The organism is Amycolatopsis sp. NPDC104819 (assembly GCF_055583145.1).
The window spans coordinates 208,714-260,612 of record NZ_JBVJON010000016.1 but is presented as its reverse complement, the minus strand read 5'-3'; the positions used below and the strand labels follow the sequence as shown (position 1 = coordinate 260,612).

47 protein-coding genes and 2 tRNA genes (1 of these 49 running past the window's edge) are annotated in these 51,899 nt (G+C 69.4%); 21 read left to right on the top strand and 28 right to left on the bottom strand.

The genetic code is table 11. The features are described 5' to 3' along the window. Positions 1-151 precede the first annotated feature (151 nt). From ACZ63E_RS39360 to ACZ63E_RS39345, 4 genes are all read left to right on the top strand, one after another. Positions 152-1,336 (top strand): macrolide family glycosyltransferase, encoded by a 1,185-nt coding sequence (locus ACZ63E_RS39360; protein WP_465341400.1) that lies wholly within the window; start codon positions 152-154, stop codon positions 1,334-1,336. Positions 1,337-1,504: 168 nt separating this feature from the next. Further along, entirely contained in the window at positions 1,505-2,845 is a 1,341-nt protein-coding gene (locus ACZ63E_RS39355) for a nucleotide disphospho-sugar-binding domain-containing protein (RefSeq protein WP_465341399.1), read from the top strand. 135 nt (positions 2,846-2,980) lie between these two features. Beyond that, a complete protein-coding gene (locus tag ACZ63E_RS39350) occupies positions 2,981-3,439 on the top strand; it encodes a nitroreductase family deazaflavin-dependent oxidoreductase (protein ID WP_465302289.1) in 459 nt (152 codons plus the stop codon). Positions 3,440-3,507: 68 nt separating this feature from the next. Beyond that, positions 3,508-4,284: an acetoin reductase gene (locus ACZ63E_RS39345; RefSeq protein ID WP_465302287.1), complete on the top strand. Its 777-nt coding sequence runs from the start codon at positions 3,508-3,510 to the stop codon at positions 4,282-4,284. Positions 4,285-4,380: 96 nt separating this feature from the next. Here ACZ63E_RS39345 and ACZ63E_RS39340 read toward each other — a convergent pair whose 3' ends face one another. The 4 genes from ACZ63E_RS39340 to ACZ63E_RS39325 all read right to left on the bottom strand — a co-directional run bounded on the left by ACZ63E_RS39340 (position 4,381) and on the right by ACZ63E_RS39325 (position 9,018). Next, complete coding sequence (locus ACZ63E_RS39340; RefSeq protein WP_465341398.1) at positions 4,381-4,815, bottom strand: VOC family protein; 435 nt, start codon at positions 4,813-4,815, stop codon at positions 4,381-4,383. 161 nt (positions 4,816-4,976) lie between these two features. Then, positions 4,977-5,717: a DUF899 domain-containing protein gene (locus tag ACZ63E_RS39335; RefSeq protein WP_465341397.1), complete on the bottom strand. Its 741-nt coding sequence runs from the start codon at positions 5,715-5,717 to the stop codon at positions 4,977-4,979. 210 nt (positions 5,718-5,927) lie between these two features. Continuing rightward, the gene (locus ACZ63E_RS39330) at positions 5,928-7,475 is read right to left on the bottom strand and encodes a GMC family oxidoreductase (RefSeq protein WP_465341396.1); all 1,548 of its coding nucleotides are present in this window, start codon (positions 7,473-7,475) and stop codon (positions 5,928-5,930) included. A 37-nt stretch (positions 7,476-7,512) separates the two neighbouring features. Next, the gene (locus ACZ63E_RS39325) at positions 7,513-9,018 is read right to left on the bottom strand and encodes an APC family permease (RefSeq protein WP_465341395.1); all 1,506 of its coding nucleotides are present in this window, start codon (positions 9,016-9,018) and stop codon (positions 7,513-7,515) included. A 218-nt stretch (positions 9,019-9,236) separates the two neighbouring features. Between ACZ63E_RS39325 and ACZ63E_RS39320 the strand changes: the two genes are divergently transcribed. After that, the gene (locus ACZ63E_RS39320) at positions 9,237-9,806 is read left to right on the top strand and encodes a dihydrofolate reductase family protein (protein ID WP_465302276.1); all 570 of its coding nucleotides are present in this window, start codon (positions 9,237-9,239) and stop codon (positions 9,804-9,806) included. 81 nt (positions 9,807-9,887) lie between these two features. Here the strand turns inward: ACZ63E_RS39320 and ACZ63E_RS39315 are convergent, their stop codons facing one another. Then, the gene (locus ACZ63E_RS39315; protein ID WP_465341394.1) at positions 9,888-11,051 is read right to left on the bottom strand and encodes an epoxide hydrolase family protein; all 1,164 of its coding nucleotides are present in this window, start codon (positions 11,049-11,051) and stop codon (positions 9,888-9,890) included. A 241-nt stretch (positions 11,052-11,292) separates the two neighbouring features. Between ACZ63E_RS39315 and ACZ63E_RS39310 the strand changes: the two genes are divergently transcribed. Further along, entirely contained in the window at positions 11,293-12,474 is a 1,182-nt protein-coding gene (locus ACZ63E_RS39310; protein WP_465341393.1) for an acyl-CoA dehydrogenase family protein, read from the top strand. Positions 12,475-12,595: 121 nt separating this feature from the next. Here the strand turns inward: ACZ63E_RS39310 and ACZ63E_RS39305 are convergent, their stop codons facing one another. The 3 genes from ACZ63E_RS39305 to tpx all read right to left on the bottom strand — a co-directional run bounded on the left by ACZ63E_RS39305 (position 12,596) and on the right by tpx (position 14,167). Continuing rightward, positions 12,596-13,066 (bottom strand): SgcJ/EcaC family oxidoreductase, encoded by a 471-nt coding sequence (locus ACZ63E_RS39305; protein WP_465302270.1) that lies wholly within the window; start codon positions 13,064-13,066, stop codon positions 12,596-12,598. A gap of 29 nt (positions 13,067-13,095) precedes the next feature. Next, positions 13,096-13,560 (bottom strand): SgcJ/EcaC family oxidoreductase, encoded by a 465-nt coding sequence (locus ACZ63E_RS39300; RefSeq protein WP_465341392.1) that lies wholly within the window; start codon positions 13,558-13,560, stop codon positions 13,096-13,098. Between the two features lie 94 nt (positions 13,561-13,654). After that, positions 13,655-14,167 (bottom strand): thiol peroxidase, encoded by a 513-nt coding sequence (gene tpx / locus ACZ63E_RS39295; protein ID WP_465302266.1) that lies wholly within the window; start codon positions 14,165-14,167, stop codon positions 13,655-13,657. A 216-nt stretch (positions 14,168-14,383) separates the two neighbouring features. Here tpx and ACZ63E_RS39290 point away from each other — a divergent pair, with 216 nt between their 5' ends. The 3 genes from ACZ63E_RS39290 (at position 14,384) to ACZ63E_RS39280 (ending at position 16,037) form a co-directional block, all read left to right on the top strand. After that, on the top strand, positions 14,384-14,842 hold the full coding sequence (locus ACZ63E_RS39290) for an SgcJ/EcaC family oxidoreductase (RefSeq protein ID WP_465302264.1): 459 nt from the start codon (positions 14,384-14,386) through the stop codon (positions 14,840-14,842). 29 nt (positions 14,843-14,871) lie between these two features. After that, a complete protein-coding gene (locus ACZ63E_RS39285) occupies positions 14,872-15,327 on the top strand; it encodes an SgcJ/EcaC family oxidoreductase (protein WP_465302262.1) in 456 nt (151 codons plus the stop codon). 131 nt (positions 15,328-15,458) lie between these two features. After that, entirely contained in the window at positions 15,459-16,037 is a 579-nt protein-coding gene (locus ACZ63E_RS39280; protein ID WP_465341391.1) for a VOC family protein, read from the top strand. A gap of 133 nt (positions 16,038-16,170) precedes the next feature. On the opposite strand, the gene ACZ63E_RS39275 is transcribed toward ACZ63E_RS39280, so the two are convergent. The 5 genes from ACZ63E_RS39275 to ACZ63E_RS39255 form a co-directional block, all read right to left on the bottom strand. Next, a tRNA-Ala gene (locus ACZ63E_RS39275) sits at positions 16,171-16,243 on the bottom strand. Positions 16,244-16,297: 54 nt separating this feature from the next. Beyond that, positions 16,298-17,122 (bottom strand): divisome protein SepX/GlpR, encoded by an 825-nt coding sequence (gene sepX / locus ACZ63E_RS39270; RefSeq protein ID WP_465341390.1) that lies wholly within the window; start codon positions 17,120-17,122, stop codon positions 16,298-16,300. A 162-nt stretch (positions 17,123-17,284) separates the two neighbouring features. After that, positions 17,285-17,953, bottom strand: coding sequence for a GNAT family N-acetyltransferase (locus ACZ63E_RS39265; protein WP_465341388.1), 669 nt, complete (start codon positions 17,951-17,953; stop codon positions 17,285-17,287). Then, a complete protein-coding gene (gene glp / locus ACZ63E_RS39260; protein ID WP_465302254.1) occupies positions 17,953-19,230 on the bottom strand; it encodes a molybdotransferase-like divisome protein Glp in 1,278 nt (425 codons plus the stop codon). The genes ACZ63E_RS39265 and glp overlap by 1 nt, the downstream gene beginning before the upstream one ends. Next, positions 19,227-20,132, bottom strand: coding sequence for a UTP--glucose-1-phosphate uridylyltransferase (locus ACZ63E_RS39255; RefSeq protein WP_465341387.1), 906 nt, complete (start codon positions 20,130-20,132; stop codon positions 19,227-19,229). The genes glp and ACZ63E_RS39255 overlap by 4 nt, the downstream gene beginning before the upstream one ends. Positions 20,133-20,156: 24 nt before the next feature. On the opposite strand from ACZ63E_RS39255, the gene ACZ63E_RS39250 reads away from it, so the two are divergent. The 4 genes from ACZ63E_RS39250 to mscL all read left to right on the top strand — a co-directional run bounded on the left by ACZ63E_RS39250 (position 20,157) and on the right by mscL (position 22,338). Beyond that, positions 20,157-20,747 carry a 5-formyltetrahydrofolate cyclo-ligase gene (locus ACZ63E_RS39250; protein ID WP_465341386.1) on the top strand — a complete coding sequence of 197 codons (591 nt, stop codon included), beginning with the start codon at positions 20,157-20,159 and terminating at the stop codon, positions 20,745-20,747. 86 nt (positions 20,748-20,833) lie between these two features. Then, a complete protein-coding gene (locus ACZ63E_RS39245; RefSeq protein ID WP_465302248.1) occupies positions 20,834-21,133 on the top strand; it encodes an FmdB family zinc ribbon protein in 300 nt (99 codons plus the stop codon). A gap of 130 nt (positions 21,134-21,263) precedes the next feature. Then, positions 21,264-21,893 carry an SAF domain-containing protein gene (locus ACZ63E_RS39240; RefSeq protein ID WP_465341385.1) on the top strand — a complete coding sequence of 210 codons (630 nt, stop codon included), beginning with the start codon at positions 21,264-21,266 and terminating at the stop codon, positions 21,891-21,893. 31 nt (positions 21,894-21,924) lie between these two features. Beyond that, positions 21,925-22,338: a large-conductance mechanosensitive channel protein MscL gene (mscL, locus tag ACZ63E_RS39235; protein WP_465341384.1), complete on the top strand. Its 414-nt coding sequence runs from the start codon at positions 21,925-21,927 to the stop codon at positions 22,336-22,338. A 5-nt stretch (positions 22,339-22,343) separates the two neighbouring features. Here mscL and ACZ63E_RS39230 read toward each other — a convergent pair whose 3' ends face one another. Together ACZ63E_RS39230 and ACZ63E_RS39225 are read right to left on the bottom strand one after the other, a co-directional pair. Further along, the gene (locus tag ACZ63E_RS39230; RefSeq protein WP_465302242.1) at positions 22,344-22,517 is read right to left on the bottom strand and encodes a hypothetical protein; all 174 of its coding nucleotides are present in this window, start codon (positions 22,515-22,517) and stop codon (positions 22,344-22,346) included. A 90-nt stretch (positions 22,518-22,607) separates the two neighbouring features. Beyond that, positions 22,608-23,108 carry a MogA/MoaB family molybdenum cofactor biosynthesis protein gene (locus ACZ63E_RS39225; RefSeq protein ID WP_465302240.1) on the bottom strand — a complete coding sequence of 167 codons (501 nt, stop codon included), beginning with the start codon at positions 23,106-23,108 and terminating at the stop codon, positions 22,608-22,610. Between the two features lie 123 nt (positions 23,109-23,231). Between ACZ63E_RS39225 and ACZ63E_RS39220 the strand changes: the two genes are divergently transcribed. Continuing rightward, on the top strand, positions 23,232-24,287 hold the full coding sequence (locus ACZ63E_RS39220) for an NAD-dependent epimerase/dehydratase family protein (RefSeq protein WP_465302238.1): 1,056 nt from the start codon (positions 23,232-23,234) through the stop codon (positions 24,285-24,287). A 210-nt stretch (positions 24,288-24,497) separates the two neighbouring features. On the opposite strand, the gene ACZ63E_RS39215 is transcribed toward ACZ63E_RS39220, so the two are convergent. Genes ACZ63E_RS39215 through ACZ63E_RS39205 form a run of 3 tightly spaced genes read right to left on the bottom strand, consistent with a single transcriptional unit; the run spans position 24,498 to position 27,683 of the window. Further along, complete coding sequence (locus tag ACZ63E_RS39215) at positions 24,498-25,547, bottom strand: sensor histidine kinase (protein WP_465341383.1); 1,050 nt, start codon at positions 25,545-25,547, stop codon at positions 24,498-24,500. Next, positions 25,544-26,245 (bottom strand): response regulator transcription factor, encoded by a 702-nt coding sequence (locus ACZ63E_RS39210; protein ID WP_465341382.1) that lies wholly within the window; start codon positions 26,243-26,245, stop codon positions 25,544-25,546. The genes ACZ63E_RS39215 and ACZ63E_RS39210 overlap by 4 nt, the downstream gene beginning before the upstream one ends. Before the next feature lie 10 nt (positions 26,246-26,255). Further along, a complete protein-coding gene (locus ACZ63E_RS39205) occupies positions 26,256-27,683 on the bottom strand; it encodes a hypothetical protein (RefSeq protein ID WP_465341381.1) in 1,428 nt (475 codons plus the stop codon). 158 nt (positions 27,684-27,841) lie between these two features. On the opposite strand from ACZ63E_RS39205, the gene ACZ63E_RS39200 reads away from it, so the two are divergent. From ACZ63E_RS39200 to ACZ63E_RS39185, 4 genes are read left to right on the top strand one after another with little or no spacing between them, the layout of a single operon-like run. After that, positions 27,842-28,486 (top strand): glycosyltransferase family 2 protein, encoded by a 645-nt coding sequence (locus ACZ63E_RS39200; RefSeq protein WP_465341408.1) that lies wholly within the window; start codon positions 27,842-27,844, stop codon positions 28,484-28,486. After that, positions 28,483-29,166 carry a TIGR04282 family arsenosugar biosynthesis glycosyltransferase gene (locus ACZ63E_RS39195; RefSeq protein ID WP_465341380.1) on the top strand — a complete coding sequence of 228 codons (684 nt, stop codon included), beginning with the start codon at positions 28,483-28,485 and terminating at the stop codon, positions 29,164-29,166. The genes ACZ63E_RS39200 and ACZ63E_RS39195 overlap by 4 nt, the downstream gene beginning before the upstream one ends. After that, a complete protein-coding gene (locus ACZ63E_RS39190) occupies positions 29,166-29,798 on the top strand; it encodes a class I SAM-dependent methyltransferase (protein WP_465341379.1) in 633 nt (210 codons plus the stop codon). The genes ACZ63E_RS39195 and ACZ63E_RS39190 overlap by 1 nt, the downstream gene beginning before the upstream one ends. Next, positions 29,795-30,928 (top strand): molybdopterin-dependent oxidoreductase, encoded by a 1,134-nt coding sequence (locus tag ACZ63E_RS39185; RefSeq protein ID WP_465341378.1) that lies wholly within the window; start codon positions 29,795-29,797, stop codon positions 30,926-30,928. The genes ACZ63E_RS39190 and ACZ63E_RS39185 overlap by 4 nt, the downstream gene beginning before the upstream one ends. 1,016 nt (positions 30,929-31,944) lie before the next feature. Here the strand turns inward: ACZ63E_RS39185 and ACZ63E_RS39180 are convergent. The 7 genes from ACZ63E_RS39180 to ACZ63E_RS39150 form a co-directional block, all read right to left on the bottom strand. Further along, positions 31,945-33,381: a S1C family serine protease gene (locus ACZ63E_RS39180; RefSeq protein WP_465341377.1), complete on the bottom strand. Its 1,437-nt coding sequence runs from the start codon at positions 33,379-33,381 to the stop codon at positions 31,945-31,947. A 71-nt stretch (positions 33,382-33,452) separates the two neighbouring features. Then, positions 33,453-34,535 carry a galactose-1-phosphate uridylyltransferase gene (galT, locus tag ACZ63E_RS39175; RefSeq protein ID WP_465302222.1) on the bottom strand — a complete coding sequence of 361 codons (1,083 nt, stop codon included), beginning with the start codon at positions 34,533-34,535 and terminating at the stop codon, positions 33,453-33,455. After that, entirely contained in the window at positions 34,532-35,332 is an 801-nt protein-coding gene (locus ACZ63E_RS39170; RefSeq protein WP_465302220.1) for a DeoR/GlpR family DNA-binding transcription regulator, read from the bottom strand. Before ACZ63E_RS39170 ends, galT begins: the two co-directional genes overlap by 4 nt. 158 nt (positions 35,333-35,490) lie before the next feature. Then, positions 35,491-36,900: an ATP-binding protein gene (locus tag ACZ63E_RS39165; protein WP_465341376.1), complete on the bottom strand. Its 1,410-nt coding sequence runs from the start codon at positions 36,898-36,900 to the stop codon at positions 35,491-35,493. Then, entirely contained in the window at positions 36,897-37,589 is a 693-nt protein-coding gene (locus ACZ63E_RS39160; protein WP_465341375.1) for a response regulator transcription factor, read from the bottom strand. Before ACZ63E_RS39160 ends, ACZ63E_RS39165 begins: the two co-directional genes overlap by 4 nt. A 68-nt stretch (positions 37,590-37,657) precedes the next feature. Beyond that, positions 37,658-38,266 (bottom strand): trimeric intracellular cation channel family protein, encoded by a 609-nt coding sequence (locus ACZ63E_RS39155; RefSeq protein WP_465341374.1) that lies wholly within the window; start codon positions 38,264-38,266, stop codon positions 37,658-37,660. After that, positions 38,267-38,920 (bottom strand): response regulator, encoded by a 654-nt coding sequence (locus ACZ63E_RS39150; protein ID WP_013230063.1) that lies wholly within the window; start codon positions 38,918-38,920, stop codon positions 38,267-38,269. Between the two features lie 273 nt (positions 38,921-39,193). Between ACZ63E_RS39150 and ACZ63E_RS39145 the strand changes: the two genes are divergently transcribed. The 3 genes from ACZ63E_RS39145 (at position 39,194) to ACZ63E_RS39135 (ending at position 42,549) form a co-directional block, all read left to right on the top strand. Next, positions 39,194-39,266: transfer RNA gene (locus tag ACZ63E_RS39145), tRNA-Arg, on the top strand. A 1,604-nt stretch (positions 39,267-40,870) separates the two neighbouring features. Further along, positions 40,871-41,440 (top strand): DUF4365 domain-containing protein, encoded by a 570-nt coding sequence (locus tag ACZ63E_RS39140; RefSeq protein WP_465341373.1) that lies wholly within the window; start codon positions 40,871-40,873, stop codon positions 41,438-41,440. Beyond that, on the top strand, positions 41,437-42,549 hold the full coding sequence (locus ACZ63E_RS39135; protein WP_465341372.1) for a hypothetical protein: 1,113 nt from the start codon (positions 41,437-41,439) through the stop codon (positions 42,547-42,549). The genes ACZ63E_RS39140 and ACZ63E_RS39135 overlap by 4 nt, the downstream gene beginning before the upstream one ends. Here the strand turns inward: ACZ63E_RS39135 and ACZ63E_RS39130 are convergent. The 3 genes in view from ACZ63E_RS39130 to ACZ63E_RS39120 are tightly spaced (each overlapping or abutting the next) and all read right to left on the bottom strand, a layout consistent with a single transcriptional unit that may run on beyond the window. Further along, positions 42,512-46,525 (bottom strand): Eco57I restriction-modification methylase domain-containing protein, encoded by a 4,014-nt coding sequence (locus ACZ63E_RS39130; protein WP_465341371.1) that lies wholly within the window; start codon positions 46,523-46,525, stop codon positions 42,512-42,514. The two genes, ACZ63E_RS39135 and ACZ63E_RS39130, sit on opposite strands and share 38 nt — an antisense overlap. Then, on the bottom strand, positions 46,522-49,356 hold the full coding sequence (locus ACZ63E_RS39125) for a helicase-related protein (RefSeq protein WP_465341369.1): 2,835 nt from the start codon (positions 49,354-49,356) through the stop codon (positions 46,522-46,524). The genes ACZ63E_RS39130 and ACZ63E_RS39125 overlap by 4 nt, the downstream gene beginning before the upstream one ends. After that, positions 49,340-51,899: the final stretch of a DEAD/DEAH box helicase gene (locus ACZ63E_RS39120; protein WP_465341368.1), read on the bottom strand. 2,612 nt of this gene lie beyond the right edge of the window; only the last 2,560 of its 5,172 coding nucleotides appear in the window; its start codon lies off the right edge, out of view; its stop codon occupies positions 49,340-49,342. The genes ACZ63E_RS39125 and ACZ63E_RS39120 overlap by 17 nt, the downstream gene beginning before the upstream one ends.

Below are 51,899 nucleotides of genomic sequence, written 5' to 3'. Positions count from 1 at the left end.
CCCCCCCCCCCCCCCCCCCCCCCCCCCCCCCCCCCCCCCCCCCCCCCCCCCCCCCCCCCCCCCCCCCCCCCCCCCCCCCCCCCCCCCCCCCCCGCAGCCGGATTCACCCGTTCTTCGCGTCGAAACTCCTCTACTCCGGGGGTCCACACCCATGCATGTCGCCATCGTCGTCCAGCCGGCCCACGGCCACGTCAACCCGATGCTCCCGCTCGTCCCGGAGCTGCTGGCCCGTGGCCACCGCGTCACCTACGCGACGGGCCCGGAGTGCGTGCCCGCGGTCGCGGCCACCGGTGCCAAGGTCCTCGAGATCCCGGCCAAGGTGCCGCCCATGTTCTGGCCGGAAGGCGCGACCGACGAGCGCGTCGACGAGATGCTGAGCGCGATGTCGACCAGCGTCCGCGACAGCCTCCCGATCCTGCTGCGCGAGTTCACCGCCGACCCGCCGGACGTGCTCTGCTACGACCTCACCACCGAAGCCGGCCGCATCCTGGCGAAGATCCTCGACGTGCCGGCCGCGTCCCTGGTGCCCCACTTCGCCTTCAACGAAGCCCTCGGCATGCGTGACGCCATCGCCGTCGCCGACGACTGGACCGCACAGGACCCCGGGTGGCCGTGGCACAACTACTTCGCGGCGATGAAGGAGACCGCGGCGGAGTACGGCGTCGAGTGGAAGGACGACGCCCTCGAAGGGACGTCGCCGGACGGCCTGAACCTCGTGCTGATCCCCAAGGAGTTCCAGTACGGCCCCGAAACGTTCGACGAGCGGTTCCAGTTCATCGGGCCGCTGGACAACAGCGAGCTGCAGGCCGGCACCTGGGCGCCCGCGGACCCTGCGAAGAAGACGCTGTTCATCTCCTTCGGCACGCTGTTCAACAACAACCCGCAGTTCTACAAGACGTGCTTCGAGGCCTTCGGTGACCTCGACTGGAACATCGCACTGGCCGCGCACAAGCTGGACGTCGGCGAGCTCGGCCCCATTCCGGCGAACTTCGACGTCCGCCCGCACTTCCCGCAGCTGGACGTCCTCAAGCACGCCTCGGCGGTCGTGTCGCACACGGGCATCAAGACCCTCTTCGACTCGACGACCCTCGGTGTCCCCATGGTGATCGTGCCGCCGGTGCCGATGTGCCAGCTGATCGCGACGCGCGCCGAGCAGGAAAGCCTCTCTCGGGTCCTCGACCCCGCCACGCTGGACGCCGCGACACTGCGCAGCGCGGTCGAACAGATCACGCACGACGAGGAGATCCTGGCCGGGGTGAAGCGGTACCAGCAGATCATCGAGAACTGCGGTGGCGCGAAGGCGGGGGCCGACGCCCTCGAAGCCTACGCACGCTGAGCCCGGTGTTCCCGCCTTCCGACGTCCCGGTGAAAACAATGCCCCGAAAACCCACACTCAAGCGCCCGAAGACGTGAGTTTTTTACTCACCGCAATTCCGAGGTGGTCCGTGAAGGTGGTTTCGGAAGACCGTGGTGTCGGACCGAGGCAACGTCTAAGGAGTTCGCAATGCGCGTAGCATTCGTCATCTGGCCGGCTTCAGCACATCTCTACCCCCTGGTTCCCCTCGCGTGGGCGCTCAAGGCGGCGGGCCACGAGGTCGTCGTCACGTCCCACCCCGCGATCGCGGACGAGGTCGCCGCGATGGGCCTGACCCCGGTGTCGATCTGCGAAGCCGACAGCACCCCGCTGCTCGGGCCGGCGTCGCCGTACGTCGACGAGCGCGTCGACCTCAAGAAGATCACCGAAGCCCTGGCGTTCACCAAGGACGACCCGGACCGGGAGCACTGGAACGTGCTCACGCAGTACTACGTGCCTTCGATGTGGGACTTCCTGCCCTACCGCGGTGACCCGGCCGAGCCGATGCCCGCGATGGACGGCCTGGTGAGCTTCTTCCGCACCTGGCAGCCCGACCTCGTGCTGTGGGACCCCTGCATGCCGGGCGGCGCGGTCGCGGGCAAGGCGGTCGGGGCCGCGCAGGCGCGCTGGTGGACCTGTCCGGACGTCTTCTGCGCCAGCATCGACCGCGTCAACCGGGTCAAGGAGTCCGGGGTCGAGGTCGACAACCCGCTCGCCGAGACCGTCCGCGGCATGGCGGACCGCTACGGCGTCGAGGTGAACCAGGAGCTGCTGGTCGGGCAGTTCACGGTGAACCCGCAGCCGCCGGCGGTCGGGCCGTTCGTCTCCGCGAAGCCGTTGTCGCTGCGCTGGATCCCGCACGCCAAGCAGCAGGTCATGCCCGACTGGATCTACCCGAAGCCGGAGCGTCCCCGCGTCGCCATCTCCCTCGGCCTGTCCGAGCGGTCGTTCATGGCCGAGGGCTGGGCGCACATCCCGGCGCTGCTGGAAGCCGTTTCGGTGCTGGACATCGAGGTCGTCGCGACGCTCAACGAGAAGCAGCTGTCGAAGGTCGACAAGATCCCGGACAACGTGCGCGTCGTGGACTTCGTCCCGCTCAACCAGCTGATCCAGACGTGCGACCTGCTCATCCACCACGGCGGCATGGGCACGGTCACGCCGGCGATCGCCAACGGCGTGCGGCAGATCGTCGTCGACTTCGTCGGCCACGACATCCACGTGACCCCGGGCTCGGGCGACCGGCTCGGCCGCTCGCGCTACAGCCTCGGCCCGGCACTGGCCCGGTACGTCACGGATTCGGGCGCCGGTCTCGTCATGGACGTCAGCAAGCCCGACCCGCTGGTGATGCGCGAGCAGATCCTGCGCGTGCTGGACGAGCAGCACTTCCAGGACCAGGCCGACCGCCTGCGCAACGACTGGCTGGCGCAGCCCAGCCCGAGCGAGTTCGTCCCGACCCTGGAGCGGCTGGCCGCGCAGCACAAGAGCCGGTAGCCGGAAACGGGAGCCGGCGGCGGGATCGCCGCCGGCTCCCGTTCTCCCGGTCGTCGAAAAGATCGAAAAATCAATTCCTTCTCCGCACTTGCCGAACTGCTGGCCTTGCCACGCGACGACTGAGAAAATGGAATCATGCCTACAGACGGGGAATACTCGCCGAGTCCGGTCGAGTACATCAGCCAATACGTCGAGAAGTACGAAGTCTCGAACGGCACCGACGGTTACCTGTACAACGACCGGCCGGTCGTCCTGCTCACGAGCAAGGGCGCGAAGACGGGCAAGACGCGCAAGGTCCCGGTGATGCGGATCGAGCACGAGGGGCAGTACGCCCTCGTCGCTTCGTCGGCCGGCTCCGACAAGCATCCCGGCTGGTACTACAACATTTCCAGCGACCCCCGCGTGCAGATCCAGGACGGCTCGGTCAAGGGCGAGTTCGTCGCGCGGGAGATCACCGGTGACGAGCAGGCCACGTGGTGGGCCCGCGCGATCGAAACCTGGCCGGAGTTCGAGGACTACACCCGGATGACCACCCGCTCGATTCCGCTCTTTGTGCTGACCCCGGTCGAGCAGGGCTCCGAATCGGCCGCGTGAAAAGAACCAGAAGATCACCAGCAAACCGCCGTGGCCCCGACTGACCACGGATACCTAAGGAGAAGGTCTTGACTCTCGCTGGAAAAACTGCGCTCGTGACCGGGGCCGGCCGGGGGATCGGCAAGGCGATCGCGCTGCGGCTCGCCAAGGACGGGGCCAACGTCGCGATCAACGACATCAACCCCGACACCGCCAAGGCGACCGCCGAGGAGATCAACGACCTGGGCCGCAAGACCGTGGTCGTCCCCGGCGACGTGTCCGACCGGGACAAGATCTTCGCCGTCGTCGACGAAACGTTCACCACGCTGGGCTCGCTCGACATCATGGTGAACAACGCCGGCATCTGCCAGACCAAGGAGCTGCTCGAGGTCACCCCTCAGGACCTCGAAGACCTGTTCCGCGTCAACGTCTTCGGTGTCCTGTACGGCATCCAGGCGGCCGCCGAGACCATGAAGAAGAACGGTGGCGGCAAGATCATCAACGCCGCTTCCGGCGCCGGCCACACCGGTGTCCCGGCGTTCTCGGCCTACTCGGCCACGAAGTTCGGCGTCGTGAGCTTCACCCAGAGCGCGGCGATGGAGCTGGCGGAGCACAAGATCACCGTCAACTCCTACTGCCCGGGCATCGTCGACACCGACATGTGGGCGGAGCTCGACAAGGTGCTCGGCGCCAAGCTGGGCAACGAGCCGCGCGAGACGATGACCACGTTCGCCCAGGGCGCCGTGCTGCGCCGGGTCGAGGTGCCGGAGGACGTCGCGAACTTCGTGTCCTACCTGGCCGGCCCGGACTCGGACTTCATGACCGGCCAGTCCGTCGTCATCGACGGCGGCATGGTGATGCGGTAGCCGGCACGCCCTCCCGGCGCCCGGCAGCTCCCCGCACGGACGTTGGCGATGTCGTTCTTCCCGACATCGCCGGCGTCCGTTTTTTCGCGCCGCCGGTCAGAACTCCTCGACCAGCCCGACGATGACGCCCTCGGGCCCGCGGACGTTGCAGTAGAGGCAGTAGTTGCCGAACCGCGCCACCTCGCCCACGAACTCGGTGCCGATGGCGCGCATGCGGTCGAGGGTCTCGTTGAGGTTGTCGACGACGAACGTGATGCGCGGGATGCCCGGCACGTTCAGCGGCGCCTTGGGCGCGGAGTCCTCGGCCACCGGCTGACGGAACACCGACAGCTCGATCCGGCCGCTGCCGTCCGGGGTCTTGACGAACGCCACGTCCGACACGACGCCTTCCAGCCCGATGAGCTGGTCGGTCGCCTTGCCTTCGACCGTCGTCTCACCTTCCAGCTCCATGCCGAGCTCCTGGAAGAACGCGACCGCGGCCTTGAGATCTTCGACCACAATGCCCACGTGGTCCAGTCGTTGAATTCCCATGGTCCCAGTATAGGGGCCGCGGTTACTTTCCGCCGCGCGGCCCCGCAATTTCGGAGGTCCTTCCCGGCGGCGCACACGTGAACGCCGAGATGGCGACCGGGAATGGCCCGCAGGCCCTTCCCGATCGCCATCGGAAGGTTTAATCGCCGGAAAACCGGGTTTTACTCGTCCGGGTATTCGTCGTGTCGGCGGATCCCCTTCACCGGACCGGAGTAACGGTCTTCCGGCTTCTCCCACGGCTCCTGCCGGCCCAGCGCCGTCAGGTCGAGCGCGTGGAACGTCGAGTCGAACACCTCGGTCCCCCGCGCGTACGTCGAGTACGTGTGGAAGATCCGCTCGCCGTCGCGCAGGAAGACGCTGATGCCGGGCACCTCCATGCCGGGGAACTCGGTCAGGCCCCGCGCTTCGAGGGCCGCGCGGTCCTCGAAGTTGTGGTTCGGCGGCGCCACCTTGTCGTCCAGGGTGACGTGGAAGTCGTAGTTGAAGTCGCTGCCACCCGAGGAGTACCAGTCGAAGTTCCAGCCCATCCGCTCCCGGTAGGCGAGCAGCTTCGCCAGCGGCCCGCGCGAGACGACGGCGATCGTCGTGTCGCGCTGGTTCAGGTGCGACCAGTTGCCGAAGTGGTCGACGAGGAACGAGCAGGCCGGGCAGCCTTCGTCCCAGTCGGGGTGGAACATGAAGTGGTAGACGATGAGCTGACGGCGGCCCTGGAAGAGGTCCCCCAGGTCGAGCTTGCCTTCCGGACCGTCGAAGACGTAGGTCTTCTCGATCTCGGTCATCGGCAGTTCCCGGCGCGCCGCGCTCAGCGCGTCCTTCGCCCGGGTGAACTCCTTCTCCTTGACGAGGAATTCCTTGTGCGTGGTGTACCACTCGTCCTGGGAAACGATTTTCGGCAGGCTCATAGCCGCCCCTTCCCTCTCTGGCGACGCGGAAATAGCATCGGCAGCCTACTGTGCCGTTCAGTACTGATCCGACCACAGCCACGGCCCAACCGACTCGCAGCAACGGTCGCTTGGCGCTCGAAGGCGGGCCTGCTTTTGGCCGGATCAGTACTCGGCCGGCTAGTGCATTTGTGGCCGATTCTGTGACGAATCGGCACGCGGCCGCAACTCCTATCGTGCGGTCTCCCGGATCAGCTCCGCCGCGCGCTCGGCGATCGCGATCACCGCCGCGTTCGGGTTGCCGCGCACCCCGGTCGGCATCACCGAGGCGTCGGCGACCCGCAGGCCCTCGACGCCGTGCACGCGCAACCCCGGGTCGACCACCGCGCCGAGCGCGCAGGTGCCGGCCGGGTGGTACGTCGAGTGCGCGTACGCCCGGATGTAGGCGTGCAGGTCCGCGTCCGAGCCCGACTCGGGTACCCGGTACGGCGTCGTGGTGTACGGCGCCAGCGCGGGCTGCCGGGCGATCTCGAGCGCGACCCGCAGCGCCTCGGCCGCGGCGGCCAGGTCCTCGGGCTCGGCGAAGTAGTTGTGCACGATCTTCGGCTTCGCCGTCGGGTGCGGCGAAGCGAGCGACACGCTGCCGCGGCTGAGCGGGGTCAGCATGCTCGGGCCGAACGACACCGCGTGCCCGGTCGGCGTGCCGAGGCCGCCGTCGGAGAACATCACCGGCGCGGCCAGGAACTCCGCGTCCGGGGCGGCCAGCGCCGACGACGTCCGGATGAAGCCACCGGCTTCGGGGCCGTTCGAGGCGAGCGGCCCGGTCGCCGATTCCATGTACTTCGCGACGTTCTCCGGCGCGCCCGCGGCGAGCAGGCTGATCGGCTGCTCGTGGGTGTAGACGAGCGGGATCATCGCGTGGTCCTGCAGGTTCGCGCCGACGGCGGGCAGGTCCGCGACCACCGGCACGCCGAGCGCGCCGAGCAGGCCGGCCGGCCCGATCCCGGACAGCTGCAGCAGGTGCGGCGAGTTGTACGCTCCGGCCGAGACGACCACCTCGCGCTCGGCGCGGACGGTCACCTCCTCGCCGTGGCGGACGCCGGTGACACCGACCGCGCGGCCGTTCTCCACCAGCACCCGGTGCACCCGCAGGTTCGTCTCGACCGTGAGGTTCGGCCGGCCCGCGGCGGGGTGCAGGTAGGCGGTCGCGGTGCTTTCCCGGCGGCCGTCGCGCTGGGTCACCTGGAACTCGCCGAAGCCGTCCTGCTCGGCGCCGTTGAAGTCGTCGTTGCGCTTGAACCCGGCCTCCGCGGCCGCGTCGACGAACGCGGCCGACATCGGGTTCTTCGAGCGGCCGTCGGACACCCGCAGCGGGCCGCCGGTGGCGTGGAACTCCGACTCGCCGCGCTCGTTGTCCTCGGCGCGCAGGAAGCACGGAAGCAGGTCGGCGTAGCTCCAGCCCGGCTGTCCCCAGCCGTCGAAGTCGAGCCGGTTGCCGCGGACGTAGATCATGTTGTTCGTGGCGCTGGACCCGCCGAGGACCCGGCCGTGCCCGAGGTAGACGCGCCGGCGCTGCAGGTGCGGCTCCTCGTGCGTGTCGTGGTCCCAGTCGAAGTCGGTCCGGAACAGCTTGGCGAAGCCGACCGGGACGTGGATGTCCTGCTCGGCGTCCGGGCCGCCCGCCTCGACCAGGCAGACGCGGACGTCCGGGTCCTCGCTCAGCCGGGTGGCGAGCACGGCCCCCGCCGAACCGGCGCCCACGATGACGTAGTCGTACATTCTTGCGCTCCTCAAAGGGAAGTCCGTGGTGGGTGGGTCAGGCAGCGAGGTCGTCGCGCTCCGGCCGGACGAGCCGGACCGGGCCGGTGGCCGGGGCGCTGTCGCCGTCCGGGTCGCGCTCGGCGCCGGCGGCCAGCTCCGCGTACCGCTCGGGCCGGCGCGCCTTCAGCCACGTGGCGTAGCCGACGCCGACGGCGGCCGCGATCAGCAGCACCCACGGCAGCGACGCCACGACAGGGTTTTCGCTCCCGGTCAGCAGCGAGAAGTTGCCGATCAGCAGCACGGCCGACACCGCGAGGCCGGCGAAGCCCAGCCCGGGCGCCAGGAACGTGCGCCACCAGTGCCGTCCGGAGCGCCGGGCGAAGAACCCGATCACCGACAGCGCGGCCGCGGCCTGGATCACGATGATGCCGAGCGTGCCGAGGCCGACCATCGTGGTGGACAGGCCGAGGTACGGGTCGGCGCCGGCGAGCGCGAAGATCGCGACGACCAGCACGCAGAACAGGGTCTGCGTCAGGCTGGCCTTGTGCGGGGAGCCCGACTTCGGCCGCGACGCGCCGAGGAAGCGGGGCAGCACGCGCTCGCGGCCGAGCACGAACAGGTAGCGGTTCGCGGCGCCGTGCATGGCGAGCATGCCGGCGAACAGGCTGGTGACGAGCAGCAGCTGCATGATCCCGGTGATGGCGGTGCCGAGGTAGTCGTCGCTGAGGTTGAAGAACAGCAGGCCCTGCTGCTCGCCGGCGGCGGCCTGCAGGCGGTCCGGGCCGACCGCGCCGACCCCGACCCAGCTGCTCAGCGCGTAGAACACCGACACGAGCACCACGGAGATGTAGGTCGCCCGCGGCACGCTCTTCTTGGGGTTGCGGGCTTCTTCGCCGTACAGCGCCGCGGACTCGAAGCCGATGTAGGAGATGAAGGCGAACATCAGCGAGACGCCGACGGCGGTCCCGAAGACCGTGCCCGGCGAGAAGGAGGCGCTGGGGAACGACGCGAAGCCGTGGCGTGCGATGACGGCGCCGTCGAGCAGCACGAGGATGCCGACCTCGGCCAGCATGAGCACGGCGAGGACGCGGACGCTCAGGTCGATCGCGCGGTACCCCAGCAGCCCCATCAGGAGCAGCCCGACGCCGGCCCAGACGGGCCACGGCAGGTCGAGCCCGAACGCGGCCCCGGCCAGCTGCGCGAAGTAGGCGAACGCGCCGGTGAGCCCCACGGTGGCGGTGTTGTAGGCGATCGCCGCGACCAGCCCGCCGCCGACCGCCGCGCGCTTGCCGAGGCCGGCGCCGATGTAGGTGTAGAAACCGCCGGTGTCGACGATCCGGCGGCTCATCGTGGCGTAGCCGACGGAGAAGCACAGCAGGGTGAGCCCGGCGAACACGAACATGGCGGGGAAGCCCGCGCCGTTGCCGATGGCGAACGCCAGCGGCACGGTGCCGATCATCGACGCCATCGGCGCCGCCGCCGCCACGACGAGGAACACGATCTTCGGGGTGCCCAAGGTGCCGCGCAGCCGGTTTTCCGGTGGTGGGGATGACTGGTTCATGGCTACCTGCAGCTCTCGTTGCCGTTGGGGATGGGCCGCCGCTCGCGGTCGTGTCCAGGGTGGCGCACCCCTCGCCCGGGGGCTTCTCCGTTGCTGCGCCGAAACGACGTCCCCGCAACGTCGGAGCTGGCCGGGCAATTCCATGCGGAATCACCGGGACAGCCTATGAGAAACGCATATGAGGAGTATGCGGAATGCTTTCTGCTAGCATCGGGCGCATGCGCAAACTCATCGTTCAGCAATGGGCCACTGTCGACAACATCGTCGCCGAGGAAGACGGCGGCCTGAGCTTCGTGTCCGGCGAGCCGTTCGACGACAACACCACGAGTCCGTTCCAGGACAGCGTGATGGCGTTCATCGACTCGGTCGACACGATGATCCTCGGCGCCAACACCTACAACATGTCCGTCGGGTACTGGCCGACCGCCGAAGACCAGGGTGTCTACGGCAAGAAGGTCAACGCCCTGACCAAGTACGTCGCTTCCACGACGCTCGAAGAGGCTCCGTGGGGCGAGGACTGGCCGGCCGCGACGGTCACCGCCGACCCGGTCGCCACGATCAAGGAAATCAAGAAGAAGAAGGGCAAGGACATCTGGGTGTGGGGCAGCCTCACCCTCGTGCGCGCGCTGTTCGAAGCGGGCGTCGTCGACGAGGTCCAGATGCGCGTCTGCCCGGCCACCCGCGGCAAGGGAACGCGCTACTTCGAGGGCAGCGAGAACCTCGAGGTCATCGAAGCCACCTCGTTCGAAAACGGCGTTGTCCTTTTGCGCTATGCGGTCAAGAAGTAAGCAAAAAGTCCGAACCACCGAAAAACGGACGCCGGCGCCACCGAGAGGGGCAGCGCCGGCGTCCGTTTCTTTTTGCGGTTTTTACCGGCCGTTCAGCGAAGCCACGAAGGTCCGCAAGTCACCGACGTAGAGCTCCGGCTGCTCCAGCGACGCGAAGTGCCCGCCCCGCTCGAACTCCGACCAGTGCGTGATGGTGCTGTAGTCCCGGTCGGCGAACTTCCGGATCGGCAGCCCCGGGTCCTGCCCGAACACCCCGACACCGATCGGGACGGTGACCGGCGCCGGCGGCACCCCGGGGGTGAAGATCGCGCCGAGGTGCGCGGCGGACTCGTAGTAGAACTGCGCTGACGACGACGCGGTCCCGGTCAGCCAGTAGAGCGTGGCGTTGGTCAGCAGGCGGTCCCGGCCGACCTCCTCCTCGGGCGTCTTGACGGCCTTGTTCCAGTCGTGGAACTTCTCGACGATCCAGGCGAGCTGCCCGACCGGCGAGTCGGTGAGGCCGTACCCGACGGTGAGCGGGCGAGTGGTCTGGACCTTCATGTAGCCGGACAGCTCGGCGTCGAACCGGCCCAGCTCGGCCAGGCGGCCGAAGTCCTCTTCGTCGAGCGTCCCCATCTCGGCGGGGTCGCCGGACGGCACGGTCAGCAGCATCGACACGTACGCACCCCGCACGTGCTCGGGCGCGATGTGGGCGAGCTCGAGGGAGATGATCGAGCCCCAGTCCCCGCCCGCGGTGACGTACTGGTCGTATCCGAGCTGCCCCATGAGCTCCGCCCACGCCGCGGCGACCCGCTTGACGTCCCAGCCGGGCTCGGTGACCGGGCCGGAGAAGCCGTGCCCGGGGATCGACGGGATGACCAGGTGGAACGCCTGGGCGGGGTCGAGGCCGTGCGCGCGCGGGTCGGTGAGCGGGCCGATGACGTCGAGGAACTCGACGATCGAACCGGGCCAGCCGTGCGTGAGCAGCAGCGGCGTCGCGCCCGGCTCCGCCGAGGTGACGTGCAGGAAGTGGACGTCGGCGCCGTCGATCTCGGTGATGAACTGCGGGTACTGGTTCAGCTCGCGCTCGGCGGCGCGCCAGTCGTACGTGCCCTGCCAGTACGTCGCGAGCTCGCGGAGATACTCGGCGGGGACGCCGCGCTCCCAGCCCGGGACCGAAACCGCGGTCGGCCAGCGGGTCGCGGCGATGCGCGTGCGGAGGTCTGCGAGCTCGGAATCGGGGATGTCGATCCGATAGGGACGCATCGAGGTCACCTTTCCTCGGCCGGGGGGGGGGTGGACAAGGGTCCGTGCGTGCCCGCCGGAGACCCGGGGTCCATCGTCGTCGCGACCGGGTGCCCCGGCGTCTCCACCGTTGCTCCGCTGCGGGCCCCCGGGCGCGGCGCAACGGAGGAGACGATCCCGCACGGGCCCCTCCCGCATCGTCGATGGGGAACGCGCGCGAGCGACGCAGCGGCGATGACAGATGACATATTTGGAGGACGTCATGTCCGGAAACGCCCTGGTGTCGGCCGACGAGCTCCGGAAGCGGGCCGAACACCTGGTGCCGCTGATCGAGTCGAAGGCGGCATCGTCGGAGCAGAACCGCTCCCTGGACGACGAAGTGGTCGAGGCGATCGCCGAGGCCGGCCTGTTCGACATGCGCCGTCCGCTCCGGTACGGCGGCCACGAGACGAGCGCGGTCGAGATGGGCGAGGTCCTGGCGACCATCGCCGCGGCCGACGCGTCGGCCGGGTGGAACACGGCCGTGTGGGCGATCGGCGACTGGATGGCGGCGGCGTTCCCGGACCACGTCCAGGACGAGGTGTTCGCCACGCCGGCCACGCGGATCTGCGTCGCGCTGAGCCCGACCGCCGTCGCGACCGAGACCGACGGCGGCCTGATCGTCAACGGGCGCTGGCACTTCGTCAGCGGCGCGAAGCACAGTCACTGGCAGGCCATCATGGCGATGGCGCCCGCCCCGGACGGCAGCCAGTGGCCGGTGGCCGCGCTGGTGCCGATGTCGGACCTGACGATCGACGACGACTGGCACACCTCCGGCTTCGCCGGCACCGGCAGTGTCAACACGGTGGCCGAGAACCTGTTCGTGCCGGCCGAGCGCGTCCTGCCGATGCCGCTGGTGCTCCAGGAGCAGTTCGCCTCCGAGCTCAACGCCACTTCGCCGGTGTTCCGCACCCCGATGATCCCGACCGGCGCGTCCGGCTTCATCGCCGTGGCCATCGGGATGGGCCGCGCGGCCCTGGCCGAGTTCAAGAAGTCCTTGGCGGGGCGCCCGATCGCGTTCACCGACTACGGTCTCCAGAGCGAAGCCCCGATCACGCACTTCGAGATCGCCGAGGCGGCGCTCAAGCTCGAAGAAGCCGAGTACTACGCCTGGCGGATGGCCTCCGGCCTCGACAAGAAGGGCGAAGCCGGCGAGAAGTGGACGCTCGAAGAGCGGATGCACAACCGCGGCCGGCTCGGCCGCCTCGTGCAGCTGGTCGAGGAGTCCGTCGACATCCTGGCGCGCGCGAGCGGCGGGTCGTCGATCAAGCTGAGCAAGCCGATCCAGCGGATCCGGCGTGACATCCACGCGTTCAGCCTCCACGGCCTGATGCACCCGCACACCAACTTCGAGCTGTACGGCCGTTCCCTCTGCGGGCTCGAGCCGAACACGCCCTACATCTGAGCCGACCCGGGTCCTCGGCATCGAGCCGGGGACCCGGCCTTTGCCTCTGGCACAAGGAAAAGCCCCCGGTCTCCTCGACTTCGAGGAAACCGGGGGCTTTTTGTGCGGCTCAGGGGTGAGCTCAGCCGCCGATCGGGCTGCTCTGGTGGGACAGCAGCGCCCAGGTCCCGTCGTCCTGCTTCGTGACGATCCAGGTGGCGCGGATCCGGCGCGCGGGCGCGGTTTCCGTCTCGCCGTCGAGGACGATGCCGCCCTGGGTGATCACCATGACGGTGTCGTCGGTCAGGTACGACACCTGCAGCGGCCAGCCCTTCACGTGCGCGCCGCGCAGGCCGCCCTCGAAGCCGGCCTTCATGAACGCGCGGATCTGCTCGCGGCTGGTCAGCTGCTCGTCCTGCATGAGCAGGCTGCCGTTCTCGGTGAACACCGACGCGAACTCGTCCGCGTCGTTGGCGGCCCACGCGTGCGTGATGCGCAGTGGCACGGTCAGCGCCACGCGGTCACGGGGATCGGTGAACTCGTGGTAGAACGAGGTGTCCTCCTCGATCCCGTACGAGGCCAGGATTTCCGGCGCGGTGGTCGGAGCGGTCATAACGGGTCTCCTTCGTCCGGGGATCGGGGCTACCAGCGCAGCGTCGCGCCGTTGCCGCGCGGGCTGTTCTGGTAGCCGGCCAGGTACCAGACGCCGTCGTCGGCCTTGGCCACGGTCCAGGTGGAGCGGACGGCGAGCTCCGGCGAGATCTCGGTCTCGCCCGGCGCGAGGATGCCGCCGTGGGTGCGGATGAGCGCGACGGAGTCGTTCACGAGCCGCAGGTCGACCGGCTTGCCGGTGATCCGGGATCCCTTGAACGGTCCGGCGAAGGCCGCGGACAGGAACGACCGGATCTCGTCACGGCCGACCTTGTACACGTCGCCGGGCAGGATCAGGGTGCCGTCCTTGGTGAACACGTTCACCACGGCGTCCACGTCGTTGCGCGCCCAGGCCTCGACCAGGCGCAGCGGCACGCCGAGCACCTCTTTTTGGCGCTCGCTGGTGAACGGACCGTAGTAGTCGTCCAATGTGGACTCGTCGACTTCAGAGGACACGGGTGTCCCCTCCCTTCTGTCACCGGTCGGTTGTCGTTCCCAGCGTGGCAGCCGCCCAGGCCAGGAGCGCCTTCTGCATTGCCGGTGCGGCCGGTCAGGCGGCCCGGCGGGTGCCCTCGGCGGCCTTCGCGGCGGCGATGACGGCGTCGTAGTCGGGCTGCTCCTCGATCGCCGGGACGTACTCGGCGTACACGACGGTGTCGGTCGCGTCGACCACGAACACCGCACGCGCGAGGAGGCGAAACTCCTTGATCGCCACGCCGTACGCCGTGCCGAACGAGAGGTCGCGGTGGTCGGAGACGACGCGGACGGCGTCCGCTCCGGTCGCGCCGCACCAGCGGGCCTGCGCGAAGGGCAGGTCGACCGAAACGGTCAGCACGGTGACCTCGCCGAGCTCCGCGACGGCGTCGTTGAAGCGGCGGGTCTGCAGGTCGCACACCGGCGTCTCCAGCGACGGCACGACGGAGATGACGCGGACCGTCCCGGAGAGCGTGGAGAAGGTCAGCGGGGACATGTCGGGGGCGACGACAGTGAAGTCCGGCGCCGCGTCCCCCGTCGTCACAACCGGGCCGACGAGGGTGACCGGGCGGCCGCGGAAGGTCACCACTCCGGCACGTTCGGGAATCGCATTCATGGACTGGACCGCTTTCTGGGTCGGAACAGGTCCGCGCCAGCGTTGCAGCGCCACCACGACCCCGACGTCTCCTGAGCTGCCGCATGAATGAAGACGCGTCGCCGCCGGGTCGGCCGCGACCATCGTGGGGAGGTTTGTCGTGTCCTCATCGGCAGACCGACCCCCGTAACCCGCGAGAAGAGGGCCGGAATGACGACGACCGAACAGGCTCGTTTGGACGCTTACTACGGAGAGTTCACCAGCGACAAGGAGAAGGAGGTGCTCAGCGTCCCGCTGCGGCTCGTGGCGGCCTGGGCGAAGAACGACGCCGACGGTGTTGCCGACGTCTTCGTCGAGGACGGCATCCTGATCCTGCCGGGCGACGTGTACAAGGAAGGCCGCGAGGAGATCCGCGTCTTCATGAAGGCGGCCTACGCCGGGCCGTTCAAGGACAGCGGTGTCACCGGGCAGCCGGTGGACCTGCGGTTCGTGACCGATGACGTCGCGCTGATCCGCACCCACGGTGGCATCCTCGCCGCCGGCGAGACCGAGATCGCGCCGGAGCTGGCGGTGCGCTCGAGCTGGATCACGGTCAAGCGCGACGGCGAGTGGTACCTGGCCGGCTACCAGAACAGCCCGCGCGGCGCCGGCGCCACCCTTCGTTGGTAGTTCCCCTCGTTCCCCAAGGAGAGAAATTCATGAGTTCCAAGGCAGCCGACCTGGTCGCGCAGGCGAAGCAGTGGGCCGGGTACTACGGCGAGTTCCCCAACGGCGAAGAAGGAGCGGTGCTGACGGTGCCGCTGCGGCTGCGGGCCGCGTGGGACGCCGGCGACGCCAACGCGATCGCGGACCTGTTCACCGACAACGGCAGCATGCTGGTCGGCGACGAGCAGCTGCGCGGCCGTGAGGCCATCCGCACCCACCTGACCGAGCTGTTCGCCGGCGACTACCGGGGCACCAAGGTCTCCGACGAGCCGGTCCGCATCAAGTTCCTCACCGACGGTGTCGCGCTGGCCATCACCAAGGGCGGCATCCTCGCCGACGGAGCGACCGAAATCGCCCCGGAGAACGAGAACCGGGCCACCTGGGTGGTCCGCAAGGAATCCGGTGACTACAAGCTCGTCAACTACCAGACCAGCCCCCTCCGCGGCTGAGTCCACCATGCTGAAGGCCACCTCGGGGGAAAGACCTCGAGGTGGCTTTCGCGCCTTCCCGGACCCGAGCCCCATTCGCACGAGCAAATAGCTCCGTGTCGTTTCGGCCGGTCCGGGCTTACGTTCGGGCGGTGGCGAACGAACTGACGATTCCCCTCCTGCCCTGTCCGTCCATCACCGAGATCGCGTCGTTCTACGAGATGCTCGGCTTCGAGATCACCTACCGGCAGACGCAGCCGAACCCGCACGTAGCGGTGCGACGGGAAGACATCAACCTGCACTTCTTCGGCATGGAAGGCTACGACCCGACGCAGTCGTACAGCACGTGCCTGGTGATCGTCCCGGACACCAGCGAGCTGTTCGAGGCGTTCGCGGCCGGAATGCGCTCGGTACACGGAAAACTGCTCATCTCCGGCATCCCCCGCATAACCCGCCCCCGGCTGCGCAACGACCGCTACACGGGCTTCACGGTCATCGACCCAGGCGGCAACTGGATCCGGATAAACAGGGCCACCAAGGAACCCGAGGCGCAGACAAAGCTGGCCAAGGCCCTGGAGAACGCAGCAAGACAGGCAGACGCCCGCGGCAACGAACCCCAAGGCCTGAAGATCCTCGAAGGCGCCCTGAAGCGAGCAACCGGCAACGAACCAGAGCTCCAGGCAGCCCAGGACTACCGCAACGAACTCATCGAACGACTCAAGGATCGCTGACAACAAAAGGTGACCACGGCCGAGGGTCCGGGGGCGAAGCCCTCCGGGCGGGGCGTGGGGGTTGCACCCCCACAAAACAGAGAAGCTCCACGCAAAAGGCCCGCGCCCTCCGCGGGCACGGGCCACCTAAGCGTGGAGCTGAGGGGAATCGAACCCCTGACCTTCTCGATGCGAACGAGACGCGCTACCAACTGCGCTACAGCCCCTTGATCGTGCTCGTAGAGCTTAGCAGTGCCCTGCGAGCACAATCCGCCGGGGGGTCACTCCCCGACGGCCCGGCGGTAAGGCCCGGTCCCGGGCTCGTCGAGCTCCTCGAACGCGGGGTCCTCGTCGTCGAGGTCGACGACGACCGCGCTGCGGCGGACGCGGGACGTCGGTGACGGGCGGCGCTCGACGACCTCGCGCCGGACCGGCTCGACGACCTCGACGTCCTCGGCCTCGTCGAGCTCGACCGGCTCTTCTTCCTCGACCTCCGGACGCGGCTCGGGGTGCCGCGGCGCGCGGGTGCTGTTGAAGCGGGCGAGCCGGCGCTGCCGGATCTCCTCCTCGATGCGCACCTGCCGGCGCAGATACACGAGGTACCCGACCAGCGCGACGTCGGCGGCGCCGTGGCCCCACCAGGCCAGCGGGGTGAGGAAGCCCGCCACGGCGGCGGTGGCCACCGCGATCACGAGCAGGATGACGACGACGCGCTGCCGGAAGCCGTACTTCGCGCGGGCCGCGATCTCCGCCGCTTCGGGGTCGAAGCCGCCGCGGCCGGGCCGGTAGCCGGGCCGGTCGCGCTCGGCCCGCGAGCCGCGTTTGGGCTGCGGGAGCGGGTCGGGTTCGGGCTCCTCGTCTTCGAGGTCCTCGTCGAGCTCGGCTTCGAGCTCCGCGAGGTCGTCCTCGACCGAGGGCCGGGACTTCACCGGCTGGTCGGACATGGCGAATTCCTCCCGGTCTTCGTTGCGTCCACTGCGCACCACCCTGGCCGCGAGCGCGGAGTCGGTCGTCCGGGCGACCTGCTGCCGTCTGCGCGCGACCATGGGCACGAGTACGACGAGCCATGCCGCGGCCAGCGCGACGATGATCACGGAACTGGGCATCTCCCGTCACCTCCCCCGATCCTTCACCTGAAATCACGCTAGTCACAGGAGTAACAGATCGGGCGGAGGCTCGCCGGGTTCGATCACGGAAATGCCTCACCGGATTAGGTGATTCTCACTGCATGTGGTAACGCGCTCACTGACCCGGGTGGGTAATCACCGTCAGGCGTAGTCCGCGCGGCCCGCCGAGACGAGCCGGGACACCAGCCCGGACCCGGTCTCCTCGCGCGTCACGGCGAAGCAGTAGTGGTCGCGCCAAGCGCCGGCGACGTCGAGGTAGCGCTCGAACAGCCCCTCCTGCCGGTAGCCCGCTTTGGTGAGAACCCGCAGGCTGGCGACGTTTTCCGGGCGCACGGTGGCCTCCAGCCGGTGCAGCCCGGCCGGGCCGAAGGCGTGGTCGGTGACGAGCGCGACGGCGGCCGTCGCGACCCCGCCGCGGACCACGTCGGACGACACCCAGTACCCGATCCAGGCGGACCGCAGCGACGCCCGGATGACGTTACCCACAGTGATCTGGCCCGCGAGACGACCGTTCAGGGTGATCGTGAAGGGCAGGCACTGACCACGCCGTGCGAGCGAACGCAGCGCCGCCCACTGCGACGGCCACGACCAGAAGGCGTTGCGTTCCGGCCATGGGCCGACGCCGGTCGGCTCCCACATCTCGAGGTGCGCCCGGTCCCGGAGCCGGATCCGGCTCCACTCGCCGGCGTCGCGCAGCCGGACCGGCCGGACCGCGACCTCGCCCGCGGGCACGCGCAGCGGCCCGAGCCTCGCCGGCCAGCCCGGGTGGCGGCTTTCGACCGGGTAGGACACGCCGGACACGGAGTTCATCAGGCCCGTTGCGCCAGGAACGTGACCTGGACCTGCTCGCCCGCGGGGACGTCGGTCATCTCTTCCGGCACGTTGATCAGGCAGTTCGCCTCGGCCAGCGACGCGAGCAGGTGCGCCCCGGACTGCCCGAGCGGCTGGACCAGGTACTCGCCGTTGGCCTCGTCGCGCAGGAGCTGGCCGCGCAGGTAACCACGCCGCCCCTCGGTCGAGGTGATCGGCGACAGCAGCCGCGCGCCGACGATCCGCCGGTGCGGGTTGCGGGTCCCGCGCGCCGCCCGGATCAGCGGTCGCACCAGCACCTCGAACACCACCAGCGCGCTCATCGGGTTGCCCGGGATGAGGAACGTGGGCACCGAGTCGGGCCCGAGCCTGCCGAACCCCTGCACCGAGCCGGGGTGCATCGCCACCCGCGTCATGTCGATGCGGCCGAGGTCGGACAGCGCCGCGTGGACCTCGTCGCCGGAGGAGCCCCCGGCGCCGCCGGCGACCACGACGATCTCCGACATCAGCAGCCGGCCCTCGACGATCTCCCGCAGCCGCTTCGGCTCGCTCGCCACGATGCCGACCCGGCTGACCTCGGCGCCCGCGTCCCGCGCGGCCGCGGCCAGCGCGTAGGAGTTGACGTCGTAGACCTGCCCGACCGACGGCGTCCGGTCGATGTCGACCAGCTCGTCGCCGACCGACACGATCGAGACCCGCGGCCGCGGGTAGACGAGGACCTTCGCGCGGCCGACGGCGGCGAGCAGGCCGACCTGCGCCGAGCCGATCGTGTCGCCGTTGCGCACGGCGACGTCGCCGATCTGGACGTCTTCGCCGGCGCGGCGCACGTACCCCGCCGACGGCACCGAGCGGTGCACGGTGACCCGGGCCTGGTGCCCGTCGGTGTAGGCGAGCGGCACGACGGCGTCGGCCAGCGTCGGCAGCGGCGCGCCGGTGTCGACCCGCACCGCCTGGCCGGGCTGCAGGCGCCGCGGCTGGCGCGAGCCCGCCGCGATCTCTCCGACGACCGGCAGCTGCACGGGCTCCTCGCCGGCGGCGCGGACGTCGACGCTGCGCACCGCGTACCCGTCCACCGCGGCCTGGTCGAAGCCGGGCAGCGCGTGCTCGGCGACGACCTCCTCGGCGCAGAGCAGGCCCTGGGCCTCGGAGATCGCCACCCGCACCGGCTGGGGCCGGACGGCGGCGTCCAGCGTCATCGAGATCTGCGCGTCGACCGAGCGGAACTCGGCCTCCTCCTCGGCCACTTCGGGCCGTGCCGCGTCGAGGGATTCCGTCATGGGCGATCTGTCCCGATCCGTTCCGTCAGCCACGCCCGTAAAGATGGACCGTACTCGGGCGTTTCAAGCGCGAAATCGACCGCGGCGCGCAGGAAACCACCCGGATTCCCCAGGTCGTGGCGGCCGCCCCGGTGCACGACGACGTGCACGGGGTGTCCTTCGGTGATCAGCAGCGCGACGGCGTCGGTCAGCTGCAGCTCCCCGCCGCTGCCCGGGGTGATCCGCTTCAGCGCGTCGAAGATCGCCCGGTCGAGCAGGTACCGGCCGGCCGCGGCGTAGGTCGACGGCGCGTCCTCCGGCTTCGGCTTCTCGACCATCCCGTGCACGCGCTTGACGTCTTGGTCGTCGGTGTCGGTGACGTCGAAGACGCCGTACGGCGAGATCTCGGCCTTCGGGATGTCGAACGCGCAGAGCACACTGCCGCCGTACTGCGCCCGCACCGCGCTCATCCGCTCGAGCACGCCGGTGGGCAGCACGAGGTCGTCCGGCAGCAGCACGGCGACGGCCTCGTCGTCCGGTTTCAGGTTCGGCTCGGCCTGCGCGACGGCGTGGCCGAGCCCGAGCGCCTGCTCCTGGATGGCGGTCTCGACGGCGAGCAGGGCGGACCCGCGACGCACCTTCTCCAGCAGCTCGGTCTTGCCCTTGGCCTCGAGGTTCTTCTCGAGCTCGGGCTGCTCCTCGAAGTACCGGACGACGGCGTCCTTGCCCGGCGAGGTCACGATGACCAGGCGTTCGGCCCCCGCGGCGGCGGCCTCGGCCGCGACCAGCTCGATCCCCGGCGTGTCCACCACCGGCAGCAGCTCCTTGGGCACGGCCTTCGTCGCCGGCAGGAAGCGCGTGCCGAGGCCGGCGGCAGGCACGATGGCGGTTCTGAACGTCTGGGAGGTTGCGGCGCCCGTCATGGGCGCAAAGCCTAACGTGAGGTCATGCATGCGCTGGGCAATGAGCACCTGAGCAAGGCGGAGTGGCGTGCGCGGCTTTCGGGCGCGCGAGCGGCCCAGACCCCCGAATCGCACGCCCAAGAGGCGTCGGCGCTGGTCAACGCGGTGTCGAAGGTCACAGCCACGACCGTGTGCGCCTACCTTCCCTTCGGCGCCGAACCGGGCACGGCGGCGCTCGCCGACGCGCTGGCCGCCGGCGGGGCGCGGGTGCTGCTGCCGGTCATCCGGTCGCGGTCGGAACCGCTCGACTGGGCCGAGTACACCGGCGAGGCCGATCTCGTCCCCAGCCTGTTCCGCGGGATCCGCGAGCCCGGCGGGAAACGCCTGGGTGCCGGCGCCGTGGGCGCGGCGGAGCTGGTCCTGGTGCCCGCGCTGGCCGTGGACCACCGGGGCGTGCGGCTCGGCCGGGGCGCCGGCCACTACGATCGCTCGCTGGTGTTCGCCGCGCCCGGAGCGGCCCTGCTCGCCGTCGTGCGGGACGAAGAGCTGGTCGAGCGGCTGCCCGGGGAGGCTCACGACGTACGCATGAGCGGGGCCTTGACGCCCGCTCGAGGCGTGCTCGAGCTGCCGATGTGAGCAACCAGGAATTGCTTTCGGGGAATGTCATCCAGCACAATTGGGTTGGCACTCTTGTCGGATGAGTGCCAGTGAAGGAGCCGTCAGTGCCTACGTACCAGTACGCCTGCAAAGAATGCGACCACCGGTTCGAAGCCGTGCAGTCGTTCTCGGACCCCAGCCTGACCGTGTGCCCGCAGTGCTCCGGCACGCTGCGCAAGGTCTTCAGCTCGGTCGGCGTCGTCTTCAAGGGCAGCGGTTTCTACCGCACCGACTCGCGCGACTCGAGCAAGTCGAGCACCGCGTCGGCCCCGGCGAAGAGCGAGACCAAGACCGAGACGAAGTCGGACACGAGCTCGGCATCTTCCTCCTCGACCACGACGAAGACGACCGCCGCGGCCTCCTGAGCCGCGAGTTGTCCACAACACCCCGGTTATCCACAGATGCCGGACGAAGCCCTTCCGGCGGCTCGTCCGGCTTCCCTAACGTCGATCTCGTGCGGCACCGCGCCGCACCCGATCCGACCGAGGGGGACCCGTGGACGTCCTGGCGAAGCTCCACCCACCTGACCTGACCCGGCTGCAGGGCCGGCGGACGCGGCTGATGCGCCGCTGGCTCGCCGCCTGCCTGCTGCTGACCGGTGCTCTGCTGTTCGCCCATCCCGGCTCCGCGCGAGGCGCGCCGACGACTCCGACGGTCGTCGCGGCGCACGACCTCCCTTCCGGCGCGACTCTGCGCGCGGCCGACGTCCGGCTGGCCGACCTCCCCGACGACGCCCGTCCCTCGGGCGTGCTGAGCACCCTCGACGTCGTCGACGGGCAGCTGCTGGCGGGCGCCGTCCGGGCCGGTGAGCCGTTGACCGACGTCCGGCTGGCTTCGGCCATCCCCGCCTCGGGTGATCCCGGCACGGCGACCGTGCCGGTCCGGTTGGCCGATGCGGCCGTCGCCGAGCTCCTGCGGCCCGGCCAGCGGGTCGACGTCGTGGCGGCGCCGGAACCGGGAGTGCCCGCGTCCGTGCTGGCCGGTGGTGCGACGGTGGTGACGGTGGGAAAGCGTGAGGCGTCCGCGGCCAAAGGACCCTTGGTGCTGCTCCGGTTCCCGGAGGCGATTGCGACGAGGGTGGCGGCGATTTCACTGGAGCGACCGGTAACGGTTACTCTCCGCTAGCCTCCACCAGCCCCGTCTTCGAGGAGAGAAAGTGTTCAAGGGTTTCAAGGACTTCCTGATGCGCGGCAACGTCGTGGACCTCGCCGTCGCGGTGGTCATCGGCTCGGCGTTCACGGCGATCGTCACGGCCTTCACGAACGGCCTCATCAAGCCGCTGATCAGCACGATCGGCGGCACCAACGCCGCGAACGGCCTGGGCTACCAGATCTTCGACAACAACAAGGCCACCTTCCTGGACTTCGGCGGCGTGATCAACGCGGCGATCAACTTCGTGCTGGTCGCGGCGGTGGTCTACTTCGTGATCGTGCTGCCGGTGAAGCACGTCCAGGAGCGGCGCAAGCGCGGCCAGGAGCCGGGCCCGGCGGAGCCGACCGACGTCGAGCTGCTCATCGAGATCCGCGACCTGCTGCGCGCCCAGGCCCAGCGCGACAACGGCCGCGGCTGAAGCCGTCAGCGGTCGTGGTGCGGTGGCCGGTTCTCCCGGTACCAGTCGTCCGGGAGGCCGGTGCGCCGGTCGGGGTCACGCTCGTCGGAGGTCGTCTCGGGCAGGACGTCCCCGAAGATCTCGTCCACCCGGCGGCGCCACTCGCCACTGGTCTTGGGGTCGCGCTCCGGTCCCGGCATGCGCCCAGTGTCCCACGACGCGTTCTTTGACAACTCCAGAGCGAACCTCGAAGCCGGGAGCGACGGGCATCCCGTCACCCCCAGCCGGGGTCAGACCTCCTCGAGGCCCGAGAGCTCGTCGATCACGTGCGGCACGAGCGAGGTCAGCGTCGCCATGCCGTCGCGCACCGCGGAGCGCGAGCCGGCCAGGTTGACCACGAGGGTGCTGCCGGAGACGCCCGAGAGGCCTCGCGAGATCCCCGCGTCGACGGCGCCGGCGGCCAGGCCGGACGCGCGGATCGCCTCGCTGATGCCCGGGATCGGCCGGTCGAGCACGCCGGCGGTGGCGTCCGGGGTGTTGTCCCGCGGCAGCACACCCGTGCCGCCGACGGTGATCACCAGGTCGGCACCGCCGATCACGGCGGTGTTGAGCGCGTTGCGGACATCCACGATCTCGGCTCCGACGACCACCACACCGTCGACGATGAAGCCGGCTTCTTCGAGCAGCTCGGTGACCAGCGGTCCCGTGGTGTCCTCGTGCTCGCCGTGCGCCACGCGATCGTCCACGATGACCACGAGGGCCCGGCCCAGCCGTTGTGCACTCCGTTCCATGGCGCCCACCGTAGTCGGTTTCGGCCACCCGGCGCCGGGAGGTGCCGGGTGAGTTCTGACGATCCGGTGACGCCGCCGCGCACACCTGGGCACGCCCCCGCGTGACCCCCTAGCGTGGCCGGTGTGCGCGTACTGGTCACCGGCGGAGCCGGGTTCATCGGGTCACACATCGCCGATCTGCTCGTCGAGGGGGGTGACGAGGTCGTGGTGCTCGACAACCTGCTCCAGAAGGCGCACGGTTCCCGCACCCCACCGGCGTACACCTCCCGGCACCGGTTCCTCCTCGGCGACGTCACCGACACCGAAATCGTCGCGGAGCTGCTGGATGGCGTCGACGCCGTCTGCCACCAGGCGGCGGTGGTCGGCCACGGCGTCGACCCGTCGGACGCGCCGTCGTACGCGCTGCACAACGACTACGGCACGGCGATCGTCCTGGCCGCGATGCACGCGGCCGGGGTGCGGAAGCTGGTGCTGGCGTCCTCGATGGTCGTCTACGGCGAAGGCCGGTACGCGTGCCCGGACCACGGCGTGGTGACACCGTCGCCGCGCCGTCAGTCCGATGTGGACGCCGGCCGCTTCGAGCCGCGCTGCCCGGCCTGCGACGCCGAGCTGGGCTGGCGGCTGGTGCCGGAAGACGCGCCGTTGAACCCGCGCAGCTCGTACGCGGCGTCGAAACTCGCGCAGGAACACTTCGCCGGCGCGTGGGCGCGCCAGTCGGGCGGCAGCGTGTGGGCGATGCGCTACCACAACGTCTACGGCCCGCGGATGCCGCAGAACACCCCGTACGCGGGGGTGGCGTCGCTGTTCCGCTCGGCCTTGGAGCGCGGCGAAGCCCCGCGCGTGCTGGAGGACGGCGGCCAGCAGCGCGACTTCGTGCACGTCCACGACGTCGCCAGGGCGAACGTCCTGGCTCTCCGGACGGACGGCCCGGAGGGCGACATCACGCCCCTGAACGTCTGCTCGGGCACCCCGCACACGGTGGGCGAGCTGGCCGAAGAGCTGGCCCGCGCCTGCGGCGGCCCGGCGCCCCAGGTGGTCGGCGGCGCCCGCACGGCCGACGTCCGGCACGTGGTGGCCGATCCGGCCCGCGCCCGCGAGCTGCTGGGGTTCACCGCGGAGATCGGTTTCGCCAAGGGCATGGCCGACTTCGCGACGGCCGAGCTGCGCGACCCGGTCTGACGGCGCTGGACGCACCCGCTCGTCTGCGGCCGGGTGAGCGGTCGCAGGCGCCGTTGTCGGTCAGCACCCGCCGAACGGTGATGCCGTAACCGGCGAAGAACGCCCGGGCCATTGGGCGACGGTGGAGACCGGCACCTGGAACCGCTCCGCGGCCCGTCGTGCGTCAGCGTGGGTCGCGAGCCACGATCGCAATCTCCCCGGGCAGCGCAGCTAGGACATCGCCAACGGCAGCCGGACCTCGAACCGGCACCCGGGGCCGTGGTTGTGCACCCCGATCTTCCCGCGGTGGGCCTCGACCAGCCCCTTGGCGATCGCCAGGCCGAGCCCACCGCCGCTGGTCGTGCCACCGCGTTCCGGGGTCCGGGCCTGCGTCCCGCGGAAGGCGACGTCGAAGACCCGGTTGATCTCGTCGTCCGGGATGCCGCCGCAGGAGTCGTCGACGGCGAGGAGCGCCTCGTCGCCGTCGACCCCGATCTGCACCGCGACCGTCCCGTCGGGCGGCGTGTGGCGGATCGCGTTCGAGACCAGGTTCCGCACGATCCGCGCCAGCTCCGGGTCGCTGCCGTTCACCACCGGCCACGTCGATGCGTTCGCGAGCACCCGCACCCGCTTCCGCTCGGCGACCGGCGACTGAGCCGCGACGGCGTCGCTGACGACGTCCCGCAGCGGCACCGCGGACATGGTCAGCTCGAGCGCGCCCGCGGTGATCCGCGAGAGCTCGAACAGGTCGCCGACCATCGCGGAGAGCCGGGTGGTCTCGCCGCTGATCCGCTGGGCGTAGTCGGCGACTTCGCCACGTTCGGACACCACGCCGTCGGCCAGCGCTTCGGCCATGGCCTGGATGCCGGCCAGCGGGCTGCGCAGGTCGTGGCTGATCCAGGCGACCAGCTCCCGCCGGGACGCCTCGGCCGCGCGCTCCCGGTTCCGGGCCTCCCGCTCCCACACGCTGCGGCGCGCGATCGCCCGGCCGAGGATGATCGCCGCGGGCACCGTCACCACCGCGACGAGCAGGCAGACCAGCAGCATCGTGGTCAGGGCCGGGGTGAACATGAACCCGCTGACGCCGAGCACACCGACCAGCGTGGCGAGCACCGGGATCAGCACCAGCACGGTCATCGTGGTGGCGAGGGAACCGCGGCGCAGCACGTAGAGCACCACTCCGCCCAGCACGGCCACCGGAAGCGCGAACAGCAGCGCCAGCGGCAGGATGTGTGACAAGTGCGCGAGGATCTCGCGAAAGGACTCGCCGGGTTCGATCACGGCTGCTCCCGGTCGTAGCGGTAGCCGACACCCCACACCGTCGCAACCCGGGTCGGCTTCGCCGGGTCGCGCTCGATCTTCTCGCGCAACCGTCGCACGTGGACGGTCACCGTGGACTGGTCCCCGAAGTCCCAGCCCCACACCTTTTCGAGCAGGTCCGCCCGCGAATAGGCGACACCGGGGTGGCCGAGGAAAAACGCGAGCAGGTCGAACTCCCTGGTGGTCAACGGGAGTTCGCGGCCGCCGAGCGTCGCGGTGCGCGCCGTCATCTGCAGCCGGAGGTCGCCGTCGACGAGCTCCGCGGCCGCCGGTTCCGGGCGCGGCATCCGCGCGCGGCGCAGCACCGAAGCGACGCGGAGGGCGAGTTCCTTGGGGCTGAAGGGTTTGGTCACGTAGTCGTCGGCGCCGAGCTGGAGCCCGGCGATGCGGTTCTCCTCCTCGCCGAGCGCGGTGAGCATGACGATCGGCACCTGGCTGACCTGGCGCAGCCGCTTGCACACCTCGAGGCCGTTGATCCCCGGCATCATGACGTCGAGGACCACGAGGTCGGGCTCGTGCGCCGCGAACTTCGCGAGTCCCGCGGCGCCGTCGCCGGCCTGGTCGACGGTGAACCCGGCGACCTCGAGGTAGCGGCGCACGACGTCGCGGACCGTCTCGTCGTCGTCGACCACGAGCACGCGCCCGGCCTGATCGTTCATCACGTCTCCCTCACCAGCCGGTCAGCAGCAGGTGGTTGACCGCCAGTGCCAGCGCCGCCTGCGCGGCGAGCCACCAGCGCCGGCCGGGCCGCGGCAGCAGGGCCGTCATCGGCAGCAACCACACCCCGAACGGTAGCCAGATCCGTTCGGTCTCGGCTTTCGACAGGCCCGAGACGTCGGCGAACACGATGGTGAGCAGGGCGGCGAGGCCGAGCAGCAGCACCGGGTCGGTGAGCACGCCACGGCGTTGGCGGGGCAGGAAGGCCTCGGTGAGGCCACGCCGGAGGGCGGCGATCACCGCCGGCCCGAGGGCCACGGACACCGCGGCCAGGTCCGCCCAGACCCAGTACGAATAGGGCCGGACCAGCGCGACACCCTGGTAGTAGCGCTCGACGACCAGATGGTAGCCGTCGAGCCACCAGAAACCCGCCCAGGCGAAAACACCGACGACGGCGAGCGCCGCGGCGATCGCCAGGGCGGCCGCCCGCCACTGGCGGCCGAGCACCGCCACGGCCAGGGCGACCAGGCCGAGCAGCACCAGGCCGTACGAAAGGAAGATGCCGTAGCCGAGCAGCACCCCGGCGGCCAGCCCGACCGGCACGGCGTACCGGCGGCCGTCGGTGAACCCCTTCGCGGACAACGCGAGCAGCGCCAGGCCGGTCGCGGTCGTCCCGGCGAACAGGCCGTCCGCGGAGACGCCGATCCACACCGCACCGGGCGTGAGAACGGCGAAGGGCAGCACCGCGCGGGCCGCGTCGGGCCGGCCGAGCAGGGCGACCGTCGCGGGCACGGCGACCGCGACCAGGCTGCCGACGAGCACCACGGCCGTCGCCGCCCAGGCCCCGCCGTGCAGGCCGAGCCGGTCCAGCCAGACGAACACGAGCGTCGCGCCCGGCGGGTGGCCGGACACGTGCGTGGTCCACGAGTCCGGCTGGAAGTCGAGGATGCGCGAGGAGAACTCGCGCAGCATCCGCGGGACGTCGGTGATCCCGGGCACCTCGTGGAGGTACTCCTGCGGAATGGTCAGGTGCCCGGCGAACCCGCGCGCCCAGCCGTCGACCATGGCCAGCGAGAAGATCCACGCGAGCGACGCGAGGTAGCCGAAGGCGAGCGCGCGGCGCCACGGCAGGCGGGCGGCCAGCGCCGGCCCCTGGAGCACCACCGCGGCGGCGATCAGCACGGCGAACACCGAGCCCGGGCCGACGTGCGGCAGCCAGTCGGCGAACAACGGCGGCGAGTTGACGAAGATGACCACACCGGAGCCAGGCCGGTTGTAGTACAGGCCGACCGCGGCGGCCGCGGCCACGAGCACCGCGACCGCCGCGACGGCGAGGAGATCGGCCCGGTGGGCGCGGCGCCCGGGTCGACCGAGTGTCGGGGGTTCGGGTTCGCGGACGGGCGGCTCGGCGAGCCGCGCCGCCGGGTTCGGCTCGCTCATCGCCGTCCACCCTAGGGCCTCCGGCGGTGTTGCGCGCCCTAGGAGCGGCAGCCGTAACGACGCGGTAAGAATTTGTCACACGTCATGATTCAGTAATAGCCGCAAGGGTTCTCTGTTGTCCACCATGGACCTACGGTCGGCGCGTGACTTACTCGGAAGTGGACGTCGTCCTCCCTTGCCTCGACGAAGCGGGTGCGCTCCCCGGCGTGCTGGCCGGCCTGCCGCCGGGCTACCGCGCGATCGTGGTCGACAACGGCTCGGCCGACGGCTCGCCCGAAGTGGCGGCCTCGCTGGGCGCGAAGGTCGTCCACGAACCGCGTCGCGGGTACGGCGCGGCCGTGCACGCGGGCCTGGAAGCCGCCACCGCGGACATCGTGTGTTTCGCCGACGCCGACGGGTCCCTGGACCTCGGCGACCTGCCGCGGCTGGTCGCCGCGGTCGAAAGCGGCGCCGACCTCGCCGTCGGGCGCCGGGTGCCGACCGGCCCGGGGGTGTGGCCCTGGCACGCGCGAGCGGGCAACGTCGTGCTGGCGCTGCTGCTGCGCGGGCGGGGGCTGCCGGTGCGGGACATCGCGCCGCTGCGGGCCGCGGACCGGCGGGCGCTGCTCGGCCTCGGCATCACCGACCGGGCGTTCGGCTACCCGCTCGAGCTGCTGATCAAGGCCCAGCGGGCCGGCTGGCGGGTCCGCGAGTTCGACGTCCGCTACGGCGAGCGCGCCAAGGGCACCAAGTCGAAGGTGTCCGGCTCGGTGCGGGGCACGCTGCGCGCGGTCCGCGACTTCGGGCGGGTGCTGGCGCGATGACAACCCCGTTCGTGCTGCTGGTCGTGGCCAAGGCGCCGGTGCCCGGGCTCGCCAAGACCCGCCTCTGCCCGCCCGCGACACCGGCACAGGCGGCCGAGATCGCCGCGGCCGCGCTGCTCGACACCCTGGACGCCGTCTACGCGGTGCCCGGCGCCGCGCCCGTCGTCGCCATGACCGGCCAGCTCGGCGCCGCGGCCCGCTCGGCCGAGATCGGGCTCGCGCTGCGGCGGGCCACCGTGATCCCCCAGCGTGGCTGGGACTTCGGCGCCCGCCTCGCGAACGCCCACGCGGACGCCGCCGCGGTGCACAGCGGCCTGCCGATCCTGCAGATCGGCATGGACACCCCGCAGGTCACGCCGGAGTCGCTCGCCGCGGCGGCCGCACCGGTCGTCGTCGACGGGCACGACTCGGTGGTCGCCCCCGCGATGGACGGCGGCTGGTGGGCGCTGGGTCTCGCCGAACCGGCGCACGCGCAAGTCCTCGCGGGCGTCCCGATGTCCCGCGACGACACCGGCGAACGCACTCTGCGCGCACTCACCGCGTGCGGGCTGCGGCCACGGCGGGGCGCCGAACTGTCCGATGTGGACACGATGGCGGACGCCCGCGCGGTGGCGGCACTGTGCCCGGACGGCCGGTTCGCCCGCGCCGTCGCGGCGGTCGACGGCCGGGCGGTCGCGTGATGACGGCCCCGGCGACCACCGGAAACGAGTTCGACCACGGCCTGCTCGGCCACCAGTGCTGGCTCGAACTGGCCAACGGCGAGCGGATCGAGCTGCCGGTCGAACGCTGGACCGAGCCGTCCGACGGGGACGACGTGCTGCTCGACGCCTGTTCCGGCCCGACGATCGACCTCGGCTGCGGGCCCGGCAGGCTCACCGCCGCGCTGGCCGAACGCGGGATCCTCGCGCTGGGCGTGGACAGCTCCCGCACGGCCGTCGGCCTGACCCGCCGTCGCGGCGGAAGTGCTTTGCGCCGCAACATCTTCGACCGGCTGCCGGGCGAAGGCCGGTGGCGGCACGCCCTGCTCGCCGACGGCAACATCGGCATCGGCGGTGATCCGGTGGAGCTGCTGCGCCGCACCGCCCGGCTGCTCGGCGCGGGCGGTGACGTCCTCGTCGAACTGGAGCCGCCCGGCCACGGCCTGCGGCACGAGCGCGTCCGGCTGCGTCCCGGGCACGCCGACGTCGCGTGGTTCACCTGGGCGTGGGTCGGCGTGGACGCGATCGCCGAGGTCGCATTGCCCGCCGGCTTGCGGGTCGACTGGACGACCCGGCAGGGCCACCGCTGGTTCGCGCGGTTGGAGCGGCCGTGAAACTGCCGATTCCCAGTGAAGAACAGTTCAAGGCGGCGGCGCACAACGAGCGCGTGACGTCGAAGATCGGGCTGGCGCTGGCCGTCACGTTCACGACGTGCTTCATCACCGGCCTGATCAGCCACCTCATCCAGCACCCGCCGACGTGGTTCTTCTGGCCCAGCCGCCCGGTCGGGCTCTACCGCGTCACGCAGGGGCTGCACGTGATCTCCGGGGTGGCGTCGATCCCGCTGCTGCTGGCGAAGCTGTGGAGCGTCTACCCGAAGCTGTTCGGCCGGCCGCTCGTCCGCTCGCTGCCGCACGCGCTGGAGCGCCTGTCGATCCTCGTGCTCTCGGGCGCGGCGTTCTTCGAGCTGACGACCGGGCTGCTGAACGTCGCGCAGAACTACCCGTGGGGGTTCTACTTCCCGCAGGTGCACTACGCGGTGGCGTGGCTGGCGATCGGGTCGATCCTGGTGCACGTCGCGGTGAAGCTGCCGGTCGTCCGCCGGGCGCTGAGCCGCGCGACCGTCGAAGAGGAGAAGAGCGAGCCGTCCGCCGGGTTGTCCCGACGGGGTTTCCTGGTGACGACGGGACTCGCGACGGGTGTCGCGGTGGTCGCCACCGCCGGTGCCACGGTTCCGTTCCTGCGCGGCGTTTCCGGCCTGGCGTGGAAGACGAGCAAGGGCACGCAGGACCTCCCGGTCAACCGCACGGCGCTGGCCGCGGGCGTCACGCAGTCGGCGCAGGCCGCGGACTGGCGGCTCTCGATCCTGACGCCACGCGGCACGACGGCGCTCTCACTCGACCAGCTGCGCGCACTGCCGCAGACGACGGCGGAGCTGCCCATCGCGTGCGTCGAGGGCTGGAGCCAGTCGGCGGTCTGGCGCGGGGTTTCCCTGCCGGCACTGCTGAAAGCCACCGGCGCGCAACCGGGCGCGACGGTCCGGGTGTCCTCTTTGGAGCGTTCGGGGTTGTACGGCGTCAGCGTGCTCCCCGGCGAGCACACGGCCGACGAGCTGACCCTGCTCGCGCTGGAGCTGAACGGCGAAGTGCTCAACATCGACCACGGCTTCCCGTGCCGGATCATCGCCCCGAACCGGCCGGGCGTCCTGCAGACGAAGTGGGTCTCGAAGCTGGAGGTGCTGTGAAGGTCACCCGCGTTTTGCTCGCATTGCCGGGCCTCGCCGCGCTCGCGTGGGGTGTGGTGCTGTTCGCCGAATACGCACTACCGCTGCGCCCGGACGTCTACGGCACGATCGCCTGGATCATCGGCGGCCCGCTCTTGAACGACGGCGTGGTCGCCCCGCTGACAGCGGTGCTCGGCATCCTCCTCGGCCGCCTCCTCCCGCACCCGTGGAAGGTCCCGGTGGTCGTCGCGACGGTGCTCACCGGGGTCCTGGCGATCCTGGCGTTCCCGCTGCTCTGGCGCCCGTACGGCACTCCACCAATGCCCGGCCTCCACGACGGCAACCCGGCCCTGGGCCTGACCCTCACCCTCGCCGCAGTCTGGCTGGTAGCCCTCCTGACCCCACTGGCCAGCCGTGTCGTCCCCCCAATCACACGTGTCGACCCTCCAATCACACGTGTCGACCCTCCAGACACGAGTGATGCCCCTCCAATCACGCAAGATGCCCCCTCAATCACGCGTGATACCCCGCCAGACACACGAGACGCCCCGCGAGACACGGCAACCGCCCCGCCCGGCACCCCAGTCCACCCTCCTGGCGCACGAACCGACTCCCCAAGCACGCCAGCCGACCCACCCGGCACGGCAGCCACCCCTCCAGTCGCGCGAGACGACTCCCCAGGCGCTCCAGGCAACCCACCCGGCACTCGAACCGCCCGTCCAACCGCGCCAGCCGACTCTCCAGGCACGCCAGGCGACCCTCCTGGCGCACGAACCGACTCCCCAGGCACGCCAGCCGACCCACCGGCCAGGCCAGCCGCCCCTCCAGGCGCGCGAACCGACCCACCCGGCACACCAGCCGCCCGTCCAAGCACACGAACCGACCCACCCGCCACCTGACCCGGCCACAAAAACGGCCACGCGCGACCGGCATCAAGTGCCAGGTCGCGCGTGGCCTAGTGGGTCCGGCCCCGGATCACGGGGGTCGAGCCATAGCTGGTCTCGGCCGCGCCAGGGCGGCCGAGCGTCTGGAATGGATCAGTTGGCCGGGACGGGCTGCCCGCCGAGGGTCACCTCGACCGTGCGGCCGTCGGCGAGTGTGAACTTCGCCTTCTCGTCCGGCGCGCGGGTGCGGATCGCCGCGACGAGCGTGTCGGACTTGTCGATGGCGCGGTCGTCGATCTTGGTGACGACGTCGCCCGCCTTCAGGCCGGCCTTCTCCGCGGGGCTGCCGGCGGTGATGGCACCAAGCTCCGCGCCACCCTGCGGGGCGTCCTTCACCTGCGCGCCGATGTAGGTCTGGATGGCCCGGCCGGTCTTGATGATCGTGTCCGCGGTGCGGCGGGCCTGGTCGATCGGGATGGCGAACCCGATGCCGACGTTGCCGCTCTCGGAACCGCCCTGGCCCTGGCCGCCCGAAGCCGACTGCGGGCTGTAGATCGCCGAGTTGATGCCGATGACCTGGCCGGACATGTTCGACAGCGGACCGCCCGAGTTGCCCGGGTTGATCGCCGCGTCGGTCTGGACGGCGTCCATCACCGTCTCCTGGCCGCCGCTGCTGCCGCCCGCGCGCACCGGCCGGTGCAGCGAGCTGACGATGCCCGAGGTGACCGTGCCGGCCAGCTCGAACGGCGACCCGATGGCGACGACGGACTGGCCGACGCGCAGGTCGTCGGACCGGCCGATCTCGACCGGGGTCAGGTTGCCGATGCCGTCGACCTTGACCACGGCGATGTCGGTGGTCGGGTCGCGGCCGATGACCTTGGCGGCGGCCTTCTTGCCGTCCTGGAACACGGCCTGGATCTGCCCGCCGTTCGCGGCGACCTCGACGACGTGGTTGTTGGTCAGGATGTAGCCGTCGGTGCTGATGACGAACCCGGAGCCCTCACCGGCCCCCTGCTGCCCGCTCACCTGCAGCTCGACGACGCTGGGCGACAGCTTCTGCGCGACCGACTCGACCGAACCGGCCGGCGCGTTGCCGGTCTGCTGGGCCGGCTTCGGCGCGTCGAGCGCGTTGCCGGCCGGGCCGCCGGACGACCCGCCGGTCAGATACCCGACGGCCCCGCCCGCGACGCCCCCGACGAGCAGCGCCACCAGCGCGACGCCGGCGAGCAGCTTCCCGCCGGTGCGCTTCGGCTGCGGCGCCGGTGCGTTGTAGACGGACGTGCCGGGCATGCCGGACTGCGCGTACGGGTTCGGCGGCGGGTAGACGCTCTGCTGGGTCTGGCCGGACGGCACCTGCGCACCCGGGGCGGACCACGGGTTCGCCTGCTGCGCTCCGTACGCCGGATCGGCCCCGGTCACCGCGTGGTAGGACGGCTCGGAGTACTGCGGCGTGCCGCCGGACTCGGGCGCGGCCTGCTCGCCGTACGGCGTACCCGCCCACCCGCCTTGAGCGGCCTCCTGGCCGGGCTGGGCGTCCGCGGGGTGCCGCGGCGCCGCCGCGTCGTGCGCGTTGGGGTCGTTCTCGGTCATGCCCTCACCTTGCGCGATGGTCCTGAGAGGTTCCTGAGCCGAACCTGTGCATCGGAGATGAGTATGGCCGCTCAGCCCGCCGCGCGGAGCCGTTCCGCGATCTGCTCCGGCGTCGCGTCGTTGATCCACACCGCCATGCCCGATTCGGACCCCGCCAGGTACTTCAGCTTGTCCTTGGCACGCAACACGGAGAACAGTTCCAGGTGGAGCCAGCCGAGCTCGCGGTCACGGCGCACCGGCGCCTGGTGCCACCCCGCGATGTAGGGCAGCGGCCGGTCGTACAGCGCGTCGCAGCGGCGCAGCACGTCCAGGTAGACGTCGGCGAAGTCGTCGCGCTCGGCGTCGGTCAGCGCCGGGATGTCCGGAACCTGCCGGTGCGGCACGATCTGCACCTGGACCGGCCAGCGCGCCGCCGGCGGCACGAACGCCGTCCAGTGCTCACCGGACGCCACGACCCGCGCGCCGGACTTGATTTCCGCGGCGAGCACGTCGCCGAGCACCGGGCGGCCGTGTTCGGCCTGGTAGGCGCGGGCGACGTCGAGCATCCGCGCGGTCTTCGGCGTGACGAACGGGTACCCGTAGATCTGGCCGTGTGGGTGCGAAAGCGTGACGCCGATTTCCTCACCGCGGTTCTCGAACGGGAAGACCTGCTCCACACCGGGCACTTCGGACAGTCCGGCGGTGCGGTCGGCCCACGCGTCCACCACCGCCCGCACCTGCTTCGCGCTCAGCCGTGAGAAAGCGCCGTCGTGGTCGCTGGTGAAGCAGACGACCTCACACCGTCCACGGCCGGGCCGCACCGGCACCAGCCCGAGGCCGTCCACAGTGGACGGCTCGCCGACAACATCTTCGGCGAACGACGGGAACCGGTTCTCGAAGACGACGACGTCGTAGTCGCTTTCGGGGATTTCACTCGGTTTGCCGGGCTTGCTCGGGCACAGCGGGCAGAGGTCGGCCGGCGGCTTGTACGTCCGCGTCTGCCGGTGCGCGGCCATCGCGACCCACTCGTGGGTCAGCGGGTCGAGCCGGATCTCCGACGCGGCCGAAACCGGCGGCAGATCACGGGTGTCCTCGGCGACGCGGTCGGGCGCGCCGGGCTGGTCGAAGTAGATGATCTCCCGGCCGTCGGCCAGGTGTCGTACGGTGCGCTTCACGCTTCCTCGGCCTCGACCGTCTCCGCCGTTTCGGCGATCATGAGTTCCCCTGCCCTTTCGGCGAGCATTTCCTTGGCCTCGTCGGAAATCCCGTCGTCGGTGACCACGACGTCGGCCTCGTCCAGGTCGGCGATCGTGGAGATCCCGACGGTGCCCCACTTGGTGTGGTCGGCGAGCACGACGAGCTTGCGCCCGGCCTCGACCAGCGCGCGGTCGGTCTCGCTCTCGGTGAGGTTGGGCGTCGTGAACCCCGGCCCGTCGGCCATCCCGTGCACCCCGAGGAAGACGACGTCGAGGTGCAGCGAGCGCAGGCTGTGCACGGCGACCGGCCCGACCAGCGCGTCCGACGGCGTCCGCACCCCGCCGGTCAGCACGACGGTGCGATCCGGCTGGGTCGACCCGCGGAGCACGTCCGCGACCTGGATCGAGTTGGTCACGATGGTGAGCCCGGGAATGGCGTCGAGCGCCCGCGCGAGCGTCCACGTGGTGGTGCCGGCCGAGATGCCGATCGCGGTGCCGGGCCGGACGAGCGTCGCGGCGAGCTCGGCGATGGCTTCCTTCTGCGCGCGCTGGCGCACGGACTTCGCCTCGAAGCCGGGCTCGTCGGTGCTCTTGCCGATGACCGAGGTGGCGCCGCCGTACACTTTCTCGACGAGCCCGCGCCCGGCCAGGACGTCCAGATCGCGACGGACCGTCATGTCGGACACGCCCAGCCTGGTCACGAGGTCACTGACCCGGACCGCGCCGGTCCGGCGTGCCTCTTCCAGGATCACCGCCTGTCGCTGACGCGCCAGCACCGTTCAACTCCGTCCCCGCTGAACCTCGAGCCCCAACCACACAAAATCCTACACGATTCAACACGGGATCCGCAGGTCCGACGGGGGTGAACTTCGAATGACCAGGTCACGCCCGGGGCGGCGCGCCCCGGGCGAACAACACCGCGACGGACAACCGGTCAGCCGGGCGCTCCCGGCAGCCGGACCGTCATCAGCGCGCCACCCTCGGGCGCCCGCGCCGCGTACACGGCCCCGCCGTGCCGCTCGGCCGCGTGCTTCACGATCGCGAGGCCGAGGCCCGAACCGGGCAGCGTCCGCGCTTCCGAAGAGCGGTAGAAGCGGTCGAACACCTTCGGCAGGTCCTCCTCGGCGATGCCCGGGCCGGCGTCCGCGACCTCGACCACGGCGGTGCCGTCGCCGAGCGGGTAGAGCCGCACCCAGACCGTCGCATCCGGCGGCGAGAACTTCACGGCGTTGTCCAGCAGGTTCAGGATCGCGCGTTCGATCGAGCTGTTGTCGCCGGTGAGCACCCACGGCTGCAGCGAGACGTCGAAGTTGATCTCGCCCGCACGGCGGCGCGCCCGGTCCAGGGCCCGCTCGACGACGTCCAGCAGGTCGACGCGCTCGAAGCGCTCGCGCGGCTCGTCTTGGCGGGCGAGCTCGACGAGGTCACCGATGAGCTGCGTGAGCTCGTCGAGCTGGCCGCTGATGTCCGCGACGATGTCGACGCGGTCGGCGTCCGGCAGCGGCGGCGCGCCGGGTTTGCTCGCGGCGAGCAGCAGCTCGAGGTTGGTGCGCAGCGACGTCAACGGCGTCCGCAGCTCGTGGCCCGCGTCCGCGACCAGCTGGCGCTGCCGCTCCTGCGAGTCCGCGACCGTGCCGAGCATGGTGTTGAAGCTCGTGGTGAGACGCGCCAGCTCGTCGTCGCCGCTGACCGGGATCGGGCGCAGGTCGCCGGTCTTGGCGACGCGCTCGGCGGCCGAGGTCAGCCGGTCGACCGGGCGCAGGCCGGTGCGCGCCACCGCGGTGCCCGCCGCGGCGGCGACCAGGATGCCGGCGCCGCCGATCAGGAACAGCACCAGCGCGAGCTCGTTCAGCGTGCGCTTGGTCGGGCCCATCGACTGGGCGAGCACGATGGCCTCGCCGTGCCCGGTCGGCAGCGCGACGACGCGGCTGTCGGTGCGGAAGTCCGTCCGGAGCGACTCCGGCGAATCACCGTTCGCGACGTCCAGCTCGGCCTGGCCGAACGGCGGCGCCGAGCTCGACAGCGGGTAGGTCATCACGGCGTGCGCGACGTCGGGAGCGGCGTTGAGCTGGCCGATCTGCAGGTCGGCGCTGGCCAGGAAGGCGCCGGGGACCTGCCGCAGCTCGGTCTGCACCTGCGGTGAGTCGGCGGCCGCCTGCGCGCGCGCCATCAGGCTGTCGTCGAGCTGCTGGTACAGGTTGCTGCGCACGACCATGTAGGCGCCCAGCGAGACGAGCGCGACGGCGCCGGCGACACAGGCGGCGGCGAGCAGCGTCACCCGGCCGCGCAGCGAGAACCGGCGTGTCCCCCACCGCGTGCCCCGGGGGTCGCCGGGTTCGGTCACGGCGGGGTTTCCCTCAGGACGTAGCCCACCCCCCGCACCGTGTGGATCAGCCTCGGCTCCCCCTCGGCCTCCGTCTTGCGGCGCAAGTAGCCGACGTAAACCTCCAGCGCGTTGCCCGACGTCGGGAAGTCGTAACCCCATACTTCCTCCAGTATCCGGCCCCGCGTGAGGACGTGCTTCGGGTAGGAAAGGAACAGCTCAAGCAGTGCGAACTCGGTCCGGGTCAGGCTGATCTCGCGCCCGCCGCGGCGGACCTCCCGGGTCCCCGGGTCGAGCGTCAGGTCCGCGAAGGACAGCATCTCGGACGCCTGGCCGTTCTGGGCGTCCGGGCTGGCGCGGCGCAGCAGCGCCCGCAGCCGGGCGAGCAGCTCTTCCAGCGCGAACGGCTTCGGCAGGTAGTCGTCGGCGCCGGCGTCCAGCCCGGACACCCGGTCGGAGACGGTGTCGCGGGCGGTGAGCACGAGGATCGGCAGGTCGTCGCCGGTGCTGCGCAGCCGGCGCGCCACCTCCAGGCCGTCGAGCCGCGGCATCATGACGTCGAGGACCATGGCGTCGGGCCGGTCAGCGATGATCGCTTCCAGGGCCTGCGCACCGTCACTGGCCAGCTCGACCTGGTAGCCGTTGAACTCCAGGGACCGCCGGAGCGACTCACGGACGGCGCGGTCGTCGTCCACCACAAGGATGCGCATGGCTGTAGTTTTACTCAGCGTGCTGAGACTCGCCTAAGAACACACACAGAACTAACAAAGAGATTCCCTTACTCCGGCGCCCGCGCGACCGGCGCGTTCCAGTGCCGCCAGAGCGCGACCATCCTCACGGTGACCACGGCGGCGGCCGCGACCACGGTGACCGGACCTTCCGGCAGTCGCACAGCGTGACCGATGGCGACGAGCACCGAGCCGGCCAGCGCGGCCACGGCGTAGATCTCTTTACGCAGGACGAGGGGGATTTCCCGGAGCAGCAGATCGCGCACGGCGCCGCCGCCGATCCCGGTCGTCATGCCGATCAGACACGCGGCGTAGACGGTCGCTCCGGCGTTGAGCGCGATGGTCGTCCCGGCGGTGGCGAAGACGCCGAGCCCGAGCGCGTCGGCGAGCAGCACGCCCCGCCGCAGCCGCGCGACCTGCGGGTGGAAGACGAAGACGACCAGGGCGGTCACGGCGCAGACGGCGAGGTAGGGCCAGTTCCGCAGCGTCGTCGGCGGGTGGATGCCGAGCAGGACGTCCCGGATGACCCCGCCGCCGAGCGCGGTGGTGAGCCCGACGACGACCACGCCGAAGACGTCCAGACGAGCCCGCACGGCGGCGAGCGCCCCGGACGCCGCGAAGGCGACGAGCCCGAGGAACTCCAGCGCCGTGAGCAGCATCTACTGGTCGAGCAGGCCGCCGCGGTAGGCCAGCAGGGCGGCCTGCACGCGGTTCGCCGCCCCGATCTTGGAGAGCACGGCGGAGACGTACCCCTTGACGGTGGCCTCGGAGAGGTGCAGCCGCCCGCCGATCTCGGCGTTGCTCAGCCCCTGCCCGATCAGCGCGACGACCTCGCGTTCCCGTTCGGACAGCGAGGCGAGCAGCTTGCGAGCGGGCTGAGCAGCGCGTTGTTCGTCCCGGTGCGACTGGACCATCCGCGCGGCCACCCCGGGATCGAGCACGGCCCCACCCCGGCTCAGGTCCCGCACGGCCCGCAGCAGCGCGGCGGGGTCGATGTCCTTGAGCAGGAAGCCGTTGGCCCCGAGCCGCAGCGCGAGGCTGACGTACTCGTCGATGTCGAAGGTGGTCAGCATGGCAACAGTGGGCGGATCGGGGAGCGCGAGGATGGCCCGGAGCGCGCGAATGCCGTCGTCGGGGGCGCGCATCTTGATGTCGAGCAGGGCGACGTCAGGGTGGTACCGCCGGGCGACCTCGACCGCGGATCTGCCGTCGGAGGCTTCGCCCACGATCTCGATGTCCTGGGCCCCGGACATCATCGCGCGCAGCCCCGAGCGCACCAGTTCCTCGTCGTCGGCGAACATGAGCTTGATCAACGAAGCCCTCCGCAACAGCCAGTAGGAGGCGGCTCCCCGCGTCCCGTTAACGAAGGTTACCTACTGTTGTTCAGCAGTTCGAAACCAGACACGACCAGGTGAGGCGCTGGTCCGTCCAGGTCAGATGCGGCGGACCGTCCGGCAGGGTATATCTCCGGTCAATGAGGAGCCCGAGAACCACTCACCTGGGTGACGACGGAGGTCGTACTACGCCATCCGTGCCCCTCCTGCTGCGACCGCCCCGCGCCCGCTAAGCTGAGCTCGGCAGTACATGCCCTCGTAGCTCAGGGGATAGAGCACCGCTCTCCTAAAGCGGGTGTCGCAGGTTCGAATCCTGCCGGGGGCACAGCCAGTGTTCAACGCGCACTCAGTCACTGCGGTAATGGTTGCGAGCCTGGTCTTCGACTCTGACGGGGAAGTCGTCGCCGAGTATTTCGCCGGGCCAAACGAGAGTCGCCGCCGGTCACGCGGAGGCATACCAGTCGCCGGCCGAGATTCGGGAGACGCACTCGCAGTCCCGCCGGGAACGTCCACCGCCCAGCCAAAGTGCCGGTTTTGCGCGCCTGTCGGAATGTACTCGAAGCGGTTTCGCCGACCTGGACCGTCATCCCAGATATCCAACGTCGCGTCCGGTGAAGCTTCGCCGGCGAGCGTGGTCCGGAGGTCGGCCATCATGTCGCCGGCGCAGACGCGATTCCGGCGAGGGCTGAGCACGTCGAGTTCCAGAGCCAGTTCCCAGAGCCCCTCCAGCGCCCGCACGTCCGCCAGGCAGCAGGCCGCATCGCCCGCCCCGACCGCGGACGCCACGGACCCCAGTTAATTGCGCAGCGGTTCACGGCCAGCGGTCCACCGGACGGCCCTTTGCGCCCGCCCAGGTACCGAGTGCGGACAACCGGGTGCAGCAACCTGCTTTCAGGTACGGCCGCACCCAGTTCCCATTCCGCCGGAAGGCCTTCCGGAACGGGCGTTTCACGATCCGCGCCGCCGCAATCACACTCACTAGCGTCCGGCCACACGAGCCGCTTGTCCGCTGGCATTCCCGGCTTGAGCAGCGTCACCTCGCCGCCCTGCACGGGCAGCGTCGCGATCCTGTACTCCGGGTTGCCGTCCAGCCACTCGCCGAGCACCTCACGTTGGTCGTCGACGTCCAGTGCGCTGAGCCCGCTCGACCAACCGATCGATCTCGGCCGGGTCGGAGTCACCGCGGAGGCCACCGGCGCACATCGCCGTCCCACACCCGCTCGGCCAGCCTGCAGCGGGAAGTGCCAGCTATCGCTGCAGAGAATCCGGGAGCCAGCCGGTTCAGTTCCTCCAGCAGCACCACCATGTCGTGGAGCGCGGAGCAGCCGATCGGTGTCATCCAAGAACTCCAGGAACCCTCGGAGGGTCTCGACGCAGGCTTTACGCGCCGTCTGGCGGGACACGAGGTGATCCACCAGCACCCGGTGCACGTCACCGCTACGCCACAGCGTGGCATCCGGCTATCCCAGGCGGTCCGCGCGACTACGCAAGATGATCTCGATCCGGTCCCGCCACAGCTGACGCTCCTCAGTGTCCTCGGGCAGAAAGCCTCGTGTCGCCGCCTCGGGTTCGAACGCTCGCATCACCCGTTGCTTCGCACGCCTCTTGCATCTGCTCCGCCGCGGAGATGACCCGTCGAAGATCCGATGACCGCACGTTCAGGCGCGTAAACTAGTTGCCGGATACCTCTGGGCGGATTCGAACCTGCGACACCCGCAGCTGCCGGTATCGGTTGCCGCCGCCGCTCAGCTGATCGCGACCGGGCGCCAGATGGCCGGGTTTGTGCCGTTTCATCCAGTTGCTCTCTTCGACGTGTACCGGCGAGACATGCTCTTGTCCGCTCGGAAGCCAGCGATCGTCAGCTTCCACGCTTGAGCTGTACCGTGATGGCGTCGACTGTGACGATGCAACCGATACCGAGGTGAAGGGGTGGTCTCACCCGTGGGGGAAGCCGAACGCAACCATCAAGGGCGGTACGGTGAGGTTTACTTCAACGCCCTCGCGACAGCGGCTGGCGCAGTCCCCCTCGCACAGAAGGGCGGGGACGACATCGAAGGAACCGACTTCATCGTCAGTCTGCCCCGTGAAGTCCGCGGAGTCCGGTACCCCAAGATCCAAGTACAGGTGAAGACGGCCTCAGCACCACAGCTATCGGCTGATCAGTCCGTCTGGAAGTTTCGTGGCCTTGATGAGTGCCAGTACAACGACCTGGCAGGCGACCACCAGCTGCCACACTTTCTGGTGATGCTCGCGGTGCCAAAGAACCACGCCGACTATGCATGCGTCACAGTCAACGCGTTGGAGCTGCGTCACATCGGGTACTGGCTCTCGCTGGCCACCCATCCGTTGATCCTCGACCCGAGCAGGAAACGGAAGGTGAGCGTCGACATCCCGGCGGGAAATCGGCTGACAGTAGAGTCGCTGTTGTCGATGTTCGAGCCTGATCCAAGTGACGTGTCCATGCCCACCGCTCAGCTCCAATCAGGGGGGACACTGTGACCGAGACACCGCACGATCTTGATGTTCCGGACATCATCAGCTACCTGGACGCCGCGGGCTGGCATCGGCAGCCGGGAACTTGGCGAGGGGCAGGCGTCTGGAGTTTCGGCGAGGACGACACGCACGAGCTCCTGATCCCGTTGGAGCACGGATATCGGGACAGTCGGCGGCTGTTGGGGATTGCGCTCGACGAACTCGCGAAATTTGAGGGGCGCCCTCAACTGGAGGTCGCGAGGGACATTGCGGATCCTCTAGTGGACAAGCAGGAATACAGGACGCGCCCACCGACGCCGTCTGGCACCATCCCGCTGCCGATGGCCCTCAGAGCGTTCAGTGGCATCAGCGATCTGTTGTCGGCCGCACGGCGCAGCCTCGACGAGGGCGCCACCCCATCGTTCAGGGGACGACGTCCGGCCGAGGTGACAGCTTTCTTGAACGAGGTATTACTCGATACAACTGCGCCTGGTAGCTACATCATGACCGTGCGTGTGCCGGTTCAGCCGCCTGACCGCGACGCTAATGATCCCCTGGGACGCAGAGTGGTCACGCAGCTGCACCAGGCGATCACCGCCGCACATCGGGCCAGCACTCGGGTCGTGGACCAGGGAGCGGCACTCGATGTCTTTGACAGCGCGATGGAGAACGGGGTCACGCAGCAGCTGTGCGAGGGCCTACTCGAACTCGCCGGCCCTGAAAAGAACCGCCCGTTCGACGTCAAGTTTTTCTGGGCCCGGAGGCTGCCATCCGAGCTGCCGCCGCAATCGATCAGCTTCACCGCCGAGGCGATCCGGGTGCTCGACAGCGGCGCCAAACGGCTCAAAGAGATTGCGTCCAGCGGCAAGGCGACAATCACCGGCAGGATCAGGGAGATGCACTATGCCCCCGCACCGCACCGCGTGCGAGTGCAGGGCAACCTGGTGCGCGGTTCGGGGAATGGCGAGGAGGCGACCATCTGGGTACGCCTCGACCCCGAACAGTATGAACGCGCAAGTCGAGAACATCAGAACCCGCAGCTGACCTTCCAGTTTACTGGTCATCTAACGCGGACTGAAGGACGCGTTGAGATGCTGATCACCCGCGAGGGGTACGTGACACTGGAGCGTTCGTAGCGTTCTCGTGGCGCGGCCCGTCGCCCGGAGGCGGATCGAGCGGGGTGAGGTATCGAGGAGCGCCCATCGCGTCGTAGACCTCGAGAATTAGCCGCTTGGTGCGGTACTCGCCATACGCGGCCTCGTCCTTGCCGCGGACGATCGGGAATGTGTCCATGATGAAGCCGACTTCGTCGCGCCCGATGCCGTAGAGGTGGAAGTATGCGGCGTCCAACTCAGCGCGCATCAGCTCCCTGCGGTGTTCGTCCCAACGGAACGGCTCCTTGACATCACCGAGATCCTCGGCGAAGGATCGCATGTCGTGCGCGGTGTAGGACAGTTCGAGCACCCGAGACATGATCCACTCGCCGAGCGTGAAGTCGGGCGCCCACGGCGCCGACTTGTCATAGGTCTCCGGCGGGAGAACGGGAAGTTGTTTGACAATAAAATATCCCAATGAAGTACCCGATATTTTCTGTCGCGTGATGTAGTCGAGGACGAACGACGACATGTTGGCTTGAAGCTGAGCTGCCTTCTGGGATTGCAACACAAGGAGAAACTTGTGCCCAACCGGCACGCGCGGGATCGCAGCGGCAACCAGAGTTCGTTCGTTCGTCCGGTTGGTCACATCGCGCCAGCCAAGGAGCCAGTCTTTGTTCCACCCACGTTCTTCAAGTCTCTCGGCGACGTCTGCTTCGGCGACCCAGTAGCGCGGAATGGGCACACGCGCTGGGTCAGCCTTCTCATCGAGATCGAGCCGCGGTAGTTCGGTGTCTTGACTACCCTCGGGGCGTTTGTCGTAGGAGGAGAGACGGTGGTCGAAATGGTGGACGAGCTTAGCCTCGTACAACGGCAGCATCCGCGTCTCGCCGTTGGTGAAAACATTGCGGTCGAGGGTCCAGCCGTCACGGGTGAGCTCGGCGGCAGTGCTGAAGCGATCCGAGTCGTTGGCCATGTCGAACATTCGCAGGAACGACTTTCCAGTCAGCTCCCACGGGTTCCCATCAGATACGCCTTCATGCCAGAGCACCGGGACGCGGCGATATATCCCCAGCGTGATCTCGGCGTCGCGTTGCGTGCGGAACTGTGGGCAGTTACCGGTGTTCGGGTTCACAAGTAGTAGATCGTGCGGCGCGACCTTGATGCGTTCGCCGCGCGGCGGCAGTTCGTCAGGATGCTTCGCCAGTGTCCAGAACTCGGCTTGATCGACCCGGCTGGCGCGTCCGGCCATCACCAGAATGGAGAACGGGTACCGCCGATTACCGACATCGGTCCAGATCCGTGGGTTGGTCACGAAGCCCAGCAGAGAGTCGAGCCTGCTGTTCTCGACCGCATCTCGGAAGAATGGTGCGGTCGTCGCGTCCGTGGCAATGCCCGTCGGCAGGATCATACCGAGTCGCCCTTGTTGCCCTTGCACCATACGGCCGGTCTCGGCGAAGACCGCGTAGGTGTTGATATCGCCCTTGCCAGTGAGCGGGTAGCGGCCTGAGCTACGCAACAGGGCGCTGATACCGTCGGCCTTTCGCAGCTCCAGTGCGAAGGCGGCGAACAGGGCGCGGTCGGCTCGGTCAGAACTATACTTCAGTGCGGCAATGCGTCGTTTGCGCTCAGCTGCGTTGCGAGCAGTTGCGATGCCCTCGTGCCTCGCCGCGAAATACTCTTTCTCCTGGATCTTGACGCGCTCCCACGGCGGGTTGCCGACCACGCAGGAGAACCCGCCGACCCAGCCGGTCTCGGGGTCGATGTCGGGTCCGATGGTGGGGAAGATGTGCGGGAATTCCAGGTGCCAGTGGAAAAAGCGGTAGTCACGGGCCAAACCGTCGACGAGCTCGACAAGGTCCTTCGATGCGCTCGACGGATCGGCGGCCAGGCTGTGCAGCACCGCATCGGTGATGGCGGTCGCACGGGTCGCCTCGGTCTTGAGTTGTACGAACGCGGCGCACCAGGTGTCGGCAATCAGTTTGCGGGCGCGGTGGCTTGGCGACTCCAGTAGCTCGTCTCTGACCCGCGCAGCCTGCACGTGCAGGTCCTCCAGCGAGTCCGGCACTGTACTGATGATCTGTGCTGCGGTGGCAGCCTCGGCCGCGTTGTCCACCTCGATCTCATCGGTTCTGAACAGGCTAGCCTGCCCCTTGCGTGCTTTAGCGTTGTCCTGCTTCAGTGCACGCACGGCCGTAGCCTCATCACCCTGAAGTACGGCGAACGCGGCGTCAGGCACACCTTCGCGCAGCAGGCGCGGGGTGGTGCCCAGGAGCGAGTTGCCCACTTTGAGGTTGGCGTCAAGAAACGCCAGTGGCTTGCCGCGTTCCATGGCTTCGAGCCAGAGCGAAACCTTGGCCAGTTCGACGGCCATCGGGTTGACATCGACTCCGTAGATACAGCGGCCGACGACCTCGCGCAAGGCCGTTCGTACCGCGGCATCGGGCGGCTCGGGATCGCCGGTGCGGGCCGCGGCGAGTCGTTTCGCGATGCGCCGTGCCGCCGCGACAAGGAAGTGCCCGGACCCGCAGGCGGGGTCGCAGACGGTGATGGACAGTAGTGCGCCGGCCGGGTCGTCCGTGCGCTCTGCCTGGTCGAGCAGCGGGTCGAGCGCGGAGTCGAGCAAGCAGTCAACCAGAGAACTCGGCGTGTAGTAGGAGCCGGACTCCTTGCGGTCGTTGCCGGCGAGCCGTTCCAGTGTGTACCGCCGCGTGTCCGGGTCGTGGCGTGGTATCAGTTCGAGGAACGACTCGTAGACGCTGCCGAGTTCCTCGGCGCCGAGGTGGCCAAAGTCGACGCGGCGCCGCCCACCGCCCACCGTGTCACGTACGATCGACAGTGCCCGCACTGCTGCGAGCAGATCTACGTTGTACAGCCGCGCACCTTCCAGCGGCGTGTCGAGCGGCCCTGGCTCGTACAGGCCACCGATCCCGGGCAGGCCGAGTTGCGGTACGCCGCCCTCGGTGCCGAGTGCTTGGAATACAAAACGCACGGCCTCCCACAGATCGTCGTGGCGTGTGCCATGGCCGCGGGCCAGTCGACGCAGCCGAGCGGACGAGTAGTACCCGGCGTAGCGTTGTTGCGCGAGCGGTTGCGCGTCCTCGGCGTACAGCGCGTCTCGGTCTTCGGCGACGAACCAGAACAGCAGCCGGTAGACCAGCCGCAGCAGCGACCGGTTGAGGTCGCTGATGGAGTACGTGTGGTCAGTATGGACAGCTTTGCGCAGGTTCCTGTTCTCAGGGTGAGCGAGGAACCCGGTGCCGAGAAGGGAAATCGCTGCTTCTACACCGCTGCGAAGCTGTTCCAGGGCACGCGTCTCCAGCGACTCGGCGGTTTCGCACCAGCGCTCGAGCAGACACTTGTCGTTTTCGTCAGTGGTGAACCGAGAAGTGTGGCAGATCCGGTAGAAGAGCACGAAGTCGGCAAAGAGCTCGCCGTCGAACATCGTGCTCAGATCGAACTCGACGTACGCCGAGCCAACCAGGGCCCGAGCGTCACGGAGCAACCTGAGGCGTGCGCCATTGGACAGGATCGCCCACTGGTGGGCATCCGATCGGTTGAGCAGCTCCTGCAGCATTGACTGCGGGGCGCGCGCGATACGACCAGGAGTCCGGTGATCGAGATCGGTCAGCCAGCCGAGCAAGTGGACCGGAGTCCGCCCTGCGGCGTGGCTTACAGGAAATGCGGTGCCGCCGATGTCGAACCCCGGGTTGGTCTCCAGGTTGCGGAAGTCGAGCTCGCGCAGCAGGATGTGCAGCCATCTCTGCCGGGTGAGCTCGGTGTGACGGGTGTCGGGTGTTGTCGACAGGCTGTCCTTGAAGTCGCGCCAGACGCCGAGCAGGTACTCCCAGGAGCGGGCGGCCTGCCGCCGCACCGACTCGCCCGGTTGAAGTCCGTATGCCGCCGGATCGAGACCGAGTATCGCGCGGTCGCCGCCGGCGATTCGGTCGAACAGCTCGGCGGGTAGCAGCCCGCCGACGACGCTCACCGACGGGAAGGCGCCGAGTGTGGCCGTCACGAGGTACTCCCAGGCAGGTAGACGTAGATGCCGAGCACATCAACGGGTTTGAGTGCGCCCACCGCGATCTTGCGGCGTACCCGTTGCCCTCCTGCCTCGCGAACCCTGATGTGCGCGTCGCGCAGCGCGACGGCATGGTCGTCCGCGACAGACGCCAAATGGGGCTGAAGGCTGTCGAGCCCAGCGACCGCCCGCTCCAGAAAGTCACGCCCCTGGTCCGGTGCCACGTTGCCGCTGGGCTTAGCGTCGAGAAGGGCGGTGACGGCAGCGTCATCCAGCCATTCAGGCTCGTATACCGACCCGCGATAGGCAAGCAGCCTGGCTTCCTCGGCGACCGCCTTGCGCACCCCGGCGCGCGCCGGCAGCTCGACGCCCATACGGAGGCGGATCAGCATGAGGGTGGTGCGCTTGGGCACGTCTGCGGTGTACATAACCCCGGTCCGGCGAGCTGGGCGCTGGTGTGCCGGTGTCGCTGGGTCCAGCGCGCTCTGGAGCACGTACTGTGCGACGGCGACGACGACTGGGTCGGTGCGATCAAGGTGTGCGGTACGCGGTGGCACCGGGAGCGCGGTGTGGAACGGCAGCGGTTCGGGGTGCCGGTGCGGGAGCGCCTCGGCAATGGCTGCGGGCAGACCTCCGGTCTCGGCAGTGAAACCGTCGGAGGTGGCGAGTAGTCCGGAGCCGAGCGCGGCCAGGGATTCACGGACGAACCCGGTGATCTCGCCAACGGTGCCGAGCCCAGAGCGGATCGCGGCAACTTCGCGAGCGACCTCGGTCGGTTTGATGGCGTCCTGTGCATACCGTGTACGGGAACGCTTCTCTCTGTCCCGAGCGCTGTCCCACTCGTGGTGCAGTCGGGTGGTGTGCTCCTCGCCGAACCCGTCGAGAGTCAGCTGGTCAAAGTTGGTGCCCTGGGCCTCCCGCAGGATCAGCCCTTCGAGGACGGCCTCGATCACGTCGTCGCTGCGGTCGGGTACCGGGACGGTGATGCCCAGAGCTGTGCGGATCTGCTCGTGCTTGCGGATCAGCACATCGAGCACGATGCCGTCGACACCGTTGTCACTGCCATAGAGCGTTGTCGCGCGAACCCGATCAACTCGCTGGCCGAACCGGTCGACCCTGCCTTCACGCTGCTCGTGCCGGATCGGGTTCCAGGCGAGGTCGTAGTGGACGACTGCTTGGAAATGCTCCTGCAGGTTGACACCCTCTGAAAGGCAGTCGGTGGCGACCAGGATCGGGCGTTTGGCCTCGTCGGCGACCAGTTCGGCGATGCGCTCCTGACGTTCTTCCGGCGGCAGCGCCCCTGTCACGGCGGCGACGGCGATTTCATCGCCGAGGACGGAAGCGAGATGCGCGGCAACATAATCGGCAGTGTCAATGAAACGGCAGAAGACCACGGGGTTGCAGTCGTGTTTGTGGAGCAGTTCGGTGACAACCTTGGTGAGTTCGGTGAGCTTGGCATCCTTGGCACCGGCCAGCGCCTTGGCGCGTTTGGCGAACCCAGCGAGCCTGCGGTCCGATGTATCCGATTCGGTGGCGGTGTTGGCACCTGGTGACACGTCGACGGATTCGAGGGTCTCCTGGTCGGGCAGGTCGAGCACGGCGGCGCGGCCGAGTTGGTCAACCTCGTCAGCGTTGGCGGCGTTACTGCCGCTGGCGCGTGTCGCGAGGGTGGCCACAGCCGCCGCCGGCGATGATGCGAGTGCGCGTAGCAGGCTGAGCACCGACCAGTAGCGCATCCGCTGATCACGGCGGTTTCCCGCCGCGTCGCGCACCGTTTCTCGCGCGTACGCCAGCACGTTGTCGAAGAGTCGCTTGTACTCGGCGTGAAGCTTATAGGGCCGTTCCTGGCTGAGCCGGTCCCCAGGGAAAGGGGTTTCCTCGTCGAGGTAGGTGCGAATGTCGCCTCGGCGACGCTGCACGAAGTGGCGGGCGAGCAACTCGCGACCGGCGGATTCTTCACGGTTAACATCGCCGAGAGCGGGGTCGAGCAGCCGAAGCAGGTTGCGGAAGCCCTCGTCCTTGCCGCTGTGCGGCGTAGCCGTGACCAATAGCAGATGCCGGTCCTGTCGCTTTGCCAGGCCGGTCAGTAGCTCGTGGCGGAGCATGCGCGAACGCCCACCGGTACCGTCGGAAACGCAGGTGTGGGCTTCATCGACGATCACCAGGTCGGGGCAGTCGCGCCAGAACATCTCGCGCAGGCCAGGCCGTTTGATGAAGTCGGTCGACACCACCATGTGTGGGTACTTCTCGAATACGGTCTCACCGGGCAGCAGCCCCCGCTGCAGTCGTGTGATGGTGCTCGGAAGCAGCAGTTCCGCGTGGATACCGAACTTGGTCGCGAGCTCGGCCTGCCACTGCTCGGCGAGCGCGGGACCACAAAGCACCGCAAGGCCGGTCGCGTCGCCCTGAGCGATCAGTTCGGCGGCGATCAGACCGGCCTCGACGGTCTTTCCGATGCCGACATCGTCCGCGATCAGCAGCCGGACGACTTCCATCCGCACCGCCATCAACAGCGGTACGAGCTGGTAGGAGCGCGGTTCGACGGCGATGCCCGCGAGCGCTCGGAACGGCCCTGCTCCGGCGCGGAAGCCGACGCGCAGAGCAGTCCGCAGCAGCCCGGCGTTGGTGGCGTTCCCGGCGTCGGCCGGGTCAGGATCCGGGAACTTTGCGGAGGCGACCGGTTCCAGTGCCGGGATGATCCCAGCCGTCTGATCCCGGCCGCCACCGAGCGGGCTGAGCAGGAGAAACTCGTCGTCGGAGCCGGGAAGCACCACCCACTCGCGCCCACGCGCGGTCACGAGCGCGCCGACATCAAAGGTACTGCTCACCACGCCTCCCTCCGAGGCTGCCGAATACCGTCGGGAACCGTGCGATCGTCTGCTCCCAGTCTTCAGGACGACCGAAGCGGATCACTAGCCAGCCGTCGTCCCGGAGGCGTTCGTCCTCACGTGGATCGCCATCATCGGACAGATATACCACTGCCTTGCCGTACTCGAGTCGATACACCAGATCGGGTGACGAGTCCGAGGCCGGAACGTCGGAGGGTGTCCCGTTGGGCTGCCGAAGGTTCCGCTCGCGTAGCCATGTGATGAACTCGCCGGCGCGCGCCGACACCTCCTCCAGCATCGACTGCGCGGGCGCCGACTGGTCGCGAGATGAAGTCTTTGCGCCGGCCAATCCTTTCAGCAGTTCCTTGACGAGACGGCGATCAAGTTGTCCATGGACGTGCTGATTGCCGTAGGACAACAGGCATTCATAGCAAGCCATGACACACGGCTCACCAGGGTCGATCTCGTGGCTGTGGTCCACCCCGGTGAGGGGGTCGTAGTGGCAGATTTCGAGCGCTGTAGCAGCCGCTTGGGCCAGCGCGGTCTCGTCGTCCACCAGCCGGCGCAGCACACCCGCGCCGCCCTCGGCACTCTCGATGAACAGTGTCCGCCCGCGTCCATCCCGGTCGGGCATGAGCTGACTGGTCAGCTCGGTGTCTTCGAGCTGAAAAGCCGCCTCGATGCCGCGCTCCAGCGCGGTAGCGAAGCTAATCGCGGTCTCGGTTGCGAGTGGGCCCGGGTGGCGAATCACGAGAATGTTCCGCCGATCCTCCACATAGGGGATCACTCGCTGGCCGCGTTTGATCGCACCGGGATCTGGCAACCCGTCGACACTGTTTGGTTGGGGGTCGCTGGAGCCGGGGTCCCCGCCCCATTCTCCGGTGGCAGCGTCGATGATGAATCCGTCAGCGGTCCTGCGGTTACGCCGACCCAAGTTAGTCATCCGCAAAGTGGCTGAGTCACCGTAGGCAAGATCGAGTACGGAGCGTTCGCCGGCGCGCGCGACCGCGTTGACTCGGCTGGTTTGGCCGTCTCTGTTGTAGTAGCTGTACGAAGTCTGGATCTCGAACCCCGAACGTCGCCGTTCCTCCTCATCGGAAGAAATCCGGTCACGCCGTCGAGTCTTGACCGAGGTCAACCGCAGCAGACCATGCACTGTGGTACTGAGGCGGTCATTGCAGCCAACACACCTGTCGTCAGCGTCGTCGTTGAGGTAGCCGCAGCCATCGCATCGACGCATGCTGCCGGTGGCGATGCCATCAGCACCCTGCTGCTCCGGAGTGAGCTGCGCGCTGTGCACCATATACCGGCCACCGTCGTGGTAGATGATCGCACCGGGCCCGAATTCGCTGATGCCGATGAACCGGGGACGCTGAATGTAGTCCCCGCGCCGCCTGCTGCCCCGCCCCGGCACATACGCGGCAAGCGGTAGCCGCGGGAACGAGTAGCCAGGTAGGAATCCCTCCGATGCGAAGTACCGATATGGGTAGAAGTCCGTCTGCAGGTCACCCCGATCGTCATTCTGCAGAAGCCTGAGTTGGCTTTTGGCAACCCGTACCCTGTCCTCGGCTTGGCGGCGGTCGTTCTGCCCGATCGACACGTCCACGGCCCGCCGTGACTGGCTCTCGTACTCGGAGAGCGCGGTCCGGTACAGGTCGATCCACCGGTCGCATGCACGCCTGAACCTGTCGGGTGCCTCATTGATCACTTCCTCGATCCAACCCTCCCGCCACCAGGAGGATTGCCTCAGCTCATACGTCAGCTCGTGCAATGCGCTTTGGGCGCGAGCGGCAGCCCCTCGTGCAACGTCCGACGTGGTGAGGTCGCGCCATGTGTCTTCCTTCACGCGGTACGTCGACTGATCTCCCGTGACGTCGACCACGTCCGTCATCGAGTCTCCCAAGGAGGCACCCGTCTCAGCCAGCCACAACGCGTGGATGTGCGAGCGGACCAGGTCCTCGTTGGCCAGATCGAGCCGGGGTGGCCGTGTCACACCACCGACCATGTCAGTAGGGCGACGGAAATAATACTCGTCATGCGCGTTGCCGGTTGCGCAATACGCAACTACGAGGGCGGGCTGCCCGGACCTACCCGCCCGACCAGCGCGCTGAACGTAGTTCGCCGGCGTGGGCGGTATGTTACGCAGCGCCACCGCGTTCAGTCCCTTGATGTCGACGCCGAGCTCCATCGTCGGCGAACAGTAGAGGATCGGCAGCAGCGCTTCGCTGAACTCACGTTCCCGCTGCTGCCGTTCCTCGGCGGAGATCTGTGCGGTGTGCTCCAAGGCGCGCAGCCCCCGCAGCGCAACAGCGTCGGCGCAGTAAAGATTCCGGAAGAACGGATTGACGCGCGGCTTCTCGCCCCGCTTCAGGGTCCGGCGGACCTGATCCACGGCACCGGACTCACCGTTACCGGCCAGCCAGCGGATCCGCGCTGACTTGAGCCGATATCCCGTCGCCTCACCGGTGTGCTCCGACGGCACTGGCATAAGCAAGCCACCACCCTGCAGCACCTCCAGCAGATCCTGGATCATCTCCGTCGCG

What these genes read in the sequence shown, in the direction of transcription:
- ACZ63E_RS39290 (WP_465302264.1), top strand. Translation starts at nt 14,384, where the DNA reads ATGACGACGACCGAACAGGCTCGTTTGGACGCTTACTACGGAGAGTTC.
- ACZ63E_RS39180 (WP_465341377.1), bottom strand. Translation starts at nt 33,381, where the DNA reads ATGACCGAGAACGACCCCAACGCGCACGACGCGGCGGCGCCGCGGCAC.
- sepX (WP_465341390.1), bottom strand. Translation starts at nt 17,122, where the DNA reads ATGCCCAGTTCCGTGATCATCGTCGCGCTGGCCGCGGCATGGCTCGTC.
- ACZ63E_RS39205 (WP_465341381.1), bottom strand. Translation starts at nt 27,683, where the DNA reads ATGAGCGAGCCGAACCCGGCGGCGCGGCTCGCCGAGCCGCCCGTCCGC.
- glp (WP_465302254.1), bottom strand. Translation starts at nt 19,230, where the DNA reads ATGACGGAATCCCTCGACGCGGCACGGCCCGAAGTGGCCGAGGAGGAG.
- ACZ63E_RS39350 (WP_465302289.1), top strand. Translation starts at nt 2,981, where the DNA reads ATGCCTACAGACGGGGAATACTCGCCGAGTCCGGTCGAGTACATCAGC.
- ACZ63E_RS39315 (WP_465341394.1), bottom strand. Translation starts at nt 11,051, where the DNA reads ATGCGTCCCTATCGGATCGACATCCCCGATTCCGAGCTCGCAGACCTC.
- ACZ63E_RS39355 (WP_465341399.1), top strand. Translation starts at nt 1,505, where the DNA reads ATGCGCGTAGCATTCGTCATCTGGCCGGCTTCAGCACATCTCTACCCC.
- ACZ63E_RS39195 (WP_465341380.1), top strand. Translation starts at nt 28,483, where the DNA reads ATGACAACCCCGTTCGTGCTGCTGGTCGTGGCCAAGGCGCCGGTGCCC.
- ACZ63E_RS39305 (WP_465302270.1), bottom strand. Translation starts at nt 13,066, where the DNA reads ATGACCGCTCCGACCACCGCGCCGGAAATCCTGGCCTCGTACGGGATC.
- ACZ63E_RS39190 (WP_465341379.1), top strand. Translation starts at nt 29,166, where the DNA reads ATGACGGCCCCGGCGACCACCGGAAACGAGTTCGACCACGGCCTGCTC.
- ACZ63E_RS39250 (WP_465341386.1), top strand. Translation starts at nt 20,157, where the DNA reads ATGCATGCGCTGGGCAATGAGCACCTGAGCAAGGCGGAGTGGCGTGCG.
- ACZ63E_RS39230 (WP_465302242.1), bottom strand. Translation starts at nt 22,517, where the DNA reads ATGCCGGGACCGGAGCGCGACCCCAAGACCAGTGGCGAGTGGCGCCGC.
- ACZ63E_RS39225 (WP_465302240.1), bottom strand. Translation starts at nt 23,108, where the DNA reads ATGGAACGGAGTGCACAACGGCTGGGCCGGGCCCTCGTGGTCATCGTG.
- ACZ63E_RS39265 (WP_465341388.1), bottom strand. Translation starts at nt 17,953, where the DNA reads ATGAACTCCGTGTCCGGCGTGTCCTACCCGGTCGAAAGCCGCCACCCG.
- ACZ63E_RS39310 (WP_465341393.1), top strand. Translation starts at nt 11,293, where the DNA reads ATGTCCGGAAACGCCCTGGTGTCGGCCGACGAGCTCCGGAAGCGGGCC.
- ACZ63E_RS39160 (WP_465341375.1), bottom strand. Translation starts at nt 37,589, where the DNA reads ATGCGCATCCTTGTGGTGGACGACGACCGCGCCGTCCGTGAGTCGCTC.
- ACZ63E_RS39285 (WP_465302262.1), top strand. Translation starts at nt 14,872, where the DNA reads ATGAGTTCCAAGGCAGCCGACCTGGTCGCGCAGGCGAAGCAGTGGGCC.
- ACZ63E_RS39210 (WP_465341382.1), bottom strand. Translation starts at nt 26,245, where the DNA reads ATGAACGATCAGGCCGGGCGCGTGCTCGTGGTCGACGACGACGAGACG.
- ACZ63E_RS39325 (WP_465341395.1), bottom strand. Translation starts at nt 9,018, where the DNA reads ATGAACCAGTCATCCCCACCACCGGAAAACCGGCTGCGCGGCACCTTG.
- ACZ63E_RS39340 (WP_465341398.1), bottom strand. Translation starts at nt 4,815, where the DNA reads ATGGGAATTCAACGACTGGACCACGTGGGCATTGTGGTCGAAGATCTC.
- ACZ63E_RS39335 (WP_465341397.1), bottom strand. Translation starts at nt 5,717, where the DNA reads ATGAGCCTGCCGAAAATCGTTTCCCAGGACGAGTGGTACACCACGCAC.
- ACZ63E_RS39360 (WP_465341400.1), top strand. Translation starts at nt 152, where the DNA reads ATGCATGTCGCCATCGTCGTCCAGCCGGCCCACGGCCACGTCAACCCG.
- ACZ63E_RS39330 (WP_465341396.1), bottom strand. Translation starts at nt 7,475, where the DNA reads ATGTACGACTACGTCATCGTGGGCGCCGGTTCGGCGGGGGCCGTGCTC.
- ACZ63E_RS39155 (WP_465341374.1), bottom strand. Translation starts at nt 38,266, where the DNA reads ATGCTGCTCACGGCGCTGGAGTTCCTCGGGCTCGTCGCCTTCGCGGCG.
- ACZ63E_RS39255 (WP_465341387.1), bottom strand. Translation starts at nt 20,132, where the DNA reads ATGACGGGCGCCGCAACCTCCCAGACGTTCAGAACCGCCATCGTGCCT.
- ACZ63E_RS39320 (WP_465302276.1), top strand. Translation starts at nt 9,237, where the DNA reads ATGCGCAAACTCATCGTTCAGCAATGGGCCACTGTCGACAACATCGTC.